Raw genomic sequence first — 57671 nt, 5'->3', positions numbered from 1 at the left:
TCCTGATTCACCAGACCTTCAAACAGATCACGCTGAACTTGCGCCTCTGTCAAACCCACAGCATTAATCGGGTCTAAGGATGCCGGTTCGTCTTTTAGGTGACGAACCAGTTCCTGTTTGTCATTAAGCTGAGTGCCAGGAGGAACTTCCGCAGCAAAAGCAGAAACGGTGATAAGAGAACTATTGATAATAAGAAAACTATTGATAAGTAGTGCACAAGAAATCAGATTGAAATAGCGCATAAGGTAATAATCTGCCCTGTTATAAAATAGATATCCCATTACTAAATTATAAGCCATTGTCAGAATGACACAATCAGACAATTTTACTCTCACAAGCACTATTTTTGATGGGCAAGAACTGAATATTCTTCTACACTGGGCAATCGTGGTTCATTTATCAGAGGAAGAAAGCTATGACACAAACAGTAAAATTTCAAGGCAATGATATCGCCGTAAGCGGCCAGTTCCCAAAATCAGGGGAAAAAGCGAAAGATTTTACTCTGACAGCCAAAGATCTCTCCGATGTCTCTCTTAGCCACTATGCCGGAAAAAGTAAGGTGCTGAATATTTTCCCAAGTATCGATACCGGTGTTTGTGCGGCATCAGTACGTAAATTTAATCAGGTAGCGAATGATTTGGAAAATACCGTCGTACTGTGCATTTCTGCCGACCTGCCTTTTGCTCAGTCCCGTTTCTGTGGCGCGGAAGGGTTATCAAATGTCGTCACGCTGTCTACCCTACGTGGCGGTACTTTCAGTGAAGATTATGGCGTTGCCATCAGCGGTAGTCCTCTGAGTGGTCTCACAGCCCGTGCAGTCATTGTGCTTGATGAAAGCGATAACGTGATTTATAGCCAACTGGTTGATGAAATTACTAATGAGCCAAATTACGATAGCGCACTGGCCGCACTGAAATAAATCCCATGATTTATACCCTATGGATTTCAAGATGGATCGCGACGGCAAAGGAGTGAATCCCCGGGAGCATAGCAAACTATGAGACCGGGGTGAGCGAGTGCAGCCAACAAAGAGGCAACTTGAAAGATGACGGGATATAATGCCCACTTCCGGTGGGCATTATTTTATTCATCACCATCCGGCTCATATTCGGTAGCATGCTTCCTGCTACTCAGACCATATTCTCTCAATTTATTGGCAATCGCAGTATGCGATACCCCAAGACGTTTAGCCAGTTTACGCGTACTGGGATAGTGCCGATAAAGACGCGTTAACACCGAACGTTCAAAACGTTTACTGATTTCATCCAGAGAACCATTGAACACATCTTCACTAAAAGAAACCTCTGTTTCAAACTCTGGCAGTTGTATATCCCGCGGCGTCAGCTCCATATTTTCAAGCTGAGTCAGCGCCCGATAGATGGCATTTTGTAACTGCCTTACGTTACCGGGCCAACTGTAACTCGTCAGAAAGTGGGGAAGTTCAGGGGACAATTTCGGTTTCAGTACTCCCTGTTCTTCAGAAAAACGCTCAATAAAATACTCCACCAGCGGCATAATATCTGCTTTACGATCACGCAACGGCGGGAGGGTAATCGCCAACACATTAAGACGATAATAGAGATCTTCGCGAAATTCCCCTCGCTGCACCAATTCAACCAGATTTTTTTGTGTCGCACAGATAACTCTGACATTCACTTTGACTTCATTTTCTTCCCCTACTCGGCGGAAAGTACCGTCATTAAGAAAACGCAGCAGCTTAATTTGCATCTGTGGCGACATTTCGCCAATTTCATCCAGTAAAACAGTGCCGCCATTAGCCTGCTCGAAGAAACCTTTCTTTCCTTCAATCGCATTCGGATAAGCGCCGGCAGCATAGCCAAACAGTTCACTTTCTACTACATCATCCGGCATCGATGCGCAGTTCAACCCCAAAAAGGGCTGTTTTCCGCGTAAGCTGTGCAAATGACAGGCTTTTGCCAAAATGTCTTTGCCAGTTCCTGTTTCACCAATCAGCAACAGTGGCGCATCCAGCATCGCCATTTTACGAGCCTGTTCAATAAGCTGAGTCATTTTTGGGCTAACAGCGATAATCGCCTTAAATTCACTACCATCATTGACAGTCAGTTTTTTCAGTTGATTCCCTATTCGAGCAGCAGATTTGAGCATAATCACTGTGCCAACACATTGCATTTTCTGCTTTTCATCAATCAGCTGAATAGGAGTAATATCCATCAGGTAGTCCAGACCTTTGAGAGTTATCCTTTCCACACGTTGCTGGATATTTTTATTTTCAAACCAGCGCGAAAAGTTATAACCGCTGATAAACTGCCCGATAGGTTTTTGATAAGTTTGTTCCTCACTAACACCAAACAGCTTAAACACCGCGGAGTTAGCAAGCTCAATATTTCCTTTCAGATCAACTGAAAAAACAGGCTCAGGCAAGGATTCCAACAGGGCACACATCGCTTTGTGTTCTCTTTCTGAAGGCATAAAAGAGACGGTACGAACATCAATAACACCATTAATACGGCGAATTTCTGCCATCAATTTACGAAATACATTGAAATCAACTTGTGAAAAATTAAGGTAAATCCGGCCGATTTGAGATATTTCTATCCCTTTTAAATCAATATTCTCTAATACCAGTAGATCGAGCAGTTCACGGGTCAGCCCAATTCGATCATGGCAAGCAACTTCTAAGCGCATCTGTTTTGACCTTATTTACACTAATACATATAATTTTTTAAAATACTACTCTCTACAATTATTCATATGAAGCGTTCTGTCAGTAAAAATTGACCAGACTCCGGTTTTTTAATGTCGCAAATATACCCGTTATCTTTCAAGTTGCCTCTTTGTTGGCTGCACTCACTCACCCCGGTCACATAGTTATCTATGCTCCCGGGGATTCGCTCCTTTGCCGTCGCGATGCATCTTGAAATCCATTGGGTATAACACAGTATTTGAAACTTTCACTAAAATAAACAAACTCTAAGATTGATTATAAAACAAACTAATAAAATAACGTAAAATATTGTCGTTATCTGGATATTTTGTGCGTTCATATAGAATTAAAGTATATATCATTTAATTAACTATATTCTTAGACTTATTTGGTAGGATATTCTTAAGTTGAGTGATTAGCTGACGACGGAAATCTCCTAATTTGGGTTTATCACCTTCTATCCAAGGTAATGGCCTACATAATTCCATCGCTTTAATACCCAACCGGGCAGTCAGTAAACCTACACCGATCCCTTGAGCGGCTCTGACAGAAAGACGCGCAGCGATATCCTGCGATAACCAATCCATACCCACTTCCCGCACCACTTCTGAAGCACCAGAAAAAACAATATTCAGCAGAACAAGGCGGAAGAGCCGAATACGACTGAAATATCCCAGTTCAATACCATATAGAGCTGCAATACGATTAATTAGCCGGATATTACGCCAGGCAATAAATGCCATATCGACAATGGCCAACGGGCTAACTGCTATCATTAATGCCGATTCCGCAGCACAGCGGCTGATTTCAGCCTTGACTTGAGAGTCCAAAACAGGTTGAACCCATTTACTGTACAACACCACCACTTCACGATCGTTATGTGTATCATGTAAAGCGGCTCGCCAGCGCTGTAACGCCGGGTTATGCTGTTCGATACCCGCCTGACTTGCCAACTTCTCACAAAATTCCCGCCCTTTACCCACGCCATGATGCTGCAATAACGCTCTCGCAGTATCGCGTTCCTCAGACCGCATTCTTAGCCGATAAAGACGATGCCACTCATTGACAAGAGAACCTATTCCCGCAAAGACAATCATGCCCCCGGCTGCCGCTACACCTAATGCGCTCCAATCCTGTTGCTGCCATGATTGATAAATCCACTGCACAAACTGAGCAACAGCACTCACCCCCAATAACATCAGAGAACCATATACCATTCTACGCCAGCAACTACGCTTAGGTTTCAGTGCTGCATTAACTATCCCTTCTACCTGACCTTCGCGTTCTTCAGCCTCAAGTTCCAGTGAAGCAGGACAAAAATTTGCTGTGTCTTTTTCATTAAAGATCTGAGCAGGCTTTAAAACCGGCTCTTGTGGCCCCGATAAGGATTCTGTAAAGTCAATTCTTGGCTTCAAGGGCTCCGTCATTTCACTTTATCTCCCACTAAAAATTCCAGCACGGTATCCAACCGGATATGAGGCAATGGTGTATCCACATTTACCGGACAAGGGCTAAACTCTTCGAAAGAGAAACCCTGTTTTTGCCAGAAGTTATCCTCAGGTAAACGCCGTGGCACCTCTCCGGGAAAAAATGTCAGCGGTTTACCATCTGTAAGCCGATATCCTTTCAACGCCGGAATACTTTCACCATTGTGTTCAATCACGCCACTTTCTGTCGCTCGTACCGATGCCAGGCCAACACAATCCATGCTGATACCTTCAAAAACCGCATTTTGTCTGGCTTCCTGAATCAATTGCTGGAGTAAAGAAACCAAATTAGCATGTTGATCTGCGGTAATGTGATCGGCTTTACTGGCAGCAAACATTAATTTATCAATGCAAGGGGAAAACAGGCGGCGGAAGAGCGTTCGTTTACCATAATGAAAACTTTGCATTAATTGTGTCAGCGCCAAACGCATATCATTAAATGCTTGTGGTCCACGGTTTAATGGCTGTAAACAATCTATCAACACAATCTGTCGATCAAAACGTAGAAAATGCGCTTTATAAAACCCTTTCACCACCGACTGGCAGTAATATTCAAAGCGCTGACGCAGCATACCGATATTCGTGTGTCTATCTGCCTGAGCAAATCGTGACTCAGTGATATTGTTGATATCCGGCCACGGGAAAAATTGTAAAGCCGGAGCACCCATCATATCACCGGGCAGAACAAATCTCCCCGGCTGAATAAAATGTAAACCGTGCTCTTTGCATTTAACCAAATATTCCGTATAGGCATGAGCAATAGCAGCCAACAGATTCTCATCTGCGGGTGCCAGTGGATCGCACTGTTTACAAAGTTCCAACCAAGGTTTTGCCCATGCAGCTCTTTGTCCCTGCAATAAGCTATTCATCTGATGTGACCATGTTAAATAACTTTGCGCCAACATCGGTAGATCCAACAGCCATTCGCCGGGATAATCCACAATTTCCAGATATAACGTGGCAGTTTCTTTAAAATGGCGCAGCAGAGAATCCCCAGAACGGTAACGAAGTGCCAGACGGATTTCACTGACACCCCGCGTCGGAGTCGGCCAGGCTGGCGGTGTGCTGTAAAGTGAGGTCAACCCTTCATCATAAGTAAAACGAGGAACGCCCAAATCACGTTGAGGAACCCGTTTTACACCCAACAAGCGACCGTCACGCACAGCAGAAAATAGCGGCAACCGGGCACCGCTATGGAGGTTAAGTAACTGATTAACCAAAGATGTGATAAACGCTGTTTTACCACTACGACTTAATCCTGTTACAGCTAACCGTAAATGGCGATCCATCCCACGATTCACCAACGCAGTTAATTCATTTTGTAGCCGTTTCATGTCTCTCCTGAGATAAGTATTACAACAATTTTTTTGTATCAGCCGAGCCATAGGTAATTTTTGCTATCAAAGCTGCCTGAAACGACTGCGAACGCTGAACGTTTCTGAGGTGATATAACGCTCCATTTGGCGCAGACGAATCTCTCCCGATTTCAATTGATAATCGATTTCATTCAGCAAGTTTTGTACTGAAAAATGGGCCTCTTCGGTATAACCCGTGGGTGCCGGATCAAGGATGAAAACCAGTACAATATAAGCAACAACCACAAAACCAAACAGGCCAAAAAAAAGTGACAATACCGCGATGACACGAATCAAACGTACTGGTACATCAAAATAATAGGCCAACCCAGCACAAACACCTTTAATCTTGCCCTTCTCGGGTATTCGATACAGTTTCCGGCGGTTACCATTCGACATTATGATTGCCTCCAATCAGGATGTTCCGCATCCAGAATATCTTCCAATGTTTTGATTCGTGCCTGCATATGTTGTACACGCTCTGCCAGACGCTGAATTTCATTCTGATCTAACTGACTTTGGTTTGAATTCCGGTTGTTATAATGCAACCACAACCAGATGGGTAACACAAAAAGTACAAAAATAGTCAGCGGAATGCCAAGAAATATAGAGCCCATCACTTTTCCTTAAATGGTTAGTTGAGTGCGCCAACACTTAATGTTGTTCTTTATTAGCATTTATTTTAGCCTTCATTGCCGCTAACTGCGCACTGATTTCATCGTCTGCTTTTAATTCAGCAAGCTGTTGATCCAGCGATTTTTGTTTTCCCATGCCCACGGCTTCTGCTTCCGCTTCCATATGATCGATACGGCGTTCAAATTGTTCGAAGCGAGCCATTGCCTGATCAATTTTACCGCTGTCTAGCTGATGACGAACCTGTCGGGAAGAGGCGGCCGCCTGATGACGCAAAGCCAATGCCTGTTGTCTTACTCGGGTTTCGCTAAGTTTGTTTTCAAGCTCAACAATCTCCCCTTTCATTCGCTCAAGTGTCTCTTCCAGTATGGTCAATTCATGTTTCAATGTATCCACTAAAGCAGCCACTTTCTGTTTTTCAAGCAGGGCTGCCCGTGCCAAATCTTCTCTCTCTTTATTCAACGCCAGTTCCGCTTTTTCCTGCCAGTCGTGCATTTGTTGTTCACCTGCGGTAATGCGGCGAGATAACTGCTTTTTCTCTGCCAGAGCACGGGCGGAAGTTGAGCGAATTTCAACTAAAGTGTCTTCCATTTCCTGAATCATTAGACGAATCATTTTCTGCGGATCTTCCGCTTTATCCAGTAATGAAGAGATATTGGCATTCACGATATCAGCAAAACGAGAGAAAATACCCATAACAAATTATCCTCTTTGGTTAAGGTTGGTTAATACTATTCATGTCACTTTTATCTATCAAGAGTCGTGCCAACTTTTCATTTACTTTATTTTCATGAAATATAAAGAAATTTTTTTATTTAACTTTTTATCACAACGTAATAAAGTGGCTAAAATAACCAATTATCGGTGAAAATAACCATGAATGACGCCACAGAAAACCTATTGGGTGAAGCAAACAGCTTTATTGAAATTCTGGAACAGGTATCCGCGCTGGCAAAATTAAACAAACCGGTTATCGTTATTGGGGAACGCGGAACCGGTAAAGAGCTGATTGCCCGCCGTTTGCATTATTTATCTCCCCGCTGGCAAGGCCCATTTATCTCCCTAAACTGCGCGGCTCTGAATGAAAATTTATTGGATTCAGAGTTATTTGGTCATGAAGCTGGCGCATTTACCGGTGCACAAAAGAGGCACCAAGGAAGATTTGAACGTGCTGATGGAGGAACGCTATTTCTTGATGAATTGGCAACCGCACCAATGCAAGTTCAAGAAAAGCTATTGCGTGTCATTGAATATGGGCATCTTGAACGCGTTGGCGGCAGCCAATCATTACAAGTTGACGCTCGACTGATATGCGCGACCAATGAGAGCCTGCCCGCAATGGCAGCTAAGGGGCAATTCCGCGCTGATTTGCTCGATAGGCTGGCTTTCGATGTGGTTAAAATCCCACCATTGCGGCAAAGACAGCAGGATATCATGTTGTTAGCGCAGCATTTTGCTATTCAGATGTGCCGCGAACTTGATTTACCACTATTTCCCGGGTTCACTGACCAGGCAAGACAACAGTTACAGGATTACACGTGGCCCGGTAATATTCGTGAACTGAAAAATGTTGTGGAACGATCAGTTTATCGTCACGGCGAAAATTCTGCTCAACTTGATAATATTATTATTAACCCATTCGCCTCCACACCACATTTTATAGCCAATGTTGATGATAATAATGATTTATCTTCACAACTTCTGCCTTCACTGCCCGTTAATTTGAAACAGTGGCAACATGACAGCGAACGACAATTAATAGCGCTATCATTAAAAGAGAGCAGATTTAACCAAAGAAAAGCAGCAGAGAAACTACGACTGACCTATTATCAATTACGAGGCTTAATGAAGAAACATGATATCAACGTCGGCGATAAGTGATCCGGATTACAGATAAAAAAAAGCCAGCACCCGAGCTGGCTAAAAAACACTGGAAGCAATGTGAGCAATGTCGTGCCTTTCCTGAGATACAAAAACTGTTCCCCGGAAGTGCGATACAGATGATAATAGTTATCAATACGTTTTGTAAAGCACTTTGTTGAGAATTTTTCTCATTATCATCCCCGCAGCGTTTTTTTGGGCTCAAGCGCGAATTGAGATACAATGTGTCAATTCTAATTAATAACAGATGCCTTATATGCGCAGTTTGATTTATTGGATCATATTATCCCTTTCAGCTCCTGCTATTGCAGAAACAATAGCTACGCCTGAAAAAAATCCCCACGTTCCGGCTGACATTCAGCAACAAGGGCTTATTTATTGCGTTAATGGCAACCTGAATACCTTTAATCCCCAACTGGCTAGCAGCGGCTTAACTGTCGATACACTGGCAGCACAACTCTATGAGCGTCTACTCGATGTTGACCCTTATACTTATCGTTTACTTCCTGAATTAGCCTCCCATTGGGAAATACTGGATAACGGTGCTACTTACCGTTTTTATTTGCGCCATAATGTCTCATTTCAATCAACAGACTGGTTTACTCCGACCCGTAACATGAATGCTGATGACGTCATTTTCAGCTTTAAGCGTCTGTTTGATAAGCAACACTATTATCACAACGTCAATGGCGGGCATTACCCCTATTTTGACAGCCTCCAACTGGCCGATTCTATTCAAAGTATCCGTAAACTTAATGAATATACGGTGGAGTTTCGCTTGAACGAACCAGATGCTTCTTTTCTTTGGCATTTGGCAACCCACTATGCCCCAATACTTTCACAAGAATATGGGCAACAATTGCATCAAATGAATCGCCATGAACAAATTGACTGGAAACCTGTCGGCACAGGCCCGTTTATGTTGGAAGATCATCGGACCAGACAATTTATCCGTCTGGTTCGTCATGATAAATACTGGAAAGGCAAACCACAAATGCGCCAAATAGTTATTGACGTCGGCGCCGGCGGCACCGGCAGGATGTCTAAACTTTTAACCGGTGAATGTGATGTATTAGCGTATCCCGCTGCCAGTCAGCTTACCGTTTTACGAGATGATCCTCGCCTGCGTCTGACTTTACGCCCAGGAATGAATATCGCTTATCTGGCTTTCAATACCAGCAAACCACCTCTTGATAAGCTACAGGTTCGGCAAGCCATTGCTTACGCTATTAATAACCAACGGCTGATGCAATCCATCTATTATGGTACGGCGGAAACAGCCTCATCAATTTTACCTCGGGCGTCATGGGCTTATGATAATCAAACTGAAATTACGGAATACAACCCAGAAAAATCACGCAAAATGCTTAATGACCTCGGATTAAATGGCTTGCAATTGAGCTTATGGGTACCTTCCGCCTCTCAATCATATAATCCAAGTCCACTCAAAATGGCAGAACTGATTCAGGCCGATTTAGCACAAGTTGGTATTACCATGAGTATCAAACCTGTTGAGGGCCGCTTTCAGGAAACCAAACTGATGGATAAATCTCACGATATGACATTATCAGGTTGGTCAACTGACAGTAATGACCCAGACAGTTTTTTCCGTCCACTGTTAAGTTGTGCGGCTATCGCTTCACAAACAAATTTCAGCCATTGGTGTGAGCCAACATTTGATAAAATTTTGCGGGAAGCTTTGATTAACCAGCAATTATTATCCAGAATTAAGTATTATCATGCGGCTCAACAAGTCCTTGAGCAGCAATTACCTATATTACCATTAGCCTATTCTCTGCATTTACAAGCCTACCGTCATGATATTAAAGGGCTGGTACTCAGCCCATTTGGTAATACCTCTTTCGCTGGCGTTTATCGGGAAAAAGAGACTAATCGAATGAATCAGAAGGGTGACAAATGATTATTTACACTCTCCGTCGTCTGCTATTGCTGATTATTACCCTGTTTTTCCTGTCACTGATAAGCTTTAGCCTAAGTTACTTTACCCCCAATGCTCCACTCAGCGGGGCATCCCTATTTGATGCTTATATATTCTATTTCAACAGCTTATTACTATGGGATTTTGGCGTATCCAGCATTAATGGTGAACTTATCAGCGGACAACTACGGGAAGTGTTCCCCGCTACAATGGAGCTCTGTATTCTGGCTTTCTCTACCGCCTTACTCGTCGGCATCCCACTCGGAATTATTGCGGGAGTATGGCGTAACAAACCCGCGGATACTGTTATCATCTCCATTGCTTTAGTCGGATTTTCCATCCCGATTTTTTGGCTAGCATTATTACTGACTCTATTTTTCTCTCTTTATCTCGGCTGGCTACCCGTCTCCGGGCGCTTTAATCTGCTATATCAGATTGAACCTGTGACAGGTTTCTCATTAATTGATGCCTGGTTATCAAAATCACCCTATCGTAATGAGATGATCATTAGTGCCATGCAACACTTGCTGCTACCCGTTATTACACTCGCCGTTGCACCGACAACCGAAGTTATCCGGTTGATGAGGAACAGCACAGAAGAAGTTTTTGGTGAAAACTATATTAAAGCCGCCGCAACCCGTGGTTTATCAAGGCTGACAATTATCCGTCGTCATGTATTACACAATGCGTTGCCCCCTATCATTCCGAAACTAGGATTACAATTTTCCACCATGCTGACACTGGCAATGATGACAGAACTCGTATTTAACTGGCCGGGACTTGGTCATTGGTTGGTCAGTGCCATTCGTCAGCAAGATTATTCCGCCATTTCTGCCAGTGTTATGGTGATTGGCACACTGGTGATTTTTGTCAATGTTCTGTCTGATATTATTGGCGCAATGGCTAACCCTCTGAAGCATAAGGAATGGTATGCCCTTAGATAATTTTTATCGTGAAAAGAAAATGCCGTCACCGATAAAGGTCATCTGGCGCTTTTTCTATTCTGATATGTTGGCAATGATGGGGTTTTATGGGGTGCTGATTCTGATCGCCCTAAGTCTGTTTGGTAGCTATCTGGCCCCCTATAAGCTCGATCAACAATTTCTTGGTCATCAGTTGCTGCCACCTTCATGGTCATATCACGGTAATATCGCATTTTTTCTAGGTACCGACGATCTTGGACGCGACATTCTCAGCCGATTACTAATAGGTACCGCCTCTACATTTGGTTCAGCGCTGTTAGTCACTTTAGCAGCCGCTTTATGTGGTCTGATTATTGGCTGTCTGGCAGGCATGACACGAGGACTGAAATCCGCGGTGCTCAATCATATTCTCGATACATTACTCTCTATCCCATCACTATTGCTGGCAATCATTGTCGTCGCCTTTGTGGGTGCCAGTTTGCAGCATGCAATAATCGCTATTTGGTTGGCGCTATTGCCACGTATCGTTCGCACAGTTTACAGCGCCGTTCACGATGAGCTAGATAAAGAATATGTTATTGCCGCTCGCCTGGATGGCGCCTCTAATTACCACATTCTATGGTATGCCGTATTACCAAACATTACCGCCGCCTTGGTCAACGAGCTAACACGCGCCCTTTCTATCGCCATACTTGATATCGCTTCACTTGGTTTTCTTGATCTTGGCGCCCAACTTCCCTCACCAGAATGGGGAGCCATGTTGGGCGATTCACTGGAGCTAATCTATGTTGCGCCCTGGACCGTTATGTTGCCCGGCGCGGCAATTATGTTCTGTGTCTTGTTAGTCAATTTATTAGGTGATGGATTACACCGAGCAATCAATTCCGGGGTGGAATAATGCCATTACTCGACATTCGCAATCTTACTATTGAATTTATGACTGCCAAAGGGCCAGTTAAAGCGGTTGATCGCGTCAGTATGTCACTGACAGAAGGCGAAATACGTGGTCTGGTTGGTGAATCCGGCTCAGGTAAGAGCTTGATTGCCAAAGCAATAAGCGGAGTCACTAAAGATAATCTCAAAGTGACGGCTGACCGTTTTCGCTTCGATGATATTGACCTGCTCCGTCTGACTCCACGTCAGCGCCGAAAAGTGATCGGCCACAATATCTCAATGATTTTTCAGGAGCCACAATCCTGTCTTGATCCTTCTGAAAATATTGGTCGTCAACTCATTCAAGCCATTCCCTGCTGGACATACAAAGGCCGTTGGTGGCAACGTTTCAAATGGCGAAAACGCCGGGCTATTGAATTACTCCACCGTGTGGGAATTAAAGATCATAAAGACATTATGAATAGCTTCCCTTACGAGTTAACGGAGGGAGAGTGCCAAAAGGTCATGATTGCTATCGCATTGGCTAACCAACCACGCCTGCTGATTGCAGATGAACCAACCAATGCGATGGAACCGACCACACAAGCTCAGATTTTCCGTCTGTTAGCACGATTGAATCAGAACAACAACACCACCATTTTACTGATAAGTCATGACTTGCAAGTCATGAGCAAATTGGTGGATCGCATTAATGTTCTGTACTGTGGTCAAACGGTCGAAAGCGCCGTTCCCGATGAATTATTGGTAATACCACACCACCCTTACACACAAGCGTTAAGCCGCGCTATCCCTGATTTTAGTAGCTCTTTGCCCCATAAAAGCAGGTTAAACACCTTATCAGGCGCTATTCCATCCCTTGAGCACTTACCCATCGGCTGCCGTTTAGGTCCACGTTGCCCTTATGCGCAAAAAACGTGTATTGAAACACCACGGTTGCGGGTGATTAAAAACCACGCTTTTGCCTGCCACTTTCCACTGAATCTGGAGGAACAGTAATTGATTAACACTCTGCTAGAAGTCAGGAACTTGGCTAAAACTTTTCGTTATCGAACAGGTTTTTTTCACCGTCAACATCTCAATGCGGTAAAACCCGTTAGTTTTACCTTAAAAGCTAAACAGACGCTGGCGATTATTGGTGAAAACGGTTCTGGAAAATCAACACTGGCAAAAATGCTTTCAGGCGTCATCGAGCCAACTTCCGGCGAAATCATGATCGAAGGCCATAAACTCACTTACGGTGATTACAGTTATCGTAGCCAACGCATTCGTATGATATTTCAGGACCCAAGTACGTCGCTAAATCCTCGTCAGCGTATTGGTCAAATTCTTGATATTCCCCTTCTGCTTAATACAGCGCTTAATACAATGGAGCGGGAAAAACGGATCAACCAGACATTGCGACAAGTTGGCCTGCTACCGGACCATGCCAATTATTATCCACATATGTTAGCCTCAGGCCAGAAACAGCGGGTAGCACTGGCGCGCGCATTGATATTACAACCTCAGATTATTATTGCTGATGAGGCATTAGCATCACTCGATATGTCTATGCGATCTCAAATCATTAATCTGATGTTGGAATTACAGGAAAAACAAGGTATTTCTTACCTCTATGTCACCCAGCATCTTGGCATGATGAAACATATCAGCGATCAGGTGCTGGTCATGCATCAAGGGGAAGTTGTTGAGCGGGGAAATACAGCAGAAGTGTTGGCTTCCCCTCTGCACGATATGACCCGCCGTTTAATCGCTAGCCATTTTGGTGAAGCACTCACCGCTGATGCCTGGCGGCAGGATATTCCTTAACATATAGAAAACGATAATCACTGCTCGGAGCAGAACGCAAAATACAGCATATTTCTCTCTAGCGTGATAGAATTACTGGGTTTATTAACAATAAAACGTCATATTGATATTGTCTCTGTGAGCAATTTTAATCCATGAATATCATTACCGGCGTTATCACACAAGGATACTGTTATGGGTTTTATGACCGGCAAGCGCATTCTGATCACTGGCGTCGCCAGTAAACTCTCCATCGCTTATGGCGTTGCAAAAGCAATGCATGACCAGGGAGCTGAGCTGGCTTTCACTTATCAAAATGACAAGTTGAAACCTCGTGTTGAAGAATTTGCTGCTTCCCTAAATTCTACTATCGTTCTGCCTTGCGATGTAGCTGAAGACGAAAGCATTGAAGTCCTGTTCACCGAACTGAGCAAAATTTGGCCGAAATTCGATGGTTTTGTTCACTCCATTGGCTTTGCACCTGCTGATCAACTGGATGGTAACTATGTCAGTTCCGTTACCCGCGAAGGCTTTAGAATCGCGCACGACATCAGCTCTTACAGCTTTGTTGCTATGGCAAAAACTTGCCGTGAAATGCTGAACCCAAATTCTGCTTTACTGACTCTCACCTACCTGGGAGCAGAGCGCTCAATCCCTAACTATAATGTAATGGGTCTGGCAAAAGCATCTCTGGAAGCTAACGTCCGTTATATGGCTAACGCCATGGGCGCTGAAGGTATTCGTGTTAACGGTATCTCTGCCGGGCCTATCCGTACTTTGGCTGCGTCTGGCATCAAAGATTTCCGTAAAATGCTGGCTCACTGTGAATCCGTTAACCCAATTCGCCGCACTGTAACAACTGAAGATGTTGGTAACGCTGCGGCATTCTTGTGCTCGGATCTGTCCGGCGGTATTACCGGTGAAATCCTGCATGTTGACGGTGGTTTCAGCATTGCCGCAATGAATGAACTGGAATTGAAATAATCTGATTAATAATCAGTAACTTTTAATTCATAAGGCCAAGGCCCGAAGAGCCTGTTTTTCGGGCCTTTTATTTATCAATAAAATAAATAGATTAATCACTTCATTAAATCATCACTAATAGGTAAAAATTAATTTTAAATCAAAATATAAAAAACAATTGGAAAGAATTATTAAAACCTTTGTAATTAAAGAGTTAAACGATATTACCTTATAATTGTTTTACCGAAATAAAAAATATCATCTTGTTTCCTTGCACTAATCAGTAATATGTCCTTTAATATAATCAACAACTTAATTTCATAAAATCGATTATCAGTACAATATTTCTATTTCAATATTTTATTTTTATTATCATTTTAATCTTTTAGGTTTAATATTATATTTCATGCTTTTATACAATTTAGTGACATTTATTATTTTAGCAAGGTGCATAAAATGAAAAATGATTTTTTAATTATATCCAATATGTTTAAATCAATTACCAATATAAAATTGCCAGAATGCCTGAAAAATCATGATCTATCCCAAGAAATTGCAGCTTCTTGGAATGAATTTAGTGGATCATTATATCACTGGCCATCAGCATTGGAGGATTATGAATATGCATATAATTCCGATGAACAAGATATTGATAGAATTATTAAAAATATACACAAAGCAACAACCTATTTAGGTTCACTTAGCAGTGGATATTTAGGCCATGGTTATATTGCCAGAGTCAATCATGCATTGAAAGAAATTGAATCAGATTTTAGTAAGCTAGAAAATTTCATCTCGAAATTACCACAACCATTTGAAATATCTCAAATTTATTTTGAAAGCAAGAAAAGTTTTGCAGAAAAAACACATATAAAAATACAACAATTATTAAAGAATATTCCCGATGGAGAAGATAAAAAACAAATATATAAACTCTCTTTATTGATGGAAGAAATCACTTTAAACATATCAGATGTTTCATTTAGCCTTAGAAATATAAACAATTCAGTCAATAAGCTTAATGGACAAATCAGAGCAATTAATAATATTTACAATGAGTTAGTCGAAAACTTTAATGAAGAGAATAAAAAAGATATTTTTACAAGAAACTATAGGCAATGCATGGTCTATTTTAGTGATTTTACAAATAAATTCAATTTATTTTCCTATGATTACAAATCATTTAGAAAAAATAATATATTAATTATATTATAATCAATATAAAATGAATTTTTGCAACTATCAATAATCTCTATTATTTATTCCGTATAATATCATCAGTTGTAAAATATGCTATATAACAGTATAAGAAAGCACTCATCACGATATGATCAGACCACCGGATATCTATTCAATCATTAATTTGCTATAACATATACCCTATGAATTTCAAGATGCATCGCGACGGCAAGGGAGTGAATCCCCGGGAGCATAGATAACGATGTGACCGGGGTGAGCGAGTGCAGCCAACAAAGAGGCAACTTGAAAGATGACGGGTATATTTCCATATGCCGTGGTAGTATGTATCAAGGCTATGACAATGCCTTACTGAGTTCCTTTGTCCTATTATATCTATACCCTATGGATTTCAAGATGCATCGCGGCGGCAAGGGAGCGAATCCCCGGGAGCATAGAGAACTATGTGACCGGGGTGAGTGAGTGCAGCCAACAAAGAAGCAACTTGAAAGGTAACGGGTATATTACCGAAAATTTTTAAGGAGCTATACATGAAACTTTATTACCAACCTGGAGCTTGTTCTCTATCACCCCACATCATACTTCGTGAAGCAGGACTTGATTTCAGCGTGATTAAAGTTGATCTGAAAACTAAAAAAACGGAGAACGGCGACAATTTTTTCGCAATCAATCCAAAAGGCCAGATACCAACTCTCCTGCTAGATAACAATGAGATCCTCACCGAAGGAGCTGTTATTGTCCAATATATTGCCGACCAGAAACCGGACAAAAAATTAATTGCACCAGCCGGAACGATGGAACGATATCATCAACTTGAATGGCTTAGTCATATTTCCAGTGAAATCCATAAAGGATTTTCCCCTCTGTTTTTACCAGGAACACCAGAAAATTATCGTCCTGTTGCTATTAATAATCTACTTAGAAGATTCAAGTATATCGATGAAATATTAGCAAAACAGCCATACATTGCCGGGAAGCATTTTACTGTTGCTGACGCTTACTTATTCACTCTCAGTAATTGGGCACCTTTAGTGCAATTGGATCTATCTGATCTGATTCATCTTAAAGCTTATCAAGAGAGGATTGCAGAACGTCCAAATGTTCGTGATGCACTGAAAGCTGAAGGGTTAATTTGATTTACAGATAAAAGAACCGTTCCACATGACATCGGTGGAACGGTTAAATATCTTAATCTAATTGTTTAATCTAATTGTGTCGCACAGAATTTATGACCAGGTGCCACCATTCTGTCCTGAGCAGCCACAATTTGTAATTCGTATTCGCCCATATCTTTGGTTGTTACCATCACTTCATAAACCGCAGCAGCGACATGTTCGAGAGCAGTTTGTAAAGACTCGCCTTTTAATAGATTAACCAATAACAAGCCGCTGGTTAAATCACCAACACCAACTGGCTGGCGTTCGCCAAAATCCACCAAAGGCCGACTTACATGCCAGCTATGTTCTTTAGTCACTAATAGCATTTCAAAACGATCAGTCTGATAACCAGCGCGACTAAGGTGTTTAACCAGTACAATATCCGGCCCTTTATCACATAGTGTTCGAGCAGCCATAACAGCCTGTTCTACATTAGTCACTTTCTGCATACTGAGTGTTTCAAGCTCCAGCAAATTTGGCGCAATGATATCACTTACAGGAAGGGCATCTTTACACAAAAATTCAGCCACCCCAGGCACAACAATACAACCTTTTTCTGGGTGCCCCATAACGGGATCACAGAAATACCAAGCATCAGGATTCACCGCTTTTACCCGTTTTACTATATCGATAATATGGCCCCCTTGCTCCGCTGAACCGATATATCCACTCAGTACTGCATGGCAAGATTTGAGCTGTTCAATTTCTTCTATGCCCTGAACGATTTCTGTAAGATGGTTAGCTGGCATAACACACCCTTTCCATTGAGCATATTGGGTGTGATTTGAAAACTGTACTGTATTCAACGGCCATACGTTTACCCCCATCCGACGCATAGGGAATTCCGCAGCGCTGTTGCCAGCGTGACCAAAAACAACATGAGATTGAATTGAAAGGATATTTTTCACAATGACGGCCTATATTTTTATTCTGGCTTCTGTTTATAAGATTAAAGTCATGGTAAGAAAAAGGACAACATTTGTTGCCCCATCATAATGCAATATTAGTTATTTCCAGCAGATCAAACAATCGTGTTTTTTACCACGACGCAACAGGGTGTAACGATCAAACAGACGGTTACTGTCAGTAAACAGGTATTCAGGCTCAGATTGTTTTTCACCATTAATTGCGACAGCGTTGGAACTGATCATCGTACGCGCCTGACCACGAGAAGGTACCAACCCGGCATTAACCAAAGCTTGTTGCAAATCTGCCCCTTTTTCCAACTCAATTACTGGCATACCATCCTGCGCCAATTGAGCAAAATCCGCTTCGGTCAAATCAGCAGCAGCTCCAGAGAATAAACTTTCTGTAATCCGTTTAGCGGCTGCTAACCCCTCTTCACCATGCACCATACCGGTGACTTGTTCTGCCAACACGTACTGAGCACGAGGAGCTTTACCACTATTTTTATCTTCTTCTTCCAAAGCATCAATATCTTCAAGATTCATAAAGGTAAAGAATTTCAGGAAACGATAAACATCAGCATCCGCAGTGTTAATCCAAAATTGATAGAATTTGTATGGGCTGGTTTTCTTCGGATCTAACCAAACAGCGCCACCTTCTGTCTTACCAAATTTAGTGCCATCAGATTTCGTGATCAATGGAACGGTCATGCCAAATACTTGTTTCTGGTTGATACGACGCGTTAGATCAATACCAGAAGTAATATTCCCCCACTGGTCAGAACCACCAATCTGTAACTCAACACCATGTACTTCATTCAGGCGAGCAAAGTCATAGGATTGCAGTAGATTATAAGAAAACTCAGTGAAAGAGATACCCACATCATCACGGTTCAAACGCTGTTTAACCGCCTCTTTGTTAATCATCTGATTAACTGAGAAATGTTTGCCGATATCACGCAGGAAAGTCAGAACATCCATGTTGCCAAACCAATCATAATTATTGGCTGTTTTAGCACTATTTTCGCCACAATCAAAATCGAGGAAAGGTGAAACTTGTCTACGAATTTTCTCCACCCACTCTTTAACGGTAGCTTCAGTATTCAATTTACGTTCAGTGGCTTTGAAACTTGGATCACCAATCAGACCCGTAGCTCCACCAACTAACGCCACGGGTTTATGCCCGGCTAGCTGGAATCGCTTTAAACACAGCAAGGGAACCAGATGCCCCAAATGCAAGCTGTCAGCGGTCGGATCGAAACCACAATAGAGGGAGACAGGACCCTGCGCCAGTCTCTCCGCTAACGCATTCTCATCCGTCACCTGGGCAATGAGGCCCCGCTCTTGCAGTTGTTTTATCAGGTTATTGCTAGACATTAATGACTCCATCAATTTGTGTATTTTGTCTGTGTGTATACCCGTCATCTTTCAAGTTGCCTCTTTGTTGGCTGCACTCGCTCACCCCGGTCACATCGTTATCTATGCTCCCGGGGATTCGCTCCCTTGCCGTCGCGATGCATCTTGAAATCCATAGGGTATAAATCGCGATTTAAAAAGAGTGCGGCATAGGATAAAACGCCAATACTATAAGTGCTAGTACTAAAAATGATAATCCACGATTTATGGTGCAAGCCTGTCAATATGCCAGCTATCGCCTTGCCGTTGATAAATAAACCGGTCATGGAGCCGGTTTGCACCACCTTGCCAAAATTCAACAGAATCAAAGGTCACTTTGAATCCCCCCCAAAAGCTAGGTAAAGGCACCTCACCATTCAAGAATTTCTGTTTCAATTCAAGGAACTTCCCTTCTAAAACACCGCGTGCAGAAATACGGGAAGATTGTTGTGATGCCCATGCAGCAATCTGGCTATCTCTAGGACGACTATGGAAATATTTCACCACTTCAATAGGAGAAAGACGTTCTGCTTTACCAAGAAAAGAGACTTGCCTTTCCATAGGATACCAAGGGAAATGGAGGCTGATTTTATTATTGTGCGCCAAATGTTTTGCTTTCCGGCTGCCTAAATTTGTATAAAAAATCAGACTATTTGTATCAAAATGCTTCAATAACACAATACGTTGATACGGTTGACCATTCTCATCGACCGTCGCTATAGACATTGCTGTGGGATCACTCAACTTAGCGTCACATGCTTGATTAAGCCAACGCTCAAAAAGTTCGATGGGTTCTTCAGTCAAATCCTTACGTCTTAACCCACCACGAATATATTCACGGCGTAATTCTGCAACATCAAATTCATTATGTTCTGACATTAACGTAACTCTGTTTATGACTCACTAAATACCCGATAGCTTATCATTGTTATTGATTAATAACAGGATAAATCGCGCCTAAAATAGTTTCAGTACTCGCACCGGTAACAGAGGGTAAATTCCCTGGCACACCTGACATTGTACGGAATGCTAACCAAGCAAATGCCAGTGCTTCCATATCATCACCGCTTAAGCCATATTTATCTGTCGGGCAAACCTCCGTCCCCGGTAATAAGGCAGAAAGTCGACTCATTATCTGCGGGTTACGTGCGCCACCACCACAAACCAACAGACGTTCACATCCACCACTCAACATAATTTGTTGTGATACAGATGCTGCTGTCAGCTCGGCCAGCGTTGCCTGAACATCGACAGGAGATATGTCAGGAAAGTTAACTAATTGAGCCTCCAACCAACTCATATTGAAATACTCCCGGCCTGTGCTTTTAGGGGCTGGTCGTGAAAAATAGTGATCAGAAAGCATTTGTCCGAGCAATTTGTTATTAACAACACCTTCTCGTGCCCATTGCGCATCTTTATCATAAGGTTTTTTCTGATGACGCCATACCCAACTATCCATCAGCATATTACCCGGACCTGTGTCATACCCTTTGACAGGTGATCCAGGTAATAGCGCCGTTATATTGGCAATACCACCGATATTGAGAATTATCCTTCGTTCTATCGAATGGCCTAATACGGCGAAATGAAAAACTGGAACTAATGGCGCACCCTGCCCACCATACGCCATATCCCTCCGACGAAAATCGCCAACCACAGTTATCCCAGCCAAAGCTGCAATACGGTTATTGTCGCCAAGTTGCATAGTGAAAGGTGTATGACTATCTGGCTCATGCCAAACGGTTTGCCCATGACATCCCACAGCAGTAATATCACTTGTGGTTAACCCTGTTTTAATCAGTAAGCCTTGTACAGCTTCAGCGAATAAAGAACCAAGTTCATAATCCAACCGACCAATTTCCGATAATGTCGTTTGCTGCCCTTGACAGACTGCGAGAATTTTCTGTTTTAATTCGTATGGGAATGGATGCGAATAACTGGCTTGCTGAGCAACAACTTTATCATTGATTGCGGCAAGCACCACATCAACGCCATCCAGACTTGTACCCGACATTACACCAATATAACGACCTGACTTCATAACCATTTAATTTGCCTTCCTGCTTAGAATCTGTCTTGATAAAATCAGAAACCACGCCAATAACTATAAAGCGCAGTGGTTTTGGCTGTATATGACTAATAGACAAACGAAGGAATAAAACCTGAGTTTTGGAAACAACTTCACAAAAAATGCTGAATTTTTCATTAATAGCTATTTCTTTTAAAAATCTCTATTGACGTTTAATATATGTTTAGCACTAGATTGCTAATGTACTGATATTCTATTTGAATAAACTTTTTATTACTTATTGCCAATGCCGGTTGTTAGCCTGATTGCCCAATGAGCTATCAGATTTCCGCAGTCAGGCATCAAAATTAGGAGTTACTATGTTTAAGCACTTTTTAGTTAGCGCGGTTGCCGTTGCTTCATTATCAGGCTGTGTCAACACCGATTCTCTTTCTGGTGATACTTACACTGCTGGACAAGCTAAGCAAGTCCAAACTGTCTCTTACGGCACAGTTGTTTCTGTTCGTCCTATCAATATTCAGGCGAGCAGCAATGAGAATGTATTAGGCGCAATTGGTGGTGCAGTTCTAGGAGGCCTTGTTGGTAATACTATTGGTGGTGGCAGTGGCAACACATTAGCAACTGCCGCGGGTGCGATTGCCGGTGGTGTCGCGGGCCAAAATGTTCAGGGAGCTCTTAACACAACTAAAGGTGTAGAACTCGAAATTCGTCGTGACAGTGGTGAAAGCATCATTGTTGTTCAAAAACAAGGCAAAACACTCTTTCATAAAGGCCAACGTGTAAGAATCGCAGGCCAAGGTAGTAATATTACTGTTTCACCTCGACAATAAGATATAGATAAGAAAACCGTGACTTCATTTTAGTAAGTCGCGGTCTTCTTTCATCCGGTTAGCATTTCATGGATATCGTCATTACTATCTATTTTGTAATTGGATAATATTTTGCTCTAACTTCTGAACTAAAGTGGAAAGAAAAGCAAGTTCCTCGCGTGAAATACCTCCCAGAATCTCATTTCTTGTGGATTCAATAACACCATCTAACTCCCTAATAACTGATGCAGAATCTTCAGTTAGCTTGATTCTCTTTGCACGACGATCATTGGCACAAGTATGCCGGGTGATAAGTTTTTTTTCCTCAAGCTGATCTAATGTCCTGACTAAAGATGGTTGCTCGATACCGATAGCTTTCGCCAACTGTATCTGAGATTGCTCCTGAGGTAACCGGCTAATATTGTATAACGTTACCCAATGAGTCTGAGTTAATTCTAACGGCTTTAAACGATAGTCAATTAAAGCACGCCAAATACGAACTAACCGTGCCAGATCTGATCCCAATGTAGATTCCAATTGTCCCTCCTTAAATAACTAGCCTACTAAACATAACAGCCAAATTTTTCTAAATCAGGCTAACTAGCCTTAAAAAGTATATATAACTTCTGTATAATCACAGTAAATTCTTAGTAACTAACTAATTCAGGTAACTATAACCAAGAATAACTAAACTTAATTTAAACTCAGAACAAACAATTAACATACAATATTTTTACCATAAAAACTATCAGAACTACGAATACAGACAAGCAGAAACCAATAAATATCATTCAATACTTTATTCAAAGTACTATAAGAATAGCTGTCATCTAAATGCTAAGCTATCTATTTTTACATTAATGTTGTTTTTATTTTACATTTATCACACAATCAAGCTTAAAATTCCATTTAAAACATAAGGTTATGAAAAAATCAAATAAGCTCACTTAGCCTGTCCGTTAATCAAGAAATAAAAAAATAACAAACAAAATACTTAAAATTATAGTAGAACATTTATAACTTTGCCAAAAATATAACCCTATATAAGTAAATCATTGAATTGTTAATCCCAATAACCTCAAAAATCGATAATTAAAACAGTGATGGCTGTTCAGGTGGTTCTTCATCTATCTGATTTTGTGCTCTCAATGCACGTAAATATCTTTGCCGGCACAGTCGCAATACTTCACGCTTTTGCCCATCTGACATTTTCATCCAATTAAATCTTTCTTCCCGGCTGCGATAACACCCCAGACAAAAACCCCGCTCATTCGCCTGACAAATTCCTCGACAAGGACTGGGAATAGCAAAAAACTCTAGTTGCTCAGCCATCACATCCCGTTTCCTATACAATTCACATACTATATTTAATTATAAACCTAGATAAGAATAAATTATAATTATGGACAAATTGAACTGTAACCGTAAGACACGTTATAGTTAGTGGTTTTTGTGCGATCTACCGCACAAAAATATTGGTAAAACCATTAAATTAGAGGTAATTATGCGTTTACTCCATACCATGATCCGTGTTGGTGATCTACAACGCTCCATTAATTTTTACACTGAAGTGTTAGGAATGCGCCTGTTGCGCACCAGTGAAAACACCGAATATAAATACTCACTCGCCTTCGTTGGCTACGCTGATGAAAGCGAAGGAGCAGTAATCGAGTTGACCTATAATTGGGGAGTTGACCATTACGAAATGGGAAATGCCTTTGGTCACATCGCATTAGGTGTTGATAATGTCGCAGCCACTTGCGAATCTATTCGCAAAGCAGGTGGTAACATTACCCGTGAAGCGGGTCCTGTAAAAGGCGGAACAACCATTATTGCTTTCGTTGAAGATCCAGATGGCTACAAAATTGAACTTATTGAAAACAAAAATGCCCGCAACGCTCTGGGTAACTCAATCTGATGTCTGACAAAAAAGAGCCAAACGTCCTTAGTGGACGTTTTAGAGGTTATTACCCTGTTGTTATTGATGTTGAAACTGGCGGTTTTAATGCCAAAACAGATGCATTACTTGAAATTGCCGCCGTTACACTGGAGATGGATGGTGAAGGTTGGCTAACGCCTGGCGAATCACTTCACTTCCATATTGAGCCATTTGAAGGAGCCAACCTTGAACCAGCAGCCCTGGAATTCACCGGCATTGATCCATTAAATCCGCTACGTGGAGCAGTGAGCGAATATGAAGCTCTGCACGCTATTTTTAAAATGGTTCGTAAAGGGATAAAAAATAATCATTGTAATCGGGCAATTATCGTTGCTCACAATGCTAACTTCGATCACAGCTTTGTTATGGCTGCCGCGGAACGCACCGGACTAAAACGAAATCCGTTTCATCCGTTTGCAACTTTTGACACCGCTGCTTTAGGTGGTCTGGTGTTAGGACAAACAATCTTAGCAAAAGCCTGCATCACAGCCGGTATCCCATTCGATAATAATCAGGCTCACAGTGCCTTATATGATACTGATCGTACCGCTGAATTATTCTGTGAAATGGTCAACCGTTGGAAACAACTTGGTGGCTGGCCATTAGCAACAACAGCAGAAAAAACTGGATAAATAGCTGAACGGCTAGATTAATATAATCAAACCTAAACAGTAATCCCCCCATATATCAACATGTGGGGGGATAGCATAATCATCTATACCCGTTATCTTTCAAGTTGCCTCTTTGTTGGCTGCACTCACTCACCCCGGTCACATAGTTATCTATGCTCCCGGAGATTCACTCCCTTGCCGTCGCGATCCATCTTGAAATCCATAGGGTATATAAATAATTAAAAAATTACTCTTTCGCGTTTTCGTCCTGAGAACGATATTTATCAGCAGTTTCTTTGATTAATGTTTGTAACTCACCACGCTGATACATTTCAATGATAATATCGCATCCACCTATCAACTCACCTTCCACCCAAAGCTGAGGAAAAGTTGGCCAATTAGCATATTTTGGCAATTCTGCACGAATATCTGGATTTTGCAAAATATCTACGTAAGCAAAACGTTCACCACACGCAGATAAAGCCTGAACCGCCTGCGCGGAAAAGCCACAATTTGGCAATTTAGGAGAACCTTTCATATACAATAAAATCGGGTTTTCTTTAATTTGGCGCTCAATCTTCTCTATAGTAGTCGTCATTTTTATTTCCTTTAAACCAACAGTCTGTTGATAACCAACATCGTCACAATATTGCGGAGAATACCATTTTCTCTCACTAATATGTATCCTGATCTCTTCGTATCCTGACACAGATGACATCATTTTCACGGTTATTTATTGTAGAGGTTGTTAAGATGACAGACACAACGGCGGCAGAAAAACAAAGAGCAGATAAAGAGACTATCTGCCCAATTTCCTTTCAACGTAAAACCCAATTTTTAAATCATCTAACCCGTTCAAAACATCAGGCAAAGATCAAGCAAAGAGCGGCAAAAATGGCAATCATCACCAACGTGCTGACAGCAGTAAATAAACCAAGCTTCAAATCGGTATTCATAGAGCCTCCTCAGAATAAAAAGTTTATAACGACAAAAACCAGTCTATTGAGATGGTTAATTGCACTTACATAAGGAAAAGTATAAATAGCGATTACCACACATTTTATAACACTGATTATTGCTTCCACTTTTGAGCCAGATCAGACAAAATCCAGGATTTATCGCTAACTTATTGCCAGTCCTTCGATGTAAAGGGCTAGAAAGCGATTAACAAAGCGTTTTAAATTTAGACCAAAAGGTCAGGAGTCTTTCACCTCATGGCAACGATCAAAGATGTGGCTAAGCACGCTGGCGTCTCAACCACCACCGTATCCCATGTTATTAATAAAACCCGCTTCGTCGCTGAAGATACTAAAGCTGCTGTTTGGACTGCTATTAAAGCACTGAATTATTCACCCAGTGCCGTTGCCCGCAGTCTGAAAGTTAACCACACAAAATCGATCGGATTACTGGCAACGTCCAGTGAAGCCCCCTATTTTGCTGAAGTCATTGAGGCTGTTGAAAACAGTTGTTATAGCAAAGGCTATACGCTGATTTTATGTAACTCACACAATAACATTGATAAACAGAAAGCCTATCTAGCCATGCTGGCACAAAAACGTGTGGATGGACTGCTAATTATGTGTTCAGAATACCCGGAACAGTTGTTGGGAATGTTGGAAGATTATCGCAATATTCCAATGGTCGTCATGGATTGGGGACAGGCCAGAAGCGATTTCACCGATACTATTATCGATAATGCATTCCACGGCGGTTATCTAGCTGGTCGTTATCTTATCGAACGTGGTCATCGTGATATTGGTGCGATCCCCGGCCCTCTGGCACGAAATACCGGCGGTGGCCGTCATCAAGGATTCTTAAAGGCGTTAAAAGAAGCCAACATTCCGATCAGAGAAGAATGGGTTATTCAGGGGGATTTTGAACCAGAATCGGGCTATAAAGCCATGCATCAAATCTTGAATCAAAAACAGCGCCCGACTGCGGTTTTCTGCGGCGGAGATGTTATGGCTATGGGGGCGATTTGTGCTGCTGATGAATTAGGATTACGTGTCCCACAGGATATTTCTGTCATCGGTTATGACAATATACGCAACGCTCGTTATTTCTCTCCGGCATTGACCACCATTCATCAGCCAAAAGAACGACTGGGGCAGATGGCCTTTTCCATGTTGCTGGACAGAATAATCAATAAACGTGAAGATGCACAAACTATTGAAGTACATCCACGCTTGGTTGAGCGACGTTCTGTCGTGGATGGTCCATTTATCGACTATCGTCGTTAATTCGTTTTATTCATCTTGAAGCCATTCAGCATTAAGAGTTTCACTATCGCCAAGATAGTCAAGCAGCCAACTTAATGCTGGAGAATGGCTGTTTTGAACCCATGCCAAACAACATGGACTGTCTGGTAAAGGCTGTTCTAATTCCAGCACGGTTAGTTTATTCTGTCGAATAAGCGGCATTGCCCTATGCTTAGGCACCATTCCTACACATAACCCTTCGTTTAGACAAGACAGACCGGACTCCCAATCAGGAACCACCAACCGGCGCTGATTATCCAGATTCCAGGTGTCACGCTTCGGTAAATTACGGGATGTATCTTCAAGGCACAAACTTGGATAAGGCCGCATTTGATCATCAGATAACGGACCCGGCAACTGGGTCAGCGCATGGTCAGCGCTAACCACACATAACCAGGGCATAAACCCCATATCTCGGAAACTATACCTTTCCCCGACTGGAGCCGCCCGGGTTGCACCAATTGCAACATCAACTCGACTATTCACCAGCGCATCCCACACACCATTAAACACTTCCTGATGAATAAAAAGTTCTATATCAGGAAAATGGTGGTAGAAATCAAGAATAAGCTGGCGACTACGTTCTGGTTTGACAACGAGATCAATAGCAATACTAAATTGCCCTCTCCAGCCGTTTGCAACTTGTTGACACTGGTGACGAGTATCAATCATTTTTTTGATAACAGAGCGAGCTTCTTTGATAAAAATAGCGCCTGCCTCAGTTAATTCTACATCCCGATGACGACGCTCAAACAACGAAACAGCAAGCCACTCTTCCAGTTGTCTTACGGTATAACTGATCGCAGAAGGGACACGGTGAAGCTCTGATGCAGCGGCACTAAAGCTGCCTGTTCTGGCAACCGCATCCACAACTTCAAGTGAATATTCTGACCACATAATTTTACCTTTCAATTTTTTTCACAACACTATGCAAATATTACCATTTCACAAGTAAAAATCACGACGTATAGAATATGTGTCAATATCGTTATCTACCTTACCCTATGGATTTCAAGATGGATCGCGACGGCAAGGGAGTGAATCCCCGGGAGCATAGATAACGATGTGACCGGGGTGAGCGAGTGCAGCCAACAAAGAGGCAACTTGAAAGATGACGGGTATATCACTGCAAATTATTTCAATCATGACATCCAAAGAGAGTAATCAAATGAAAAACTCAAGTCAGTTCATGTTCTACCTTGCAGGCTTGAGTATGCTAGGTTATCTGGCTATTGATATGTATCTGCCAGCATTCGGTGCCATGCAACAAGAATTAGGTACATCGGCAAACGCAATTAGTGCCAGCCTGAGTATCTTTCTTGCAGGTTTCGCCTTTGCGCAACTTTTGTGGGGACCTCTTTCAGATCGCTTTGGCAGAAAGCCGATTATCATCACCGGGCTATCCCTGTTTTCTATTGGCTGTCTGGGGATGATGTGGGTAACAGACGCCACCCAACTTTTAGTTTTGCGTTTTATTCAAGCCATAGGTGTTTGTTCAGCCGCCGTCTCATGGCAAGCATTAGTTATTGATCGTTACGATTCCAATCGTACCAAACGTGTTTTTGCCACGATTATGCCCCTGGTTGCGCTCTCCCCTGCCCTAGCGCCTTTAATGGGAGCATGGCTGTTACAACATGGCGGCTGGCGCATAATTTTCCTAGTCTTACTGACAATTACATTATTACTGTTGTTTTTTACTCTGTTCTTGCAAGAAAATCGCAAAAACCGTGAAACTCAAGCGCAAACAAATAATGTCTCTTTCCTTACGCTATTAAAATCACCGCTATTTAGTGGCAATGTTCTGATATTTGCATCATGCAGCGCCGGCTTTTTTGCCTGGTTAACAGGCTCACCTTCGATTCTCGGTGAGATGGGATATACCCCAGATGACATCGGTCTGAGTTATATCCCTCAAACGCTGGCCTTTATCGTTGGAGGTTATGGATGCCGCAGTATTTTAGCCAAAATAAAAAGTGATATTATTTTCCCTTATCTGTTAATTGGCTATGCTGTCAGTATGATTGTGCTCTATTTAATGGCAAAATTTAGCGAGCCAACGCTATTCACCATTTTGGTACCTTTTTGCTTTATGGCTGCGATGAATGGTGCGTTATACCCAATTGCAGTAGCAAACGCTTTATCCGCTTATCCACAAGACAGTGGGAAAGCTACTGCATTACAAAACACGCTTCAATTAGGGCTCTGTTTTATTGCCAGCCTGATTGTATCAGCATTTATCAGCAATCCTCTCATATCCACAACCACTGTCATGGTTTCTACCGTTGTTCCAATGACATTAGGATATTTTATGCAGTGGAAAAAAAACGCTGATCGCCACACTCACATAATTGAACAAAATTCTTGATATTAATCAAATTGCTATCTCAATAAAGGCTGCCAATTACTAATTAATCGCAGCCTTTATTTATTAATTGATAAAACAATTTTACGCTTTTATACTCAATATGTTCCCTATTATAAATAACCTGGAATTTGAGGTTTTCAGGAGCAATGACTGCCCTCATTAAACTTATGGATTAGTCATCTTTAAGGTTTTTTACTTTGATTCTTTGTTATTTTTTGCATTTTGCGTCTTAGCATCCTGCTTTGCTAGCTAAAACGAGCTCCTCAATATTCCATCACCCTAACGTTGGAGAGTATATGAGTTCATCCTGTATTGAAAACCCGAAAACAGCCATTAACTCCTGGCAGAGAATTACCAATGAGATGCTAGAAGAAGCAGGTATTCAAATTAATGGTCACAATCCTTATGATATCCAGATAAAAAACCCTAATTTCTATAAAAGAGTTTTACAACAAGGTTCGATGGGATTAGGTGAAAGTTATATGGATGGCTGGTGGGATTGTGAGCGGTTGGATATTTTCTTTTATCGCGTTTTACGCGCTGGATTAGAAAATAAAATGCCTAATAATTTCAAAGATACGCTGAGAATCGCAATAACCCGCTTACGTAATCTGCAAACGCCAAAACGGTCATGGATTGTCGGCCATCAACATTATGATTTAGGAAATGATCTTTTTACCCGTATGCTTGACCCTTATATGCAATATTCCTGCGGATACTGGAAACAAGCTGAAACACTGGAACAAGCTCAGTTTGATAAGTTGAAACTCATCTGCGAGAAATTAGCACTCTCTCCAGGTATGACTCTGCTGGATATTGGCTGTGGTTGGGGTGGGCTATCGGCTTATGCTGCTAAAAATTATGGTGTTTCCGTAACAGGTATCACTGTTTCAGCCGAACAACAGAAATATGCACAGAATCAATGTACCAATCTGGATGTAAAGATCATTTTGAAAGACTATCGGGATTTACATGAACAGTTCGACAAAATTGTTTCTGTCGGTATGTTTGAACATGTTGGACCTAAAAATTATGCAACTTACTTCGACGTTGTTCAAAGAAACCTAAAACCTGATGGCTTATTCCTGCTACATACTATTGGTTCCAACAAAGCTAAAGTCAGTGCTGACCCGTGGATCAGCAAATATATTTTTCCTAATGGCTGCCTGCCTTCTATTGAGCAAATAGCCCACACCAGCAAAAGCCGTTTTGTTATGGAAGATTGGCATAACTTTGGCGCAGATTATGACCGCACATTGATGGCCTGGCATGAAAGATTTATTGCCTGCTGGCCTGAAATAGAAAATAACTATAGTCCAACATTTAAACGCATGTTTAGCTATTATCTAAATGCCTGTGCAGGTGCATTTCGTGCTCGCGATATCCAATTGTGGCAAATCATATTCAGTCTAAAAGGTATTGAAGGCGGGTTACGAGTAGCCCGATAATTAACCAAAAGCTACAGGTTTCCACTGTAGCTTTTAGTCAATACAGCATATCCATTTCTAACTCTAAATAATAAAAGGAAAATTTCTATTGCCATTTCAATATGACAAAACCATTTAACTACACTTAGAATAGGTGGTCTTTAATAAAAGACAGATCTATTTATCACTAACGGAAATCATTCACATAACCATTATCAAAGAAGACTGTTTGATCAAATGCTATTTTTCCACCAGAAAATATCAAATCTAAATGATGACTCCCTTTTACACCACCACCCAAACCAAGATGTAAACCAGGATGTCGTTCTTCAAAACCAGCATTTCTGCCATAAAGCGCTTTCACCCCCATATTAGTCCCAATACCAAACTCTTCAACAATTCGGTTTCCGTGATTATGGTTTAGGTATAAATTAAAATCCTGACTAAATTCATCATTTTCACAATCAAACCCAATAATTTCACCCTCTTTTATATTTATAGTCATCATATCATTGACAACCCCATACTTTATGGCAAAGGGTGCCGTACTCAAAAAAGTGCCACTAAAGCTGACACTACCGTTAAGGCTCTTTATATGGCTTGCTATTTCCCCAGGAATAACATCAATATTTCCACTACCATCAATGGAAGTCCACTTATGGCCTTTTTCTAAATAACCTACAATCGAGTTCCCTTTATTAACAGATTTCTTCCATGATTCAGTAATAAAGCTTCTTATTTTGGTTAGATATTCTGGCCCTTGTGGAGAGGCATTCTTTAATGTTGATGATGCGTAAAGAAAAATAAACAAATCACAATCAGATATTTTTTGTTTTATATCGTCCGGTGATGTTTTTTCTAAAAAAGCAAAATCAGACTTTACATCGAAACGCTTCTTATGCACATGCATCTTTTGCGCAATATCGCTATGCTCAGTATCAGATCCGATAAATATTTTTATACATTCATCATTTCTTACTTTATCCGAAATTGCGGGATGGTGTGATAAACAACCATACATATTTTCAAGACTTTTATCCATGAGGATAATCCTGTTTATTTCTAAGTAAGGGGCGACTCCCCTTACTTATATATTATATCCGTTATCTTTCAAGTTGCCTCTTTGTTGGCTGCACTCACCTGCCGTCGCGATGCATCTTGAAATCCATAGGGTATATTATTTATAAAGAACCTTAATTATAAAAAACCGTTAAGGCCAAAGTGCGGTACCAAAAGGTACAACAGCTTGTGCATTCATCATTTCAACAGCATCATCGTGTGTAGGTTCTTCAAGCCATTCATCTAACTCAATCGGGTTTTCCATAAAAAAGTAGCCTCTAAAAATATCATCACGGGGATTAACCTGCACTTTACGAGAAAGAGCATTAACACAATAATAACAATATTAATTATGTTAGTTAACATTATATACAAAACACTGCAACGCAAATCACAAAAAGGAGCATTGATGAGTTCAATACTCCCTTTTAGCACACGGTTAATTCTGTTCGAAAGCGACAATCGGAGTCCGCCTATCGCTCCTCATTTATTGCGCATTCTTCCATGAATGTCTCCGGTTGCTGAGAGACAACCTGTTCCCGCTCTTTCTGAGCAAGAACACGCTCCACAGTATCAACAATCGCTTGAGTTTGTGAGTCAATCTCAATATTAACCCTCTGACCAAGACGTTTCTTACCTAATGTCGTACGTTCCAGTGTTTCAGGAATAAGGTGAACGCAAAAACGATTATTAACCACATCGCCAATTGTCAGGCTAATTCCGTCGATGCCGATAAATCCTTTATGCAAGATATATTTCATTAATTGCTTATCATGGATACGGAACCAGATTTGATGATTATTTTCTGAAGTGAAAATTTTAGCTATCTCAGCAACCGTGATGATATGACCGGACATCAAATGTCCACCAATTTCATCCCCAAATTTAGCTGCCCGCTCCAGGTTCACGTAATCCCCTGGCTGTAAATCACCAAGATTAGTCAGACGTAGAGTCTCTTTCATCAAGTCGAAACTAATCTCATCGCCTTCTATTTTGGTTACCGTCAGACAACAACCGTTATTGGCAACTGACGCCCCTGTTTCAATACCTGGCAATAATTCAGCCGGGAATTTAACAACATGAGTCCGAAAATGACTTTTTTCATCAATAGCAACCAAGGGTGCTTTTCCCTGAACGATGCCCGTAAACATAGAAGAACCTCTTAATGATTGTGTATAATTATTAATTAGTTTATACCCGTCATCTTTCAAGTTGCCTCTTTGTTGGCTGCGCTCGCTCACCCCGGTCACATCGTTATCTATGCTCCCGGGGATTCACTCCCTTGCCGCCGCGATGCATCTTGAAATCCATAGGGTATATATCAAGTTGTCATTGATCAATACAACCTGATCATTTGAATATAAACTCAGCATTATTATTGCAATATAGTATTAAATAGATACAATACTCCGGTTAGTAAGCGGTTGATTTTTCGAAAATCGTTTCTTATATACAGATGTCTTTCTTAATATTTTCCACTTTAATAAAAAAGGTGTAATGCGTGCAGAAGTATTTAAAAGAAGCGCGTAGTTTGCTCGCTCTTGGGATTCCCGTCATTATTGCTCAATTTTCACAAACTGCAATGGGGGTTGTGGACACCGTTATGGCGGGTAGCGTCAGTGCAACAGATATGTCCGCGGTTGCTGTTGGCACCTCGATCTGGCTGCCCGTTATCTTATTTGGTTACGGCTTACTATTAGCTTTACCACCCATTATTGCGCAAATGAACGGTTCTGGTCGCAGGAATCTCATTGCTAACCAAACTCAGCAAGGATTCTGGCTGGCGATTTTTCTCTCCATTATCATTATTGCTATTCTATACAACAGCAAGTTCCTGATTGACAGGCAACACAATATAGATCCACTTTTGGCAGAAAAAGCAGTGGGATTTATCCACGCAATAATGTGGGGTGCGCCGGGCTATCTGTTTTATCAGGTACTGCGTAATCAATGTGAAGGTTTATCAAAAACCAAACCAGGCATGGTAATTAGTTTTTTAGGATTATTGATTAATATTCCGATTAACTACATATTCATTTATGGTAAATTTGGCGCACCCGCTTTAGGTGGTGTCGGCTGTGGTGTTGCTACCGCCAGCGTTTACTGGGTCATGTTCCTATTAATGCGTTGGTATGTGAAACGTGCATCATCACAAAGGGATATCCGCCCTAAACATCGCTTCGCCGCACCAGAATGGCATATTTTGAAACGCATTTCAGCTCTCGGCTTGCCTATTGCGATGGCAGTATTTTTCGAAATTACGTTATTTGCCATAGTGGCATTACTGATCTCTCCTTTAGGCGTTACTGCTGTTGCAGGGCACCAAATTGCACAAAATTTTAGTTCATTAATGTTTATGTTCCCAATATCTTTGGCCGCAGCAACCACTATCCGCGTTGGCTATAATTTGGGGAAAAAATCTATCGAGAATGCCCGGATATCAGCCTATACCGGAATTATGGTTGGTTTGGTATTTGCTTGTTTAACCGCAACCTTTTCCATCCTTCTGCGAGAGCCGATCGCCTTGATGTATAACGACAATCCTGAAGTTATCACCATGGCATCACATCTGATGCTATTTGCCGCGCTTTACCAATTATCTGATGCCATACAAGTGGTAGGGGCTGGTGTTTTACGTGGATATAAAGATACGCGTTCTATCTTTTATATCACTTTTATCGCTTTCTGGATTCTGGGGCTACCAAGCGGTTATATCCTGGGATTAACCGACTATATTGTACCCGCTATGGGGCCACAAGGGTTCTGGATCGGCTTTATTATTGGCCTGACTGCATCAGCAGTAATGATATTCGCCCGTATTTCATGGACACAAAAACAACCAGATGAGGTAATTTTACAACATTCAACCCGCTAATTTACTTTACTATAAAGCCGGGGATGAATACTTAACTGGTGGAATAAACGACAAACCCACTGTGGCAGATGCAAATACGAACAGTTGAACAATAATTTGTATTATTCCCCTTGCCAGAAGGCTAACTCGCCGTTAATATTCGTCCCCGTTGTCACCAATGCAATTTAGATTGCGTCCGTAGCTCAGTTGGTTAGAGCACCACCTTGACATGGTGGGGGTCGGTGGTTCGAGTCCACTCGGACGCACCAATTGCGTAGTGACCACACCGGTTTACAGTGCGTCCGTAGCTCAGTTGGTTAGAGCACCACCTTGACATGGTGGGGGTCGGTGGTTCGAGTCCACTCGGACGCACCAAGTCTACAGATGGATCTTCCTGTTTTTATTATCTCTTCTCTTGGTTTTGCTTAATTTATTTCCCACGTCAAAATACACTGTTGTTTGTTTACAGACAGTTTGCGCAATGCGCGATAATTCTTCTCTGTTAAGATCTGCATCATTTTTCCAGTTTACCGTTATAATTAATTCATATACACCCAATGGATTTCAAGATGCATCGCGACGGCAAGGGAGCGAATCCCCGGGAGCATAGATAACTATGTGACTGGGGTGAGTGAGTGCAGCCAACAAAGAGGCAACTTGAAAGATGACGGGTATAATCATTTTTCGATTCATTTCACAGAAATAAGTCTCTATAATACGGCGCAATTTAGAGTTGAATGGTTTCAGCTTATTGATTTGCCGAACACGGAAAAGTTACAGATTATCGTATGTATACCCTATGGATTTCAAGATGCATCGCGACGGCAAGGGAGTGAATCCCCGGGAGCATAGGTAACTATGTGACCGGGGTGAACGAGTGCAGCCAACAAAGAGGCAACTTGAAAGATAACGGGTATATAAGCTCGCATGATTACATGTGCCTAACCTCACACGAAAAACACCGCATGTCTTCCCCGCCACTTGTCCTTAATGATGTTGCGCAACGTTCAACACCACATGGTATCTGCGCAAACCATAAAGTTGGCGATTCACTATTTTATCCAATTAAAACCTGTAGATAGATTGTCATGAAAAAAACTAAAATTGTTTGTACTATCGGACCAAAAACAGAATCCGAAGAAAAACTAGCCGAACTGTTGAATGCCGGCATGAATGTTATGCGCCTCAACTTTTCACACGGAGACTATGAAGAGCACGGCCAGCGTATTCAAAATATCCGTTCAGTGATGACTAAGATAGGTAAACAAGCCGCTATTTTGCTGGATACTAAAGGCCCTGAAATCCGAACTATGAAACTGGAAGGCGGTAACGATGTCTCTCTAACCGCAGGTCAGACCTTCACTTTTACTACTGACACTTCGGTTATCGGTAATAAAGACCGTGTTGCTGTCACTTACAGTGGTTTCCCCACGGATCTGGCTCCCGGTAATACCGTGCTAGTTGATGACGGCTTGATCGGCATGACAGTTAAAGAGGTCACTAAGTCAGAGGTCATTTGCCAAGTTTTGAATAACGGTGACTTGGGAGAAAATAAAGGTGTTAATCTGCCAGGTATTTCCATCAGCCTGCCTGCCCTGGCTGAAAAAGATAAGCAAGATTTGATCTTTGGTTGCCAACAAGGTGTTGATTTCGTCGCCGCTTCTTTTATCCGCAAACGCTCCGATGTTCTGCAAATCCGTGAACATCTGAAAGCGCACGGCGGTGAAAATATTCAAATCATCTCTAAGATTGAAAATCAGGAAGGTCTAAACAATTTTGATGAAATTCTGGAAGTTTCTGACGGGATCATGGTTGCTCGTGGTGATCTGGGTGTTGAAATTCCAGTTGAAGAAGTGATCTTCGCCCAGAAGAAGATGATTCAAAAATGTAATATCGCTCGCAAAGTTGTTATCACTGCAACTCAAATGCTCGATTCCATGATTAAAAACCCGCGCCCTACCCGTGCGGAAGCTGGTGACGTCGCTAACGCGATTTTGGACGGTACTGATGCGGTCATGCTTTCTGGTGAAAGTGCAAAAGGCAAATATCCAATAGAAGCAGTGACTATCATGGCAACGATTTGTGAACGTACAGACCGCGTTATGCCAAGCCGTATCGAAGCCGTCCATTGCCGTAACCTGCGCGTAACCGAAGCGGTGTGTCGTGGCGCTGTTGAAACAGCAGAAAAACTGGAAGCCCCTCTGATTGTGGTCGCAACCTATGGCGGTAAGTCTGCCAAATCCATTCGTAAGTACTTCCCTGGAGCCCCTATTTTGGCATTAACCACTAATGAAGTGACTGCCCGCCAATTACTACTTGTTAAGGGTGTTTTTACCCAAATTGTTAAAGAAATCGCCTCTACCGATGATTTCTACCGCATTGGTAAAGAAGCGGCGTTAGCAAGTGGCCTGGCGAAAAAAGGTGAAATCGTGGTTATGGTATCTGGCGCCCTAGTTCCAAGCGGCACAACCAATACATCGTCTGTTCACGTACTTTAATTTAATAGGTCGCTTTATTTCTGAAACACCGTAAATATAGCGGTGTTTCAGGATATTGAATATCTGGTTTTCTCCGCCAATATGCTGGAATACCCAATGACTTTCCCAATCATCATACTCACAGATTTATTTTCATTTTATGCTAGTTAATATTAATAATAATGCCATTCTCTGTTTTCTCGTGGTCAGAAAATGGCTTAACTCTCAACAATGATGATATTTTCCAGCACTATACCCTATGGATTTCAAGATGCATCGCGACGGCAAGGGAGTGAATCCCCGGGAGCATAGGTAACTATGTGACCGGGGTGAGCGAGTGCAGCCAACAAAGAGGCAACTTGAAAGATGACAGGTATACATCATTTGTGGAGAATTCTCTTTGCATATCATCAACATCTTTGCCTTGATCATGGCTCATCGAAAGCTTTACCGACTTCGCTTAAGTTCTGGAACTCACCTTTTGTTCCAGTCGTTTTCGCTTGAATCGAGCACAGGATATCTTGGCGACTAAAAATCGAAGCTTGCAAAAGTGCTGTTTGTTGCAACGATTCATAGACACCATGATCACGGCTATAAAGCATGGCCCGTTTAACCCCGTTAATAGCGGCTGGAGGCCGATCAGCAATACGCCGGGCAGTCGCGAGAGCGCCTTCGATGAGTGTTTCCGTAGAAGGGAACACCTTTACCACCAGCCCCAAATCATGAGCCTGAACCGCACTCAACGTATCCCCAGTCAGAGCAAGATAGCGAGCCACACCACCAGGGATCAAATGTTGCAAACGTTGAAGAATACCTAAGTCAGCCATCATACCAATATTGGTTTCTTCTATACGAAACTTCGCATTTTCAGCAGCAAAACAAAAATCGCACGCAGCAATTAAATCAAAACCTGCACCAAGGCAAGCGCCTTGTACTGCGGCAATAATGGGGAATCGGGCATGTTCCAATACGCTTATCGCCTCTTGCATTTGCAATAAGCTGAACTGCATCGATTCCCGCTCATTAGGATTAGTCGTATTAGCCTCTTTGCTAGAGGCAAAGATTTGCAAGTCAAGCCCACCACAAAATGTGTTTCCCTGTGCAGAAATCACCATTGCCCGCACTTTACCTGAACGACTGAGTTGCTCTATTGTTTCAGGAAATCGTTTCCAAAACCCAAGCGCCAAACTATTTGCCTTTTCAGGACGACTGAGTTGTAAATGGGCGACTCCGTTGTCAATGCTGATGTTAAAATATTCGTTAGATTGATCAGTTAACATAACAAACTCCTCTTACCAGTTTGAATTTGAGCCTAGGATTCAACCTGAACATTGTCAAGTTGTTCATCTACAATAAGATTCAGTTAACAAATTTGTTTTAGGAGAATCCCTAAATTATGTATAAAAAATGGCTGTATTAAAGAGATGTCCCGATGGTTCAATAGATGCAAGATGACCTGGATGTTGTATTTTTTATTTATAAGAATTTTTAACTAAAATTATTTCGAAGAATATCATTCCCTCACGGAATAGGCTTTTTTTGATTAAAATGTTACTCAACGGTTTTGTTTTTTTACATTCAGATGAAAATTATCCACTTGTTAAAGAGAAAAATTGAAATAATTGGTTTTCATGATAAAAATTTATTCTCTTTCTAAAAAACTTTGTGTAATACTTACATGGCTACTTGGAGATTAACTTAAATCTAGAGGGTATTATAATGAATCGTACTAAAATTGTACTGGGTGCAGTAGTTCTGGCTTCTACTCTGTTGGCTGGTTGTTCAAGCACTGCTAAAGTTGACCAACTGACTTCTGATATTCAGACTCTGAATGCAAAAGTTGATCAACTGAGCAATGACGTGAACGCAGTACGTACTGACATTCAAGCCGCTAAAGACGATGCAGCTCGTGCGAATCAGCGTCTGGATAATCAAGTTCGTTCCTACAAAAAATAATTTTTTGTAATTATGTACAAAAATGGCGCACAGTCCATCTGTGCGCCGTTTTTTATCATCGGATTCTGTTAGATAAATATTTGCAGGCTTCTTTGTCCGCAATGAAATATTAATTTTCCCGATAGATTGGCCCAGGTTGATATAACGGTGGTAATTTAAACGGTTCAGAGACATCTTTATTCACCGCTTGTTCTACACCTTTAACATCATCATCTTCCACCTGTACGATATTCTCTTCTCGCAACTCCTGTTGTGTTTCAGACTCTATGCCTTTACTTACCAGCACCGGCATACCAGAACGGCGTACCATCGCTTGTTCAACAATATTCTTATCTGTCTTGCTATTATCAATGAACTTGTTCAAATCAGCTGAGCGGACAATAGGTAATGTCTGTGGATCATCATCCTCTTTTTTAGACAATGGCTGATGTACTTCAATATAACGCTGACCATTTGGTTCTACAGAATACTTAACCGCTTCATTGATAATCTGTACTCGCGTTCCACGGGGCACTGTGTTGAACAACGTTTCAATATCATCAGGACGTAAACGGATACAACCGGAACTCACCCGCATACCGATACCAAAATCAGCATTCGTGCCGTGGATCAAGTATTCTCCTCGCCCGGCAGCTAAGCGCAACGCAAATGCGCCCATTGGGTTTTCCGGACCAGCAGGAACAACCGCAGGTAAGATAACCCCCTGTTCAGCATAATGTTTACGGATATTCTTAGTCGGCGTCCAAGTTGGATCTTTAATTAGCTGACTAACAGATGTTGTCATCACTGGCGTATTACGACCGAGTTGCCCAATACCAATGGGATAAACGATGACTTTGTTTTTTCCTTTAGGAAAATAGTAGAGTCTGAGCTCTGCAAGGTTAATCACCATCCCCTGCCTCGGTGTATCAGGCAACAACATTTGTGATGGAATAATCAGTTCAGACCCCTGAGCCGGCAAATAAGGGTCGGTACCTGGATTAGCTTCCAGCATTGCCAGTAAACCAATTTCATATTCGGCAGCAATGGCCTCTAAAGAACGTCCATCATCGGGTACAACCAATGTCGTATTTTCGCCAATTAAACGACTATTGGCCGCTGGCAAAGTATATTCTGTGGCACTGACTGTGTTAGTTAGCCCACTGAACAATAACACGCCAATAAACGTTAAAACTCGTTTCATGCTTGCTTCCTGGAATGACTTCTGAATGTTATCGAATAAATTTATACCCGTTATCTTTCAAATTGCCTCTTTGTTGGCTGCACTCGCTCACCCCGGTCACATAGTTACCTATGCTCCCGGGGATTTGCTCCCTTGCCGTCGCGATGCATCTTGAAATCCATAGGGTATAGGTGTAAAAGGTTGAAGCCTTATTGGCCGTACATATTATCAGTAGCGGAAGAAACGCGTAAGACTAGCATTTAAACCATTTTACTTGCCCTATTTCGGATGGCACGTATCATCGCATGCAGCCCCTGCGTGCGTGAAGGTGTCAAATGTTGCTCCAAAGACAATTTCCCAAAATATTCAGTCACATCCAAATCCAGAATCTCCTGGGTTGTTTTACCTTGAAACAGGATAAAGACAATCGCAACCAATCCTTTAACAATAGCGGCATCACTGTCACCAATAAATTCCACTTTGTTTTGGTGATTCATTCTCAACAGTATCCACACCTGGCTCTGGCAACCTGCAATTAAGTTCTCAGGTTGGCGTTGTTCGTCAGTAAGAGGAGGCAACTTCGCCCCCAGTTCAATCATATAGAGATATCTTTCTTCCCAATTCTGGCAACGGGAAAAATTACGTAACAACTTATTTGTGTCGGGCAAACTTGCCATGACTTTTTCCTTATCACTCTTTTGATCTATAACTAGCTCAACCCAATAACTGTTCTATTCTCTGCAATGCAACAACAAGTGCATCAATATCTTCTTGCGTAGTATAAATCGCCAATGAGGCTCTACACATGCTGGAAACGTGATAATGTTCCATCAAAGGAAGGGCACAATGATGCCCGGTACGGATCGCTATTCCATATTGATCAAGGAAACTTCCCACATCATAAGCATGATGTCGGCCAAGGTTGAAAGCAATAACCCCCTGACGTTGCTCAGGACCATACAATTTCAGGGTTCTGACCTCTTTCAGCCGTGCCATTGCATAATCCATCAATACCTGTTCATGCCGCTGAATTTCATCCAGCCCAAGTGAAGTGACATAATCGACAGCAGCACCAAGCCCAATAATTCCCGCAATATTTGGGGTTCCCGCCTCAAATCGCCACGGTGGTTCCGCATAGGTTATCCCCTTTTGCAGGCTGACCTGTTTTATCATTGCGCCCCCCCCTTCCCAAGGTGGCATAGCATCTAGCAGGGATTTACGCCCATAAAGCACACCAATGCCTGTTGGGCCATATAATTTGTGACTAGAAAAAACATAGAAATCGCAGTCCAGATCCTGCACATCAACTTGCTTATGCATAATGGCCTGAGCACCATCGACTAGAATATGTAACCAACTCCCCTGCTCATTAGCTAGTTTTCTTGCCTGTTTTATGATTTGACGTACAGGATTCACTGTACCAAGCACATTAGAGAGGTGAGTAAAAGAGAGTAATTTAGTCCGTGAATCAATCAAAGAAGCTAAGACGACTTGATCCAACTCGCCATTCTCATTCAGTGGCCATACTCTAATTTCAAACCCAATCTGTTCTGCCAGCATATACCACGGAACAATATTGGCGTGATGTTCCATTTCAGTAATAACAATATTATCGCCATTATTGATAAACTTGCGACCATAACTGTTAGCAATCAGGTTAATTCCTTCTGTCGTACCTTTAACGAAGACAATCTCTTCATTACTTTGAGCATGAATAAATTGCGCCATCTGGTCGCGCACATTTTCAACCATCCGAGTAGCCGCAGAGCTCAGGGTATGAATTCCCCGGTGAACTGCCGCATACTGGTGCAAACAAAATTCACTTTCTCGTTCAATAACCGAAACCGGCTTCTGAGTGCTGGCAGCACTATCAAGATAAACCAATGGATGCCCATTAACCTGTTGAGTTAACACCGGGAAATCTTGCCGCACCTTTTTTACAGAAAAAGTCATCTTTCCACTCTCGCTAAACGGTGCTTAATGTGTTTCATAACAACGGCCTTCAGGGATTCATCTTCAATAGATTCAGTTAGCTCAGCAGCAAAAGCAAATACCATCATATGCTCTGCATCACGTCGTTCGATGCCGCGTGATTGCAGATAAAACAGTTGTTCTTCATCTATCCGGCCAACGGTCGCACCATGACTGCATTTCACATCATCAGCGTAAATTTCCAGTTGAGGTTTGGTATCTACTTCGGCCTGTTTACCTAACAACAAATTGTTATTGGCCATTTTTCCATCAGTTTTCAATGCGTAAGGCGCCACTTTAATCATGCCGTTAAATACCGCTTTGCTCTGATCCATCACAATGGTTTTATGCAACTGACGGCTTTCACAATGCCCCTTATTATGTTCCAAATAAGTACGAGTATCGGCGACCTCTTTTCCCTGCGGCAACATTAAGCTGTTCAACGACAGATTGGCCCCTTCGCCATTCAACTTAACACTGGTATTGTGTCGGCCAAGCCCAGAACCTAATAAAAAGCTGGTGCTTTTTACTTGAGCATCACGACCAATCACAATATCGTTATGGGCAAAGTGATAACTTGCACTGTTCTCAACCCCCAGTTTTATATGGGCGAAATGGGCATTATCCCCCACTTCCGCAGTTAATCGGCTTCCTGTCATATGAGGTTGCTGTTCATCAATACTGACGAAGTGTTCAATCACGCTGGCACTCGCATTCGTGCCTACGGCAATGTGGTAGCGGTAATGACTACTATTCAATGCCTCACTACAGTGACCACTGGTGATATTCAGCAGGTACAGCGGCTTTTCTGCCACTTGCCCTGCCTTTAACGTAATAACCAAAGGTTGTTGAGCCAAACTCTCTGTCAAATGCAGAAAAATCTCACCCTGTATCGGCGCCAGAAGTCCACTTTTGTTGTCCAGTAAATTTAGTTGATATGGACCAAAATCGTAGGAACTCAGTAAAGGTGAAAAACAACCATCCACCATAACGACACGCCAACAATCCATTGGAATCGCCAGTTGTTCGCATTGTGCTACTGTCAATTCCCAAGTTTTGCTGCTGTATTGCTGATTTAACAATTTATCCAACGGCGTATAACGCCAATCTTCATGTCTGAATTGGGGAAAACCGGTTTTAATGGCTTTCTGCCAATGCAAACTGGCATGAGATGAATCCTCACCATGACGGTTGTGGTACAAATCAGCAAAACGTGCTAATGCTTGCTGGTTACGTTCTGCAACCTGCCGCACCTTTTCAGCTTTTTCACTGTTGGTCAATAAGCCAGCCATAACCTTGCTCCTCCAACTTTTTCGCCAGACTGAAATCACCGGATTCAATAATTCGTCCCTGATAAAGCACATGCACAAAATCAGGTTTCACATAATCCAAAATACGTTGGTAATGGGTCACAATAATGAATGAGCGGTTTGGATCACGTAACGAGTTCACGCCATTAGCCACAATTTTCAATGCATCAATATCCAGCCCTGAATCTGTCTCATCCAAAATACAAAGTGTCGGCTCCAGCGCGGCCATTTGCAGAATATCGTTACGTTTTTTCTCACCACCGGAAAAGCCGACATTGACTGAACGTGTCAGCAAATCCGGCGGCATATCCAACAATTCAATTTTTTCTTCGATAAAATCGGCAAAATCAAAGCGATCCAGCGGCTCCTGATAGCGATATTGGCGAACAGCGTTCACTGCGGTTTGCAGGAAAAATTGATTACTGACACCCGGAATTTCTATCGGATATTGAAACGCCAGGAAAATCCCCTCGCCAGCTCGCTCTTCTGGCTCAAATCCAAGTAAGTCTTTGCCTTTAAAGGTGATTTCACCATCATCGATTTCATACTCTTCACGGCCAGCTAACGTTGCTGATAATGTACTTTTACCGGAACCATTCGGCCCCATGATGGCATGAATTTCACCCGGTTTAACTTCAAGATTTAATCCTTTTAAGATTTCATTACCTTCAACACTGACTCGTAAGTTTTTAATACTTAACATATTACATGCCTTCGAACGACTTAACGTTCTGTCATAAAAAAGGGAAACCGAGAAAATTCATCCGACGCTGTGTTCAAGGCTGATCGCCAGCAATTTTTGTGCTTCAACAGCAAATTCCAGGGGAAGTTCAGAGAACACATCCTTACAGAATCCATTAACAATCATGGAAATCGCATCATCTTCACTGATGCCACGTTGCAAGCAATAGAACAATTGATCTTCACCAATGCGGGAGGTTGTCGCTTCATGCTCCAGTTGCGCCGTATTGTTCTGTACTTCTACATAAGGGAATGTATGTGCGCCACATTCAGTACCAATCAACATGGAGTCACATTGGGTATAGTTACGAGCGTTTTCTGCTCCCGGTAATATTTTAACCAGCCCACGATAACTGTTCTGACTACGACCGGCAGAAATGCCCTTTGAAATGATTGTCGATTTAGTGTTACGGCCGATGTGGATCATCTTGGTGCCGGTATCGGCCTGTTGAGTGCCGTTAGTCAGCGCAACGGAGAAAAACTCGCCAATCGAATTATCCCCTTTCAAGATCACGCTGGGATATTTCCAAGTAATTGCGGAACCTGTTTCCGATTGAGTCCAAGACATTTTGGCATTTTCGCCTTCACATAATGCTCTTTTAGTGACAAAGTTGAGAATTCCCCCAGCACTGTCACCACCTGAGAACCAGTTTTGTACCGTGGAATATTTCACTTCGGCATCTTTATGGATAATCACTTCGACAACAGCAGCATGAAGTTGATAACTATCACGCACCGGTGCAGAGCATCCTTCTATATAGCTGACATAACTGCCTTCATCAGCAATCAGGATAGTGCGCTCAAATTGGCCCGTTTTCGCAGCGTTGATACGGAAATAGGTGGACAGTTCCATTGGGCATCGAACGCCTTTTGGCACATAAACAAAAGTACCATCAGAAGCCACTGCGGCATTCAGCGCGGCAAAAAAGTTATCGTGGCTTGCAACTACACTGCCGAGGTATTTACGGACCAATCCGGGATATTCCTGTATCGCTTCACTAAATGAGCAGAAAATAATCCCTTCTTTCGCTAACTTATCCCGATAAGTCGTTGAAACAGAAACGGAGTCAAAAATAGCATCTACCGCAACAGCTTCACCTTCCCGTACAGGAACACCCAACTTATCAAATGCTTCTTCAATTTCCGCGGTTAAATAGCTATTAGTTTGCTCCGCCCCTGTTCCTTGAACAGCACCAGATTGTGAATTGCAACTATCACCACAAGCACCGCATGAAGGTGCTGAATAGTAACTGTAGTCCTGGTAATCAAGATTAGGATAATTGGCTTTCAACCAATGAGGCTCTTCCATTCCTAGCCAATGGCGATAAGCCTCCAGCCGAAATTCAAGCATCCATTCGGGCTCATTGCGTTTTGCGGAAATGGCCCGCACAACATCTTCACTCAAACCTTTAGCTAACTCATCCGTCGTTACCTGAGTAAAGAAGCCTTCTTTATAACGATGATCGCTGAGCCAAGTCTGCACATCATCACTGATTTCTACATTGCTCTGAGACATATATTGGTACACTTATATACCAAAGCTTTCACCACACCCACAGGCATGTTGTGCTTTTGGATTATTGAATTTAAATATCTGATTTAAACCTTCACGAACAAAATCCACTTCAGTACCATCAATAAATGGCATTGCTTTCAGAGGAACATATAGACATGCACCTTCATTTTCATACCTTAGATCATCAGGTGCCGGATCGTTAACCATCTCAAACACATAGCCAAAGCCGGCACATCCTGACTGCTTAACCCCCAGATATAATCCCTTACTTTGTGGGTTTTGCTGCATCAATTTTAAGATCTGCGCTGCGGCTCTCGCGGTAATGGTGATTCCCTGCCATGCGGTTTCATTCAGAGAAAAGGTTTCAACACTGTTTGTCATAGTTGACCTCATATTTGTTCTATAGCCATTTTTGCCGCCGTTATCGGAGAGTTCTCCTCCCGTATAATGGTAATGATAACCTTTATCACTTCAACCATTTGTTTTAAGAGGATATACCTTAATCAGCCCAAACTTTATACAAATACGATGATTTATGTTCATTTCACATGAAGGTATATCTTTAATTTATTGTTTTATCTATAAATTATTAGTTTGATCAATTGTGCTATATTTTACTTATTAGCGTAAAATAAAAGCACAAAAAGTTCATCAGAAACACTATTTGATGTGAACTTTCAGATATACGGGAAAATAGTTCCTTTCCCAGTATGAAAATAGCAGCCAACCAGATAAAATTGACATAGTTAGCCGAAGATGCAAAATAGAGATTGTCATTATGATCATAATATATAGAAATAGCATTTCTATTTAATCGAGACAATTAATTAAACGCATTAAGAAACAATTTTATCTATATATTCCATCATCAATATTCCTTTCTTTTTTATTAATAGATTTACTAGCTGGCTAATTTAATTCGAAGGTATTACGTGACCATAATAAATATTTTCAATATCTTGCATCTTAGATGAATAAAAGTATACTGCCTCCGGGTGCTTGAGACTTTCTGTCTTGAGCATTATGTTCCAGGCAGAAAGAGAAAAGCCCCATCCGACTATAAATCGAAATGAGGCTACTCCTATGTCCAACAACATAAGGCTAGCCTCTTACCTGACAAAAAGCAAGGAGAGAAGGCTATGAAGCCGCAAAAAATCGCAATATTGAGTTTGATCATTATTTGTGTGACGTTACTCATATTCACGTGGATAACAAGGGGTTCAATCTGTAAACTCCATATCAAACGAGGTAATACAGAGGTTGCGGCAAGCATGGCTTACGAATCCAGCAGCAGGTAAGGCAACCTTAGGCGGGAGGTTTTTACTCCCGCCCTTTTAGATATTGTTATGACTTGGTTCTCAGGCACCCTTTATATTTAAATGGAATTTAACGCAAATTAAAACTGCTGAAACTTTAGCATTAATTAATATATCAGCATTTATAGATTTGAATAAGAATTTTCAATTAGATCTTTCCCTATTAGAGTATTAATTCTTTTAAGATAATTCACCATCCCTATTCATCAGACATATACAATCAAACAACCCATAATATTATAAAAACATCGATAAGTTACATAAATATATATACTTCTTAAAGGTTATCACAACTAAATCCAATTACTGTAAAAAATAACTCTTTCACTTAAATAGTAGGTTATTTATCCATACAATAACCTACTTTCACTTTTATTTTATATTTTATCCAGGCAAAACTGATGTGGTTAACCGAGAGGTACAGCACAAATGTTGCCGCTCATCAAAAATATCAATTCGCCACACCTGGTGATTGCGGCCAATATGAATAGGTTTACATACGCCTTTCACTTCACCACTACGAACCGAGCGAATATGATTAGCATTGATTTCCAGCCCAACAACTTTTTTCTCACCTTCGGAACAGAGATACCCAGCTAAAGAACCGAGTGATTCTGCCAGCACAACAGATGCCCCGCCATGCAATAAACCAAATGGCTGACGCGTGCGATAATCAACCGGCATTGTGCCTTCAATATAGTCATCACCGATATGCGTGATTTTTATGCCCAGATGGCCCATCATACATTGGCTATTTACTTGATTCAGGCTATCCAGTCCAATATCACGTTTCCAAATCATGGGATTATCTCCAATAAAGCTTGCAACGGATGCTTAAGTACTTGCCCTTCTATCCGCTTAACCTGACTGCGGCAGGAATAACCAGAGCTTAGACAACGCTCCAATGGTAATTTCTGCAAGACAGGTTGCCAGGATAACTTATAGATACCAATAGAGTGTTCTATGTTTTTGTTTTCATGACCATAGGTTCCGGCCATGCCACAGCAGCCTACACTGATATTATTCAGCTTGCTACCCAACCGATGGAAAATTTTTTCCCACTGTTGACTACTGCCCGGTAGCATAGTCACTTCGGTACAATGTCCAAATAGATACCATTTATCACCAGATCTTTCTTCATGGTCACTTTTCTCTGGTAAAGTATTAATCAACCATTCATGAACAAGCTGAACCTCAAACTTCCCTCGCTGTTCTCCCAGAATTTCTTTATATTCATCCCGGTAGCACAGTACCAGCGCTGGATCGACACCGACCATAGGAATACCCAACTCAGCAACCCGGTTCAGAAAATCTGACGTCTTTTTGGCCGTTTTAGCAAAACGAGATAAGAAGCCTTTGATATGTTGTGCTTTGCCGTTTGGAGAAAATGGCAGCAATACGGGTTTATATCCCAATTTTTCTACCAAATAGGCAAAATCAGCCACAACTTTTGCATCGTAATAACTCGTGAACGGGTCCTGAACGATCAACACGTGTTCGTCACGATGAGCCTGTTCCATTTTTTCAAGCTGTTCCAGTGTGGTCGAAAGTGCATAATGACCCGCCAGTTGTTGGTACAGCGTCGGGCTGGATAACAAGGGTAAATCCACCATGCCGATAGTCCGGCGGCTCAATTCTTGTATCCACGGTTGTTTCAGGAAGAAATTAAAGACCCGAGGGACCTTAGCCATTAATGGCGTACTGCTTTCCGCACTCGCCACGATATGATCACATAAAGGGCGAAAATAGCGGCCGTGATATAACTCAAGAAAACGTGCACGAAATGACGGAACATCAATTTTAATCGGGCACTGTGTTGAGCAAGCTTTGCATGCCAGACAACCAGACATTGCCTCTTTCACTTCGTGAGAAAAGTCATACTCCCCGCGCCATGCCTGCCAACTATTGTGGGTCTTCTCAATCAACCCACGCAAACTTGGTCGTTTTTGTTCTAATCCCTGTTTCAGTAACGTCGGATCCACACCCTGTTCAGCCAAAAGGCGCAGCCATTCACGCACCAGTGTTGCGCGTCCTTTCGGTGAATGAATACGTTGCTGACTCACTTTCATTGATGGACACATCGGGCTTTTTACATCGAAATTAAAACAGAGCCCATTCCCATTACACTCCATAGCACCGCGGAATGTATTCCTGACATTTACCGGAATTGTCCGGTCATACGTTCCTCGCTTAACAGCATCGACTTTCATCATCGGGGCATCAACCCCCATCGGCGGACAAATTTTACCCGGATTCAAGCGATTATCCGGGTCAAAGGCAGCCTTAACCCGGCGTAATTCTTCATACAAGATGCTACCGAAAAATGCCGGGCTGTACTCAGCACGAAATCCTTTACCATGCTCTCCCCACAGCAAACCACCATAACGTGTGGTGAGACTGACAATTTCATCAGAAATCTGTTTCATCAGTATCTCTTGCTGAGGATCGCACATATCCAGCGCCGGCCGAACATGCAGCACCCCCGCATCCACATGACCAAACATACCGTAATTAAGATGATGACTATCCAATAGCTGCCGGAATTCCACAATATAATCAGCGAGATACTGTGGCGGCACACACGTATCTTCTACAAAAGGAATAGGTTTCGCCGCACCTTTACTGTTACCCAACAAACCAACTGCTTTCTTGCGCATTGCATAAATACGCTCAATATCAGCTAACTCTCGGCAAATTTGATAACCAATAATCCCAGCTTGATTGCCATCCATCAGTTCATCAAGGCGCTGACAAAGTGTTTCTACTTGCCGATCTATCAAAGGTTGATCATCTCCACTGAATTCAACAATATTCAACCCTTGCATATCTTTGTTAGGAATATCCGTTATTAATTCCTTAACTGAGTGCCAGACGATGTCCTCACGCGCCAAATTCAGCACCTTGGAATCCACGGTCTCAACCGATAACGCCTTTGCCTCCACCATAAAAGGAGCATTACGCAGTGCAGAATCAAATGAATCATATTTCACGTTCACCAATCGCCTAACTTTTGGCAGCGGAGTCATATCCAAAACCGCTTCGGTAATAAAAGCTAGCGTTCCTTCTGAACCAGTTAAGATACGACCTAAGTCAAATTTCCGCATATCGTCACTGAAAACATGGCGCAAATCATAACCGGTCAGAAAGCGATTAAGTTTGGGGAATTTTTCAACGATAAGTTCACGTTGTTCACGGCAACGATTAAGCACCGTATTATAAATGCGACCGGTAACAGAATCCTCTTGCGCAATCGATTCCGCCTGGACTATATCCATAGCGCGGGTGTCAAGTAATTCCCCCCCTAATAGCACTGCCCGTAGACTAAGAACATGATCAGAAGTTTTACCATAGACTAATGAACCCTGACCGGATGCATCAGTATTAATCATACCGCCCAATGTTGCACGGTTACTGGTTGAAAGCTCCGGTGAAAAGAAATAACCATATGGACGCAAATATTGATTCAATTGGTCTTTAATCACCCCCGCTTCAACTCTGACCCAACCTTGCTCCGGGTTAATCTCAAGAATGCGATTCATATAACGGGACATATCCACCACAATGCCGTCATTAAGCGCCTGACCGTTTGTGCCTGTACCGCCACCGCGTGGAGTAAATGTCAAATTCTGATATTCTTTTTCACCTGCGACATGAGCCAGTAAAACCACATCGGCACTAGATCGAGGGAAAACGACAGCCTGTGGTAAGAGTTGATAGATACTGTTATCTGTCGCCATTGTCAGACGATCGGCATAACTACTGGCAACATCTCCGGTAAATCCTTGTTCCTTTAATGTATCCAAGAACTTCTGTGCGACCTCACTGACGTGCGGTGCTTGTGATATGCGTGGGATCATTATCGTTTTGACCCTTTTAGAATGAGTGTCCACATTGCTTCATTTATACTATCTTTGAATCAATGCCTTAATCAGCCGTAACCATTTACCACCGTTAACTGATTTGTCTGAGAAGGCAAGCGTTTACCTTATCATAATATTCACCTATTTTGAGTAACCTGTAGATAACATCCTATTTATACCCGTCATCTTTCAAATCCATAGGGTATATTCATTATCTTTAGCACCTTAGCGCCACTAACTCCCTGAGAGAAATTAACTTATGGACAAATCTCAACCGCATTATGATTTACCAAAACTATTATTTACTTTAATTTTCCTGTCACTGTTAATTGTTACCAGCTTTTGGGTGATAAAGCCCTTTATCTTCGGTTTTGTCTGGGCCGGCATGGTTGTTATCGCCACCTGGCCATTATTAGAAAAACTACAGAGCAGTTTATGGGGTAAACGCTGGATTGCAGTCTCCATCATGACGCTACTGCTAATTCTATTATTTGTGATCCCTATCGCATTACTGGTCAGTAGTTTATTGGAAAACAGTGCGCCACTAATCCAGTGGGCTAAATCCCCCGCTCATTTTCAGATACCGACAATGACCTGGCTGAATAATATTCCTCTGGTTGGAGATAAACTATACAGCGGTTGGAACTCACTCATTACTGATGGTGGAAATGTTCTGATAGCTAAAGTCCAGCCTTATGTTGGAGAAGCCGCAACCTGGTTCTTTACTCAAGCAGCAAATGCCGGGCGTTTCGTATTCCATCTCGGTTTGATGGTGCTATTCAGCGTGCTCTTATATCTAAAAGGCGAGCAGGTGACGATGAGCATTCGCCATTTTGCCATTCGCCTGGCAAATAAACGCGGAGATGCCGCCATCCTGTTGGCAGCACAATCCATCCGTGCCGTAGCGCTTGGAGTGGTGGTTACCGCATTGGTTCAAGCCATTATCGGTGGTCTTGGCTTGGCTGTTTCAGGCATTCCTTATGCTACGTTGCTGACAGTACTCATGTTTGTCTGTTGTGTCGCTCAACTCGGTCCATTACTGATTTTAGTTCCCGCTGTTGCCTGGCTTTATTGGACAGGTGATACAACCTGGGGAACCGTGCTACTGGTCTGGAGCGGTATCGTAACGACAATGGATGGGTTTCTTCGCCCATTTTTAATCCGTCTGGGCGCAGATTTACCTATGGCGCTGATATTAATAGGCGTTATTGGTGGAATACTCTCATTTGGCATGATTGGCTTATTTATCGGCCCCGTTGTATTAGCAGTTGCTTATCGTTTATTAATCGCATGGATGAATGAAGTCCCAGAACCTAAAAATGATTTAGCCGAAACTGAAAAATATCTGGAACAGAAATTTTCAGAATAAATTTGTATGATAATTAATTCTGACTTATATAGCGAAAGAGAGTTAGCTCTTTCGCTAAAGCATAATTTTAATAAAACTTATCACTTTTCTGAGGTGCTGATTTATTAAATATCATTATTGTAAATAAATTGTTAAAAAATAGTTAAATCTGGCTCATTATAGCCGTAAATAATACGTAAATTAGGACAATTCTTAATGAATAAACGATTTAACTAAATTAATATAAGTGGGCTATGAACGAGACGTTTATTTCTCCTTTTGATGGTTCTACTTGTTAGAAACACCTAATATTGCTGTGTGTAGTCCTTGCCTATCACGCCCATGATAGGCTTTTTTTTCACTATTTTTATACTTTCCCATAGAACGATAATTAACGACTCTAGTTGTTAAAAAGCCCGCCATTATTTTGACGGACCTTAATTTCAATTGAGTATTATTCTCAATTAATTCACTTTCGCTAATCCTAACCAAGTTTTTACAACGGTATCTGGATTTAATGACAGGCTATCAATCCCTTCTTCCATCAGCCAATGAGCAAAATCCTGATGGTCTGAAGGCCCCTGACCACAAATTCCCACATACTTGTTTTGACGCTTAGCCGCTTGAATAGCCAATGAGAGCAGAGCCTTGACCGCATCATTACGTTCATCAAATAGTTCAGATACCACCCCAGAATCCCGATCCAAACCAAGAGTCAGTTGAGTCATATCATTAGAACCAATAGAGAAGCCATCAAAATGTTCAAGGAACTGTTCTGCCAGAATTGCGTTGGACGGAATCTCGCACATCATAATGACTTTCAATCCGTTTTCACCGCGCTTCAACCCTTGGGATGCCAGTTCAGCAATCACTGCTTCAGCCTGCGCTACCGTACGAACGAACGGGATCATAATTTCAACGTTGGTCAACTCCATATCATTACGTACACGTTTAACGGCTTCGCACTCCAATGCAAAACAGCGACGGAAACTGTCAGAAACATAACGCCCTGCACCACGGAAACCTAGCATAGGGTTCTCTTCATCAGGTTCATAAATGTCACCACCAACCAGATTAGCATATTCATTGGATTTAAAATCAGACAAACGGACAATAACCCGTTTCGGCCAGAATGCAGCCGCTAGAGTGGCAATCCCCTCCGTCAAGCGCCCAACATAGAACTCAACCGGGTTGTCATAACCTACCATCAGCGATTTTATCTCTTGCTGCAACTCAGGAGTTTGCTGATCAAACTCCAGTAATGCACGGGGATGTACACCAATCATCCGATTAATAATAAACTCCAAACGAGCAAGACCTACGCCATCATTCGGCAAACGGGCAAAATCAAATGCACGATCTGGATTGCCGACGTTTAGCATAATTTTTACATCAAGCTCCGGTAACTGATCGACTTGAGAACTTTGTACAGTAAAATTCAGTTGATTCTGATAAACAAAACCCGTATCACCTTCCGCACAGGAAACTGTCACCGACTGATTCTCTTTCAAACGTTCCGTTGCATCACCGCATCCAACAACCGCGGGAATGCCCAATTCACGGGCAATAATCGCTGCATGACAGGTCCGGCCACCGCGGTTAGTCACAATCGCAGCAGCTTTTTTCATAATAGGTTCCCAATCCGGATCGGTCATATCAGTAACCAGAACATCACCCGGTTGGATGCGATCCATTTCATTCAAGTTGTGAATGACTTTTACTCGACCTGCACCAATACGATGGCCTATGGCACGTCCTTCCACCAATACCTGACCTGGTTCATTCAGTTGGTAACGCTCCATAACCTGCTGGTTTGAGCGGACAGTCTCAGGACGCGCCTGAACAATGTATAACTTGCCGTTATGACCATCTTTAGCCCATTCAATATCCATGGGTCGGCCATAATGTTTTTCAATTAGTAACGCCTGACGCGCCAATGCCTCAACTTCTTCATCAGCTAAAGAGAAACGATTGCGTTGTGATGCGGGTACATCTTCGATGCGTACCTGCTTGCCATGTTCTTTATTGTCAGCATAGATCATATGCAGTTTTTTAGAACCCAGATTGCGGCGCACAATCGCTGGTTTACCCTTATTCAGGGTTGATTTATGAACATAGAACTCATCCGGATTCACAGCGCCCTGAACAACCATCTCACCCAATCCGTAAGCAGAGGTAATAAAAACAACCTGATCAAACCCTGATTCAGTATCAATAGTGAACATCACACCGGAAGAGGCGAGATCAGAACGCACCATACGTTGTACACCCGCTGATAATGCAACCCCCCGATGGTCATATCCCTGATGGACACGATAGGAAATAGCGCGATCATTAAATAATGAAGCAAACACATGTTTGATGGCAACCATCACAGCATCAATGCCTTGCACGTTTAGAAAGGTTTCCTGCTGCCCGGCAAAAGAGGCATCAGGCATATCTTCAGCCGTTGCCGAAGAACGTACAGCAAAAGAGGCTTCAGGCTCTCCTTCAGACAACTGTTGATAAGCATCCTGAATATCTTTTTCTAGTTGTGGCGTAAATGGTGTATCAATCACCCATTGGCGAATTTGTGCACCTGCTTTAGCCAGTTGATTGACATCATCAACATCCGTTTCATCCAGCAAGTCATAAATACGCTGATTGACACCACTTTGTTCCAAGAAATCATTAAATGCCTGTGCTGTCGTGGCGAAACCATTCGGGACAGAAACCCCCAACTCTGACAGGTGAGTGATCATTTCTCCCAGGGAGGCGTTTTTACCACCAACCCGGTCAATATCATGCATACCTAATTGGTTATACCAAAGCACATTACGCAGGGTGAGGTCATTATTGGGCATTAAAACAATCCTTTTAGCATTTGGGTACAAATCGGAAAAATTGGCACTGCATAGCGCAGTCATAAATAGACTAACACAATGTTTTCGCACACATAGAAAGGTGAATCGATCAACCCAACACATTATTTTTTTCTTAGGTATACTTTGCAGAAAATCGATACTCGGTTTCATTTAACTAAACGATTGGAAAGATAAAAGGTCACTATAAATATCATGGCAAAACTCAGATTAGAAACATCAGCGAAACGTAATGGTCGTAATAGTGTTGAAGGTGTTGAACGCACTGTCTTTTTTATTTCAGATGGCACAGCAATTACCGCAGAAGTATTAGGCCATGCTGTCTTATCACAATTCCCCATCAAAATAACTTCTTATACTCTTCCTTTTGTTGCCAGTGAAACCCGCGCAGAAGAAATAAAGCAACAAATAAATCAGATATATCAAGATACGCGTATAAGACCTTTAGTTTTCTATTCCATTATCTCTTCTGGAGTGAAAAATATTATTACCAGCAGCGAAGGATTTTGTCAGGACATTGTACAAACACTGGTCGCCCCATTACAGCAAGAAACCGGGTTGGAACCCAAACCCGAACTTAATCGCACTCACGGTCTGACTGAGAAAAATCTCAGCCAGTACGATGCGCGTATCGCTGCTATTGATTATGCCCTGGCACATGATGATGGTATCTCTTTACGTAATCTTGACCAGGCACAGGTTATCCTGTTGGGCGTATCCCGCTGTGGGAAAACACCCACTAGCCTCTATTTAGCCATGCAATTTGGTATTCAGGCTGCAAATTATCCTTTTACTGCGGATGATATGGACAATTTACAATTACCTGCGACATTAAAACAATTTCAACATAAGTTATTCGGGTTAACTATAAGCCCTGAACGGCTGGCCGCTATTAGAGAAGAACGTCGAGAAAATAGCCGTTATGCATCATTGAGGCAATGTAGAATAGAAATTTCCGAAGTTGAAGCTTTATTCCGTAAGAATAAGATTAATTATCTTAACACCACCAATTATTCTGTTGAAGAAATCTCAACCAAAATAATCGACATGATGAAGCTAAACCGACGAATGTTTTAAAAATATATCAATAGGAATAATGGAAAAAAATTTATCATATGACTAATTATATCATTTGTTTAACTTAGTCGTTTTCGTTTATTGTAATTTCAATTATCTATAGATATGCCTGCTAATGTGAAACGAACTTTGAGAAAATATATGTACAAAACAGATGGTTTAAGGACTCACCGTGTCGATAGTTTGGTCACACCTCAAACTCTTGCAATTCAATTTCCTGTATCCGAAAAAATCGTCAACAATGTGACAGCGTCACGGAAACGTATTGCCGATATTCTCTGCGGGAACGATCCACGGCTTATGGTAATCATCGGTCCTTGCTCTATTCATGATATTGATGCCGCTTTAGATTATGCTCAGCGACTGAACAGATTGCGTGAAAAATACCAGCACAGACTGGAAATTATCATGCGCACCTATTTTGAGAAACCACGCACAGTGGTGGGCTGGAAAGGTTTAATTTCAGATCCCTATCTCGACGGTTCTTGCCAGGTAAATCGGGGCATTACTTTGGCCCGGAAATTATTGGTTGACGTCAATGAGTTGGGTTTACCTACGGCAACCGAATTTCTGGATATGGTGACCGGCCAATATATTGCCGATCTGATCAGTTGGGGCGCGATCGGAGCCAGAACAACAGAAAGCCAGATTCACCGAGAAATGGCATCCTCCCTCTCCTGTCCAGTTGGCTTTAAAAATGGAACGGATGGCAACATCCGTATCGCCATAGATGCAATCCGTGCAGCCAGTGTCTGTCACACATTTCTTTCGCCAGATAAGCACGGTCAGATGACCATCTATCAAACCGAAGGCAACCCATACGGCCACATTATTATGCGTGGAGGCAAACAGCCTAATTACAGTGCCAAAGATATTGCTACAGCTTGTACTCAACTACGTGAATTTAATTTACCAGAACATTTAGTTATCGATTTCAGTCATGGTAATTGTCAAAAAATCCATAAACGCCAACTGACTATAGCAAAAGAGGTGGGCCACCAGATTCAAGCGGGTTCTTCCGCTATTGTCGGTGTGATGGTTGAAAGTTTTCTGGTTGAAGGCACCCAGCAAGTCATTCAGGGACAACCGCTAAATTACGGTCAATCGATCACAGATCCTTGTCTAAACTGGCAAGATACAGAACAGCTTATTGACATTCTTGCCGAAGCAGTAAGTTACCGTTTCTGAATCCTTATTCCGAGTTAGCCTTTTGCATTCATAAGAGGCTAACTGACAACACATTAATTAAATTTCATTAATGTGTTGCTCCTGACCACCAAAAATATTGCTTGAAGTCACCCCTTTATATAACGATAATAATTCTCACTATGATAATAGTTAGTATTCGCAAAGTGGTTTTATGACTAAAATATGTCACCAACATTCTTGTATTACATTTGAAAAACAATGCAACATCTATCCTGCTGAAATTGTAGAAATTGGCTACATTGACAGTAAACAACTATTAGGTGAGCTAGGAATTACCAGAATTCGTCACCAAGGAGAATTCTACCAATTGCGCCAA

General features: G+C 42.0%; 56 protein-coding genes and 2 tRNA genes (1 of these 58 running past the window's edge). 30 read left to right on the top strand and 28 right to left on the bottom strand.

Annotated elements, in window-relative coordinates:
• Positions 1 to 242 carry the 5' end (the start) of a peptide ABC transporter substrate-binding protein gene (locus LGZ98_RS10590; protein ID WP_113043916.1) on the bottom strand. The gene continues 1399 nt to the left of window position 1, outside the view, so the window shows 242 of its 1641 coding nt (coding positions 1-242); its start codon is at positions 240 to 242; the stop codon falls past the left edge of the window.
• Positions 243 to 415: 173 nt separating this feature from the next.
• Here LGZ98_RS10590 and tpx point away from each other — a divergent pair, with 173 nt between their 5' ends.
• Positions 416 to 919, top strand: coding sequence for a thiol peroxidase (gene tpx / locus LGZ98_RS10585; RefSeq protein WP_113043917.1), 504 nt, complete (start codon positions 416 to 418; stop codon positions 917 to 919).
• A 164-nt stretch (positions 920 to 1083) separates the two neighbouring features.
• On the opposite strand, the gene tyrR is transcribed toward tpx, so the two are convergent.
• The 6 genes from tyrR to pspA all read right to left on the bottom strand — a co-directional run bounded on the left by tyrR (position 1084) and on the right by pspA (position 6857).
• Complete coding sequence (gene tyrR, locus LGZ98_RS10580; RefSeq protein WP_113043918.1) at positions 1084 to 2667, bottom strand: transcriptional regulator TyrR; 1584 nt, start codon at positions 2665 to 2667, stop codon at positions 1084 to 1086.
• 381 nt (positions 2668 to 3048) lie between these two features.
• Positions 3049 to 4113, bottom strand: a complete 1065-nt coding sequence (locus LGZ98_RS10575; RefSeq protein WP_262978060.1) for a YcjF family protein — start codon at positions 4111 to 4113, stop codon at positions 3049 to 3051.
• Complete coding sequence (locus LGZ98_RS10570) at positions 4110 to 5507, bottom strand: YcjX family GTP-binding protein (RefSeq protein WP_113043920.1); 1398 nt, start codon at positions 5505 to 5507, stop codon at positions 4110 to 4112. The genes LGZ98_RS10575 and LGZ98_RS10570 overlap by 4 nt, the downstream gene beginning before the upstream one ends.
• 66 nt (positions 5508 to 5573) lie before the next feature.
• Positions 5574 to 5927, bottom strand: a complete 354-nt coding sequence (gene pspC, locus LGZ98_RS10565) for an envelope stress response membrane protein PspC (RefSeq protein WP_262978059.1) — start codon at positions 5925 to 5927, stop codon at positions 5574 to 5576.
• On the bottom strand, positions 5927 to 6145 hold the full coding sequence (gene pspB, locus LGZ98_RS10560) for an envelope stress response membrane protein PspB (RefSeq protein ID WP_113043922.1): 219 nt from the start codon (positions 6143 to 6145) through the stop codon (positions 5927 to 5929). Before pspB ends, pspC begins: the two co-directional genes overlap by 1 nt.
• A 37-nt stretch (positions 6146 to 6182) precedes the next feature.
• On the bottom strand, positions 6183 to 6857 hold the full coding sequence (gene pspA / locus LGZ98_RS10555) for a phage shock protein PspA (protein WP_262978058.1): 675 nt from the start codon (positions 6855 to 6857) through the stop codon (positions 6183 to 6185).
• A gap of 180 nt (positions 6858 to 7037) precedes the next feature.
• Here pspA and pspF point away from each other — a divergent pair, with 180 nt between their 5' ends.
• The 10 genes from pspF (at position 7038) to gstA (ending at position 16879) form a co-directional block, all read left to right on the top strand.
• A complete protein-coding gene (pspF, locus tag LGZ98_RS10550; protein WP_113043924.1) occupies positions 7038 to 8042 on the top strand; it encodes a phage shock protein operon transcriptional activator in 1005 nt (334 codons plus the stop codon).
• Between the two features lie 256 nt (positions 8043 to 8298).
• Positions 8299 to 9963, top strand: a complete 1665-nt coding sequence (gene sapA, locus LGZ98_RS10545; protein ID WP_228901941.1) for an ABC transporter substrate-binding protein SapA — start codon at positions 8299 to 8301, stop codon at positions 9961 to 9963.
• Positions 9960 to 10925, top strand: coding sequence for a putrescine export ABC transporter permease SapB (gene sapB / locus LGZ98_RS10540; RefSeq protein ID WP_112875793.1), 966 nt, complete (start codon positions 9960 to 9962; stop codon positions 10923 to 10925). The genes sapA and sapB overlap by 4 nt, the downstream gene beginning before the upstream one ends.
• On the top strand, positions 10912 to 11802 hold the full coding sequence (sapC, locus tag LGZ98_RS10535) for a putrescine export ABC transporter permease SapC (protein WP_112875792.1): 891 nt from the start codon (positions 10912 to 10914) through the stop codon (positions 11800 to 11802). Before sapB ends, sapC begins: the two co-directional genes overlap by 14 nt.
• Positions 11802 to 12794, top strand: a complete 993-nt coding sequence (sapD, locus tag LGZ98_RS10530) for a putrescine export ABC transporter ATP-binding protein SapD (protein ID WP_113043927.1) — start codon at positions 11802 to 11804, stop codon at positions 12792 to 12794. Before sapC ends, sapD begins: the two co-directional genes overlap by 1 nt.
• Positions 12795 to 13604, top strand: coding sequence for a putrescine export ABC transporter ATP-binding protein SapF (gene sapF, locus LGZ98_RS10525; protein WP_113043928.1), 810 nt, complete (start codon positions 12795 to 12797; stop codon positions 13602 to 13604). It abuts the gene before it with no gap.
• Between the two features lie 174 nt (positions 13605 to 13778).
• On the top strand, positions 13779 to 14567 hold the full coding sequence (gene fabI, locus LGZ98_RS10520) for an enoyl-ACP reductase FabI (protein ID WP_011146814.1): 789 nt from the start codon (positions 13779 to 13781) through the stop codon (positions 14565 to 14567).
• A 435-nt stretch (positions 14568 to 15002) separates the two neighbouring features.
• On the top strand, positions 15003 to 15761 hold the full coding sequence (locus LGZ98_RS10515; RefSeq protein WP_113043929.1) for a hypothetical protein: 759 nt from the start codon (positions 15003 to 15005) through the stop codon (positions 15759 to 15761).
• 343 nt (positions 15762 to 16104) lie between these two features.
• Complete coding sequence (locus LGZ98_RS10510; protein ID WP_262978057.1) at positions 16105 to 16263, top strand: hypothetical protein; 159 nt, start codon at positions 16105 to 16107, stop codon at positions 16261 to 16263.
• Between the two features lie 10 nt (positions 16264 to 16273).
• Positions 16274 to 16879: a glutathione transferase GstA gene (gene gstA, locus LGZ98_RS10505; RefSeq protein WP_262978056.1), complete on the top strand. Its 606-nt coding sequence runs from the start codon at positions 16274 to 16276 to the stop codon at positions 16877 to 16879.
• A gap of 65 nt (positions 16880 to 16944) precedes the next feature.
• On the opposite strand, the gene pdxY is transcribed toward gstA, so the two are convergent.
• The 4 genes from pdxY to anmK form a co-directional block, all read right to left on the bottom strand.
• Positions 16945 to 17808: a pyridoxal kinase PdxY gene (gene pdxY / locus LGZ98_RS10500; protein ID WP_113043931.1), complete on the bottom strand. Its 864-nt coding sequence runs from the start codon at positions 17806 to 17808 to the stop codon at positions 16945 to 16947.
• A 99-nt stretch (positions 17809 to 17907) separates the two neighbouring features.
• Positions 17908 to 19182 (bottom strand): tyrosine--tRNA ligase, encoded by a 1275-nt coding sequence (gene tyrS, locus LGZ98_RS10495; protein ID WP_112875785.1) that lies wholly within the window; start codon positions 19180 to 19182, stop codon positions 17908 to 17910.
• Between the two features lie 243 nt (positions 19183 to 19425).
• Positions 19426 to 20079, bottom strand: coding sequence for a pyridoxamine 5'-phosphate oxidase (gene pdxH / locus LGZ98_RS10490; RefSeq protein ID WP_113043932.1), 654 nt, complete (start codon positions 20077 to 20079; stop codon positions 19426 to 19428).
• A 49-nt stretch (positions 20080 to 20128) separates the two neighbouring features.
• Positions 20129 to 21241, bottom strand: a complete 1113-nt coding sequence (gene anmK, locus LGZ98_RS10485) for an anhydro-N-acetylmuramic acid kinase (RefSeq protein ID WP_113043942.1) — start codon at positions 21239 to 21241, stop codon at positions 20129 to 20131.
• A 347-nt stretch (positions 21242 to 21588) separates the two neighbouring features.
• Here anmK and LGZ98_RS10480 point away from each other — a divergent pair, with 347 nt between their 5' ends.
• On the top strand, positions 21589 to 22059 hold the full coding sequence (locus tag LGZ98_RS10480) for an outer membrane lipoprotein (RefSeq protein ID WP_112893930.1): 471 nt from the start codon (positions 21589 to 21591) through the stop codon (positions 22057 to 22059).
• Positions 22060 to 22143: 84 nt separating this feature from the next.
• On the opposite strand, the gene slyA is transcribed toward LGZ98_RS10480, so the two are convergent.
• Entirely contained in the window at positions 22144 to 22575 is a 432-nt protein-coding gene (gene slyA, locus LGZ98_RS10475) for a transcriptional regulator SlyA (protein WP_112875782.1), read from the bottom strand.
• Between the two features lie 555 nt (positions 22576 to 23130).
• Positions 23131 to 23370 (bottom strand): DUF1289 domain-containing protein, encoded by a 240-nt coding sequence (locus LGZ98_RS10470; RefSeq protein ID WP_112875781.1) that lies wholly within the window; start codon positions 23368 to 23370, stop codon positions 23131 to 23133.
• Between the two features lie 172 nt (positions 23371 to 23542).
• On the opposite strand from LGZ98_RS10470, the gene gloA reads away from it, so the two are divergent.
• A complete protein-coding gene (gene gloA / locus LGZ98_RS10465) occupies positions 23543 to 23956 on the top strand; it encodes a lactoylglutathione lyase (RefSeq protein ID WP_113043933.1) in 414 nt (137 codons plus the stop codon).
• Entirely contained in the window at positions 23956 to 24609 is a 654-nt protein-coding gene (gene rnt, locus LGZ98_RS10460) for a ribonuclease T (RefSeq protein ID WP_112875779.1), read from the top strand. The genes gloA and rnt overlap by 1 nt, the downstream gene beginning before the upstream one ends.
• A gap of 226 nt (positions 24610 to 24835) precedes the next feature.
• Here the strand turns inward: rnt and LGZ98_RS10455 are convergent, their stop codons facing one another.
• Positions 24836 to 25186, bottom strand: a complete 351-nt coding sequence (locus tag LGZ98_RS10455; RefSeq protein ID WP_112893932.1) for a Grx4 family monothiol glutaredoxin — start codon at positions 25184 to 25186, stop codon at positions 24836 to 24838.
• Positions 25187 to 25341: 155 nt separating this feature from the next.
• On the opposite strand from LGZ98_RS10455, the gene LGZ98_RS10450 reads away from it, so the two are divergent.
• A complete protein-coding gene (locus LGZ98_RS10450) occupies positions 25342 to 25617 on the top strand; it encodes a hypothetical protein (protein WP_113043934.1) in 276 nt (91 codons plus the stop codon).
• A 185-nt stretch (positions 25618 to 25802) separates the two neighbouring features.
• Positions 25803 to 26828: an HTH-type transcriptional repressor PurR gene (gene purR / locus LGZ98_RS10445; RefSeq protein ID WP_112875776.1), complete on the top strand. Its 1026-nt coding sequence runs from the start codon at positions 25803 to 25805 to the stop codon at positions 26826 to 26828.
• Between the two features lie 6 nt (positions 26829 to 26834).
• Here the strand turns inward: purR and punR are convergent, their stop codons facing one another.
• Entirely contained in the window at positions 26835 to 27743 is a 909-nt protein-coding gene (punR, locus tag LGZ98_RS10440; RefSeq protein ID WP_113043935.1) for a DNA-binding transcriptional activator PunR, read from the bottom strand.
• Positions 27744 to 28014: 271 nt separating this feature from the next.
• Here punR and punC point away from each other — a divergent pair, with 271 nt between their 5' ends.
• Entirely contained in the window at positions 28015 to 29211 is a 1197-nt protein-coding gene (gene punC, locus LGZ98_RS10435; protein WP_113043936.1) for a purine nucleoside transporter PunC, read from the top strand.
• A 296-nt stretch (positions 29212 to 29507) separates the two neighbouring features.
• Positions 29508 to 30659 carry a cyclopropane fatty acyl phospholipid synthase gene (cfa, locus tag LGZ98_RS10430; RefSeq protein WP_262978055.1) on the top strand — a complete coding sequence of 384 codons (1152 nt, stop codon included), beginning with the start codon at positions 29508 to 29510 and terminating at the stop codon, positions 30657 to 30659.
• Positions 30660 to 30825: 166 nt separating this feature from the next.
• On the opposite strand, the gene LGZ98_RS10425 is transcribed toward cfa, so the two are convergent.
• Together LGZ98_RS10425 and LGZ98_RS10420 are read right to left on the bottom strand one after the other, a co-directional pair.
• Positions 30826 to 31680 carry a CgnE/CgnB domain-containing protein gene (locus LGZ98_RS10425; RefSeq protein WP_113043938.1) on the bottom strand — a complete coding sequence of 285 codons (855 nt, stop codon included), beginning with the start codon at positions 31678 to 31680 and terminating at the stop codon, positions 30826 to 30828.
• Positions 31681 to 32170: 490 nt separating this feature from the next.
• A complete protein-coding gene (locus LGZ98_RS10420; protein ID WP_113043939.1) occupies positions 32171 to 32848 on the bottom strand; it encodes a riboflavin synthase subunit alpha in 678 nt (225 codons plus the stop codon).
• 350 nt (positions 32849 to 33198) lie between these two features.
• Here LGZ98_RS10420 and LGZ98_RS10415 point away from each other — a divergent pair, with 350 nt between their 5' ends.
• The 6 genes from LGZ98_RS10415 to pykF all read left to right on the top strand — a co-directional run bounded on the left by LGZ98_RS10415 (position 33199) and on the right by pykF (position 37049).
• On the top strand, positions 33199 to 34572 hold the full coding sequence (locus LGZ98_RS10415; protein ID WP_113043940.1) for an MATE family efflux transporter: 1374 nt from the start codon (positions 33199 to 33201) through the stop codon (positions 34570 to 34572).
• Positions 34573 to 34743: 171 nt separating this feature from the next.
• Positions 34744 to 34820: transfer RNA gene (locus tag LGZ98_RS10410), tRNA-Val, on the top strand.
• Between the two features lie 29 nt (positions 34821 to 34849).
• Positions 34850 to 34926 (top strand) — tRNA-Val (locus LGZ98_RS10405).
• 243 nt (positions 34927 to 35169) lie between these two features.
• Positions 35170 to 35403: a hypothetical protein gene (locus tag LGZ98_RS10400; RefSeq protein WP_228902886.1), complete on the top strand. Its 234-nt coding sequence runs from the start codon at positions 35170 to 35172 to the stop codon at positions 35401 to 35403.
• A gap of 8 nt (positions 35404 to 35411) precedes the next feature.
• On the top strand, positions 35412 to 35633 hold the full coding sequence (locus tag LGZ98_RS10395) for a hypothetical protein (protein ID WP_146748043.1): 222 nt from the start codon (positions 35412 to 35414) through the stop codon (positions 35631 to 35633).
• A gap of 6 nt (positions 35634 to 35639) precedes the next feature.
• Complete coding sequence (gene pykF / locus LGZ98_RS10390; protein ID WP_113040964.1) at positions 35640 to 37049, top strand: pyruvate kinase PykF; 1410 nt, start codon at positions 35640 to 35642, stop codon at positions 37047 to 37049.
• A 407-nt stretch (positions 37050 to 37456) separates the two neighbouring features.
• Here pykF and LGZ98_RS10385 read toward each other — a convergent pair whose 3' ends face one another.
• Positions 37457 to 38308 carry an enoyl-CoA hydratase-related protein gene (locus LGZ98_RS10385; RefSeq protein ID WP_113040965.1) on the bottom strand — a complete coding sequence of 284 codons (852 nt, stop codon included), beginning with the start codon at positions 38306 to 38308 and terminating at the stop codon, positions 37457 to 37459.
• Between the two features lie 439 nt (positions 38309 to 38747).
• On the opposite strand from LGZ98_RS10385, the gene LGZ98_RS10380 reads away from it, so the two are divergent.
• Entirely contained in the window at positions 38748 to 38984 is a 237-nt protein-coding gene (locus LGZ98_RS10380) for a major outer membrane lipoprotein (protein ID WP_036805405.1), read from the top strand.
• Positions 38985 to 39093: 109 nt separating this feature from the next.
• Here the strand turns inward: LGZ98_RS10380 and LGZ98_RS10375 are convergent, their stop codons facing one another.
• From LGZ98_RS10375 to sufA, 7 genes are all read right to left on the bottom strand, one after another.
• Positions 39094 to 40167: a L,D-transpeptidase family protein gene (locus LGZ98_RS10375; protein ID WP_113040966.1), complete on the bottom strand. Its 1074-nt coding sequence runs from the start codon at positions 40165 to 40167 to the stop codon at positions 39094 to 39096.
• A 239-nt stretch (positions 40168 to 40406) separates the two neighbouring features.
• Entirely contained in the window at positions 40407 to 40823 is a 417-nt protein-coding gene (gene sufE / locus LGZ98_RS10370) for a cysteine desulfuration protein SufE (RefSeq protein WP_113040967.1), read from the bottom strand.
• 37 nt (positions 40824 to 40860) lie between these two features.
• Positions 40861 to 42099, bottom strand: a complete 1239-nt coding sequence (gene sufS / locus LGZ98_RS10365; protein WP_113040968.1) for a cysteine desulfurase SufS — start codon at positions 42097 to 42099, stop codon at positions 40861 to 40863.
• Positions 42096 to 43409 carry a Fe-S cluster assembly protein SufD gene (gene sufD, locus LGZ98_RS10360; RefSeq protein ID WP_113040969.1) on the bottom strand — a complete coding sequence of 438 codons (1314 nt, stop codon included), beginning with the start codon at positions 43407 to 43409 and terminating at the stop codon, positions 42096 to 42098. Before sufD ends, sufS begins: the two co-directional genes overlap by 4 nt.
• Positions 43384 to 44130 (bottom strand): Fe-S cluster assembly ATPase SufC, encoded by a 747-nt coding sequence (gene sufC, locus LGZ98_RS10355; RefSeq protein ID WP_113040970.1) that lies wholly within the window; start codon positions 44128 to 44130, stop codon positions 43384 to 43386. Before sufC ends, sufD begins: the two co-directional genes overlap by 26 nt.
• 57 nt (positions 44131 to 44187) lie before the next feature.
• Positions 44188 to 45684 carry a Fe-S cluster assembly protein SufB gene (gene sufB / locus LGZ98_RS10350; protein WP_113040971.1) on the bottom strand — a complete coding sequence of 499 codons (1497 nt, stop codon included), beginning with the start codon at positions 45682 to 45684 and terminating at the stop codon, positions 44188 to 44190.
• A 12-nt stretch (positions 45685 to 45696) separates the two neighbouring features.
• Entirely contained in the window at positions 45697 to 46065 is a 369-nt protein-coding gene (gene sufA, locus LGZ98_RS10345) for a Fe-S cluster assembly scaffold SufA (protein ID WP_011146844.1), read from the bottom strand.
• Positions 46066 to 46823: 758 nt separating this feature from the next.
• Between sufA and LGZ98_RS10340 the strand changes: the two genes are divergently transcribed.
• Entirely contained in the window at positions 46824 to 46982 is a 159-nt protein-coding gene (locus LGZ98_RS10340; RefSeq protein ID WP_113040973.1) for a Hok/Gef family protein, read from the top strand.
• Between the two features lie 402 nt (positions 46983 to 47384).
• On the opposite strand, the gene LGZ98_RS10335 is transcribed toward LGZ98_RS10340, so the two are convergent.
• Both LGZ98_RS10335 and ydiJ read right to left on the bottom strand, forming a co-directional pair.
• Positions 47385 to 47801, bottom strand: a complete 417-nt coding sequence (locus tag LGZ98_RS10335) for a hotdog fold thioesterase (protein WP_112893949.1) — start codon at positions 47799 to 47801, stop codon at positions 47385 to 47387.
• Positions 47798 to 50857, bottom strand: coding sequence for a D-2-hydroxyglutarate dehydrogenase YdiJ (gene ydiJ, locus LGZ98_RS10330; protein WP_113040974.1), 3060 nt, complete (start codon positions 50855 to 50857; stop codon positions 47798 to 47800). The genes LGZ98_RS10335 and ydiJ overlap by 4 nt, the downstream gene beginning before the upstream one ends.
• A 262-nt stretch (positions 50858 to 51119) precedes the next feature.
• Here ydiJ and ydiK point away from each other — a divergent pair, with 262 nt between their 5' ends.
• Positions 51120 to 52229, top strand: coding sequence for an AI-2E family transporter YdiK (ydiK, locus tag LGZ98_RS10325; protein WP_113040975.1), 1110 nt, complete (start codon positions 51120 to 51122; stop codon positions 52227 to 52229).
• A gap of 443 nt (positions 52230 to 52672) precedes the next feature.
• Here the strand turns inward: ydiK and ppsA are convergent, their stop codons facing one another.
• Positions 52673 to 55051 carry a phosphoenolpyruvate synthase gene (gene ppsA, locus LGZ98_RS10320; protein WP_113040976.1) on the bottom strand — a complete coding sequence of 793 codons (2379 nt, stop codon included), beginning with the start codon at positions 55049 to 55051 and terminating at the stop codon, positions 52673 to 52675.
• A gap of 213 nt (positions 55052 to 55264) precedes the next feature.
• On the opposite strand from ppsA, the gene ppsR reads away from it, so the two are divergent.
• The 3 genes from ppsR to hemP form a co-directional block, all read left to right on the top strand.
• The gene (gene ppsR, locus LGZ98_RS10315) at positions 55265 to 56146 is read left to right on the top strand and encodes a posphoenolpyruvate synthetase regulatory kinase/phosphorylase PpsR (RefSeq protein ID WP_113040977.1); all 882 of its coding nucleotides are present in this window, start codon (positions 55265 to 55267) and stop codon (positions 56144 to 56146) included.
• A gap of 141 nt (positions 56147 to 56287) precedes the next feature.
• Positions 56288 to 57334: a 3-deoxy-7-phosphoheptulonate synthase gene (locus tag LGZ98_RS10310; protein ID WP_113040978.1), complete on the top strand. Its 1047-nt coding sequence runs from the start codon at positions 56288 to 56290 to the stop codon at positions 57332 to 57334.
• A 172-nt stretch (positions 57335 to 57506) separates the two neighbouring features.
• Positions 57507 to 57671, top strand: a 165-nt coding sequence (hemP, locus tag LGZ98_RS10305) for a hemin uptake protein HemP (protein WP_262978063.1), incomplete at its 3' end; no start/stop codon positions are given.

It is taken from the genome of Photorhabdus kayaii (assembly GCF_025384895.1).
GTDB lineage: Bacteria > Pseudomonadota > Gammaproteobacteria > Enterobacterales > Enterobacteriaceae > Photorhabdus > Photorhabdus kayaii.
The sequence above is the reverse complement of the archived record's forward strand: the minus strand, read 5'-3'. Positions and strand labels throughout refer to the sequence as shown.

Coding starts and splice junctions, on each gene's coding strand:
- tpx (WP_113043917.1), top strand. CDS start 416: ATGACACAAACAGTAAAATTTCAAGGCAATGATATCGCCGTAAGCGGC.
- tyrR (WP_113043918.1), bottom strand. CDS start 2,667: ATGCGCTTAGAAGTTGCTTGCCATGATCGAATTGGGCTGACCCGTGAA.
- LGZ98_RS10575 (WP_262978060.1), bottom strand. CDS start 4,113: ATGACGGAGCCCTTGAAGCCAAGAATTGACTTTACAGAATCCTTATCG.
- LGZ98_RS10570 (WP_113043920.1), bottom strand. CDS start 5,507: ATGAAACGGCTACAAAATGAATTAACTGCGTTGGTGAATCGTGGGATG.
- pspC (WP_262978059.1), bottom strand. CDS start 5,927: ATGTCGAATGGTAACCGCCGGAAACTGTATCGAATACCCGAGAAGGGC.
- pspB (WP_113043922.1), bottom strand. CDS start 6,145: ATGGGCTCTATATTTCTTGGCATTCCGCTGACTATTTTTGTACTTTTT.
- pspA (WP_262978058.1), bottom strand. CDS start 6,857: ATGGGTATTTTCTCTCGTTTTGCTGATATCGTGAATGCCAATATCTCT.
- pspF (WP_113043924.1), top strand. CDS start 7,038: ATGAATGACGCCACAGAAAACCTATTGGGTGAAGCAAACAGCTTTATT.
- sapA (WP_228901941.1), top strand. CDS start 8,299: ATGCGCAGTTTGATTTATTGGATCATATTATCCCTTTCAGCTCCTGCT.
- sapB (WP_112875793.1), top strand. CDS start 9,960: ATGATTATTTACACTCTCCGTCGTCTGCTATTGCTGATTATTACCCTG.
- sapC (WP_112875792.1), top strand. CDS start 10,912: ATGCCCTTAGATAATTTTTATCGTGAAAAGAAAATGCCGTCACCGATA.
- sapD (WP_113043927.1), top strand. CDS start 11,802: ATGCCATTACTCGACATTCGCAATCTTACTATTGAATTTATGACTGCC.
- fabI (WP_011146814.1), top strand. CDS start 13,779: ATGGGTTTTATGACCGGCAAGCGCATTCTGATCACTGGCGTCGCCAGT.
- LGZ98_RS10515 (WP_113043929.1), top strand. CDS start 15,003: ATGAAAAATGATTTTTTAATTATATCCAATATGTTTAAATCAATTACC.
- gstA (WP_262978056.1), top strand. CDS start 16,274: ATGAAACTTTATTACCAACCTGGAGCTTGTTCTCTATCACCCCACATC.
- tyrS (WP_112875785.1), bottom strand. CDS start 19,182: ATGTCTAGCAATAACCTGATAAAACAACTGCAAGAGCGGGGCCTCATT.
- pdxH (WP_113043932.1), bottom strand. CDS start 20,079: ATGTCAGAACATAATGAATTTGATGTTGCAGAATTACGCCGTGAATAT.
- anmK (WP_113043942.1), bottom strand. CDS start 21,241: ATGAAGTCAGGTCGTTATATTGGTGTAATGTCGGGTACAAGTCTGGAT.
- LGZ98_RS10480 (WP_112893930.1), top strand. CDS start 21,589: ATGTTTAAGCACTTTTTAGTTAGCGCGGTTGCCGTTGCTTCATTATCA.
- LGZ98_RS10470 (WP_112875781.1), bottom strand. CDS start 23,370: ATGGCTGAGCAACTAGAGTTTTTTGCTATTCCCAGTCCTTGTCGAGGA.
- gloA (WP_113043933.1), top strand. CDS start 23,543: ATGCGTTTACTCCATACCATGATCCGTGTTGGTGATCTACAACGCTCC.
- rnt (WP_112875779.1), top strand. CDS start 23,956: ATGTCTGACAAAAAAGAGCCAAACGTCCTTAGTGGACGTTTTAGAGGT.
- LGZ98_RS10455 (WP_112893932.1), bottom strand. CDS start 25,186: ATGACGACTACTATAGAGAAGATTGAGCGCCAAATTAAAGAAAACCCG.
- LGZ98_RS10450 (WP_113043934.1), top strand. CDS start 25,342: ATGACAGACACAACGGCGGCAGAAAAACAAAGAGCAGATAAAGAGACT.
- purR (WP_112875776.1), top strand. CDS start 25,803: ATGGCAACGATCAAAGATGTGGCTAAGCACGCTGGCGTCTCAACCACC.
- punR (WP_113043935.1), bottom strand. CDS start 27,743: ATGTGGTCAGAATATTCACTTGAAGTTGTGGATGCGGTTGCCAGAACA.
- punC (WP_113043936.1), top strand. CDS start 28,015: ATGAAAAACTCAAGTCAGTTCATGTTCTACCTTGCAGGCTTGAGTATG.
- cfa (WP_262978055.1), top strand. CDS start 29,508: ATGAGTTCATCCTGTATTGAAAACCCGAAAACAGCCATTAACTCCTGG.
- LGZ98_RS10425 (WP_113043938.1), bottom strand. CDS start 31,680: ATGGATAAAAGTCTTGAAAATATGTATGGTTGTTTATCACACCATCCC.
- LGZ98_RS10420 (WP_113043939.1), bottom strand. CDS start 32,848: ATGTTTACGGGCATCGTTCAGGGAAAAGCACCCTTGGTTGCTATTGAT.
- pykF (WP_113040964.1), top strand. CDS start 35,640: ATGAAAAAAACTAAAATTGTTTGTACTATCGGACCAAAAACAGAATCC.
- LGZ98_RS10385 (WP_113040965.1), bottom strand. CDS start 38,308: ATGTTAACTGATCAATCTAACGAATATTTTAACATCAGCATTGACAAC.
- LGZ98_RS10380 (WP_036805405.1), top strand. CDS start 38,748: ATGAATCGTACTAAAATTGTACTGGGTGCAGTAGTTCTGGCTTCTACT.
- LGZ98_RS10375 (WP_113040966.1), bottom strand. CDS start 40,167: ATGAAACGAGTTTTAACGTTTATTGGCGTGTTATTGTTCAGTGGGCTA.
- sufE (WP_113040967.1), bottom strand. CDS start 40,823: ATGGCAAGTTTGCCCGACACAAATAAGTTGTTACGTAATTTTTCCCGT.
- sufS (WP_113040968.1), bottom strand. CDS start 42,099: ATGACTTTTTCTGTAAAAAAGGTGCGGCAAGATTTCCCGGTGTTAACT.
- sufD (WP_113040969.1), bottom strand. CDS start 43,409: ATGGCTGGCTTATTGACCAACAGTGAAAAAGCTGAAAAGGTGCGGCAG.
- sufC (WP_113040970.1), bottom strand. CDS start 44,130: ATGTTAAGTATTAAAAACTTACGAGTCAGTGTTGAAGGTAATGAAATC.
- sufB (WP_113040971.1), bottom strand. CDS start 45,684: ATGTCTCAGAGCAATGTAGAAATCAGTGATGATGTGCAGACTTGGCTC.
- sufA (WP_011146844.1), bottom strand. CDS start 46,065: ATGACAAACAGTGTTGAAACCTTTTCTCTGAATGAAACCGCATGGCAG.
- LGZ98_RS10340 (WP_113040973.1), top strand. CDS start 46,824: ATGAAGCCGCAAAAAATCGCAATATTGAGTTTGATCATTATTTGTGTG.
- LGZ98_RS10335 (WP_112893949.1), bottom strand. CDS start 47,801: ATGATTTGGAAACGTGATATTGGACTGGATAGCCTGAATCAAGTAAAT.
- ydiJ (WP_113040974.1), bottom strand. CDS start 50,857: ATGATCCCACGCATATCACAAGCACCGCACGTCAGTGAGGTCGCACAG.
- ydiK (WP_113040975.1), top strand. CDS start 51,120: ATGGACAAATCTCAACCGCATTATGATTTACCAAAACTATTATTTACT.
- ppsA (WP_113040976.1), bottom strand. CDS start 55,051: ATGCCCAATAATGACCTCACCCTGCGTAATGTGCTTTGGTATAACCAA.
- ppsR (WP_113040977.1), top strand. CDS start 55,265: ATGGCAAAACTCAGATTAGAAACATCAGCGAAACGTAATGGTCGTAAT.
- LGZ98_RS10310 (WP_113040978.1), top strand. CDS start 56,288: ATGTACAAAACAGATGGTTTAAGGACTCACCGTGTCGATAGTTTGGTC.